Here is a 46527-nt window from a genome sequence, read left to right on the forward strand (position 1 = left end):
ACTAGGCGCGCGATAGCAGTTTGCGCATAATCAACGATGCATGGCCTTCTGCACCGTGCGACGCGGCCCTGCGATCGACCACTTCGAACCATGTTTGCGGTAAAAGGCCATTGCCCCGTCGTTTCCCTCGACCACTTCGAGTGCGATGCTCGGGATGCCGGAATGGGCGGCAAAGACAGCGTGCAATATATTAGCGGCTAGCCCCGGTGCCGTACTCGCCAGCAGCTCCGGCCGGTCGGCGCGAGCGCCGGATGCCTTCTCGCGATAGACGCCGGCGATGTAGTACCCGGCATCCCTCGCCCCAGCGATGATCGATTCCTGGCGATCAAGATCCTGCCCTTGCGTACTGACCCGCAGATAAACACGAGCAACGGGCATATCCCCCTCCCGCTCGGCTCATTTAGATATACTTCAATGCGCTCTGGCTCAGAATTCGGCAAGCGGATAGCCCCATAGGCTGGGTCAGAAATACGCCGCAGCAGCCGCCATGATTGCGGTGGTCGCGAAACTGCCCATTGTGGCCCCTGAACATTAAGCGGGCACCGATATACGATAGAAAAATCAAAGCATGAACACCGGCCCGCTTTCGGACTCGCGGGCTTGTCCCAAGCGAGTCGAAGGGCGCGGTAAGGTGGAGCCCCGCCATTTGGCCCGTATAAATGGATGACATGTTCTGCCACTCGCCTTCGACTTGGATTCGCTTAGGTAGCCCCTCTGTCCAATCTGTTCAGGCTTTCGCCCAGTACGACAAGCGCGATGCCGAGCAACGCGATATCCTTGATTAGGAACTGGCCGAGGGGACCGAGCGCTGGAAAGCCCAGCGCAGGCTCCCAGATCGGCAGGACAATCATGATCGAACAGGTGACCAGGAAAATTAGCGCGGCCAAGGCCCCGCCGGTCACACCGGCGCGCGCCGACCAGGGGTAGGCAATCAGCAGAAGCGCGGTCGCGATCTCGATGACGCCAAGCACATAACAGGCACCGGCCTCACCAAAGACTGGATACATCCAGGCGAGCCAAGGCGTGCCGCCGATCAGCGGTCTCAACGCCTCGATCTCGACCGTCGTGAACTTCATCCCGCCGATCATGAGAAGCGGCAGTATGACCCCGGTCAGGGCGACGATCCGTCCGGCTTTCCTGATCGCGGCGATCTTTCGCGCCCACGGCCGGGGAGTTGTCTCGTCTTGACCTTCAGGCTCTGATGTTTTGAGAACCGCCATGAGTATCCTCCTCCTGTTCGATGACACTGGGGCTCAAGGTTCAATCGGTGTCGTAGATTTCGCTGGCTACTGTCCAGCCTCAGACTGTGCTCGCACGTTTTGCAGCAAGACCACCGCAAGGATGGCTGCAGCCAGCGCCACCAACGCGCAGATGCCGGCAGTCATCTGGAACGCCTGAGTGAACACCTCCCGCGCTTTGCCGAGCAAATCGGAACCGAGCGCCTCCGGCAAGGCGAGCCCAACTGCCACGGCGCCTCCCAGCGTGTCCTTGGCAACACTGATTTCTTGCTCGGATACCCCGTCCGCAACCATCCCGGTCATGCCGCTGCGATAGATTGCGGTGACGATGCTGCCAAGGATCGCGATGCCGAGCGCGCCACCCAATTCGCTGCTGGTTTCCGCGATGCCGGAGGCCGCACCGGCTTGCTCGGGTTCAACGGTCCCCACGATGAGGTCGGTGGCCAACGTGAACACCGGCGCAAGACCTAGGGAGAAGACGCTATAGCCTATGACGACGATCGCGAGATCGGCCTGACCACCACTGCGGGTGAGAATGAGAAATCCGGCTGCCGCAAGCGCAAGGCCGGCCGCCATCACATAGCCCGGGCGAGCCCTGCCAACCGCGATTGGGGTCAGCATCGAACCGGCGATGAAAGCAACGGCGGAAGGCACGGTCCACAGGCCCGCTACAAACGGTCCCATCCCCAGCACCAGTTGCAGGTATTGCGCGATGAAGAGAAACGAGCCAAACGCGACGAAGAAGCCGAGAACGTTGACCGCCAATGAAGCGCTGAAGGCGCGCGAGCGAAAGAGCCGCAGATCGATCAGGGGGTTTGTCAGCCGCGGTTGGCGCACGGCGAAAACCGCGCCGACAGTCACACCGAAGAGAATGGCGGAGGCCGCCTCCGGGCGGAGGCCGTGTTCGGCGATATCCTTGATGCCGTATATCACCGAAAGCACGGCGACAAGCGACAGCCCAGCGCTCAAGATGTCGAGCCGACCCGCTTCAGGATCGCGATACTCGGGCAGGACCATCGGACCAAGCACCAGCAGCGCAACCATGACCGGTACCGCCACGAGGAACACGGAGCCCCACCAAAAATAGCTCAGCAGGATGCCCCCGACCAACGGACCGATGGCAGAGCCCGCAGAGAAGCTGGCGATCCAGACGCCGATCGCAACCGTACGCTCCCTCGGGTCGAGAAACATGTTGCGGATCAACGAAAGGGTCGACGGTGCAAGCGTCGCCGCGGCAATCCCGAGCAGCGCACGCGAAACGATCAACATTCCGGCACTTGTGGAGAACCCTGCGAAGACCGAAGCTATTGCAAATGCCACCGCGCCGATCAAAAGCAGTCTCGGCGGCCGATGCGGTCGCCCAACGTGCCCATCGTGATCAGGCATCCGGCAAGCAGAAAGCCGTAAATGTCTACGATCCAGAGAAGTTGGGAACTCGACGGCTTCAAGTCGGCGCTCAAACGCGGCACAGCCAAGTTCAAAACCGTCAGGTCCATGGAATAGAGCAGGCACGGCAGCGCGATAACTGCGAGCCCGAACCATTCGAGGCGGGTCGCTCTGGGCGCGGTTATGTCGCTCGTGACGGCCTCACTGAGCTCCAGAGCACACGCTACGGCACCGCCAGTCGCACCACCTGGGTCGGAAATTGTACCGATCTTGTTCTCTGACGCCATGCCTTGATCTCCTTGTCCGCCAAGCGGCTGGTCAATTGCCACCGCTGTTTCGATCGCTGGATTACTCCGATGCGCTGCTCAGTCCGGCTTGTATGGGTACGAGTGGTGTTCGTGAGCGATGATCCAGCGGTCACCCTCTTTCCGCAATCCGACGGTAAGGCGAAGGCGGGTTGTCGGATCCTTTTCAAGCTCGTCCTTCGTACCGCACCGCAGCAATGCGGTTGCAAAAGCAACCCGGTCGCCCGCCGTGACATCCAGCCGCTCGATCGCGAAAACGCCGCCGTATTTGAAGTGGTCGAAGAACGGACCCCAGCTATCCCGGTAAGCCTCCATTCCACGAAGTTCGTTCGGGGGTGGGACATCGAACATCACGAGGTCCGTCGCGTGATCCGCCATGATCGTCTCCAGGTCTTGCTGCTGCACGGCGTTCGCCCAGCGCTCGATAAGCGCCTGGATGTGTGCCTCAGCGTCACGCTCCTTGTTCACCATTAGAACTCTCCTCCTCCTCGATATTCTTCCGTCAAGCTGGTTCTGTATCGAGGACGATCGGGAGGCGTTCAATCCGACATTGGGTGATCATACTTGGCTCCGTCCAGCCAATCCGGCTGCTGCGACGCGTGTTCTTGAGTGTCAGCTTAGGGAGAGACGTTCAACTTTCCGTGGGTCGCGAGAGGGTCAAAGTCACTGGTTTCGGTCAACGTCCGCTTACGAGCCGCCAAATCGGCCCAGCAAGGTCCGGTTTGGTCAACTTGAGCCGGTAGCGGTCACTCGAAGGTTCGCTTCACTGAGAGCCGACACCAGGCGAAACAGCTTTTGATGTTCGGCGCGCCGCTCGGGGATGTCCATCTCCGGATGTGACTGGAATTCGGCTCCTGTCGTCCGCGCGCATGACAGGTCAAAGCCGCTGCTCGTGTCAGGATGTCTGTGATGAACCTAGGACCGGAGGACGTCATGGATATTTACAGTCTCGTTGCCGCGAACCTTCAAACTTCGGCTCGTCGGTCGCCGATGAACGCCGAAGCCGAAAACCGCTACTATTCGAAGCAGCTCGCCGTGCCCCGCTTTGGCCCGGGGCTGCTTCGGTCGATCGCCATGACGGCCAGCGTAGTCCTGGTGATCGGCATCGTCCTGATTTGGCCATGCATGCAGCGCATCGTGGGGTCGTTCGTCGGCTCCGCCTACGGCGCCGGGCAATTCTACAGCCGCGCGGTCAGCGAGGCCCGTGATCTGACCACGAAACTCTCGATACCAGAGACGAGGACCTGGACGGCCCGGTAGGCTTCGATAATCGCGCCCAACGCAAGCGCGAGTTCGCAGCCGACATGGGCCTGCAGGCTCACGTGCTTCGCATGGCAGCCGAAGGTGCCGTCTCGGCTTACGAGGACATCACAGGCGAAACCTGGAAGCCCTACGCTCGCCCGGTCGAGCAGCCTGCAAACTCGGTCGACCAAAGGCCGCAACGGTCCAAATGGCAGCCTTCGAATAGGACGATCGCGGGGCTTTGCCCCGCCTTCCTTCAGCGTCCGCAACGCCATTGCGACCTGGGTCTGAAAAAGAAAAAAGGGCCGACGGCAAACCGCGGCCCATAACGTGTGAAGGTCATGGACCTCCAGAGGGGAACAGCTACTGCGGCGGAACTGGGAGGAAGCCGCCATGTGCATCAACTGAAGTCTGTATGCACGAATCACACTGCACTTAATTTTTGTGCAGTGCAGCTATGCGTTCGCGGCTCGTTTGACCGCAATCGTCGCGCTGGCGGTTTCCGCTTTGATAGGCCGTTCAAGCCAACCCTACCCGGTGATCAACGGCAACTTATGTAGCCAGCGATCCGTGGTGACTTGATCCAGCACGAAGGCCGCAACGTTTTCGCGCGAAATGGAGCCTCCGCGGAACTGGTTCAAGTTCGTGAGCGTCTGGATCGTGGTGCGTGCAGGCTTGTTGTTGAGAACTGAAGGACGGACAATAGTCCAATCCAGATCGCTGCCCTTGAGGATTGCCTCCTGACGATTCTTGTCGGCGTAAACCTTGCGCAGGAGCAGAGGGAAGATCAGCTTGTCGAAGAGGAAACCGCCGTGCCCTGCGCTGTCGCCAGCGCCCATACCGGTGATGGCGACGAGACGCGAGACGTGTTCCGCTTTCATGGCGCTGACAAGCGCTCGGGTCGCGGTCGAAAGAAGGGTGACTTCGCGAAATGGGCTTGCGGGTGTGCCGAGCGCGCTAATCACGGCATCGCGACCCTTGACGGCCTGGCGCAACACCTTCTCGTCACGGGCGTCTCCAACGACGATCTTCACTCCCTTCATGTTTGCGGCCTTTTCCGGCGAGCGCACCAGGAGGGTGACATCGTAGCCACGGCTTACGGCCTGGCTGACGATATGGCGGCCGGTCGGCCCGGTGGCACCGAGCACCAGGATATTCGGTACGGCGGCGAAACGTGTTTCAGGGACGGGTGTGGTCATGATTTTGGTCCTCTTGAAAGCCTGGCGCGCCCTCAGGAGGCCGCCCTGTTGGTTTGGATGCTGGTGATAATCAGAGGCGGCCCTCTGCGAGCAGTTCGCGGGTCCGCTTCAGCGTCGACAGCAGGGCCGACTTGTAGCCCTTGTCGCTGTCGAACTGCGTCTGCTCGGCCTGTTCCTCTGGGCCATCAGCCTCCTTGCCGCGCAGGCCGAGGTAGCAGTAGAACTTCAGCTGCAGTGCGCCGGCTTCGTCCTCGAAAAGCTCATTGATAATGGCGCCTTCGCGTGGGCCGGTCGCCTGGAAGAAGGTGACCTTGCTCTGCGGCTCGAGGGTGATGATCTCCCTGATGTCAGAGCCGGCGATGGTGGCTTCGCGCACGAAGTGGGTATCACTTTCCTCCACGACATCGCAGCGGGTGCAGAGACCCGGCGGGAGGAACAGACGCGCGTCGCGCGCCTTCAGTTCCAAACCCTTCCATACTTGCTCCCGGGTGAGCTTTGTTTCGCCTTCCGGATTCACCGGGACGGTTGCGGTCGAATAGATCATGTTGATGGTCCTTTGTTTGAAATTGTGGCTGATTGCCTCAGGCAGAGGCAGCGGTTTCCGAGGCAAAGTCGCGGTAGGAGTGGAGCGGACGTCCAAGAAGCGTCGTCAGGCGCTCGACATCACTGCCCTCGGGCAGCATGCCATCGGTCAAAAATCGCTCGCCCATCATGCGCATGTCGTAGGCCATCCATGGCGGCATGAACTGCTTGAGGTTCTGCTCGAAGGCAGCCGTATCGCCGCCGCCATAGTTGATCTGGCGAGCGAGCACGTCCGACCAGATCGCGGCGATATCCGCTCCGGTAAGGGTATCGGGACCGACCAGGTTGATGCGAGTGATCGGGAGCGGCTGTGCGGCCTGTTCGCGCCGCAGCAGCTCAAGGGCAGCAACCTCCGCGATATCGCGAACGTCGATCATGGCAAGCCCCTTGTCGCCGACGGGCATCGGGTAAACGCCGTAGCCAGCGATGACGTCCTTGATCGTCAGATCGTTCTGGATGAAGTAGGCCGGACGCAGGATGGTAGCGTGAAAGCCCATCTGCTCGATCATCCGCTCGACGCCGAACTTGCCGGCGAAGTGCGGCACGTTCACGTAGACGTCCGGGTGAATGACTGACAGGTAGACGATCCGTTCGACGCCAGCCGAGCGGGCGACGTTGAGGGCGATCAAAGCCTGGGTGAACTCGTCTGGTGCGACAGCGTTCAGCAGGAAGAGCGTCGAGACACCGTCGAAGGCGGTACGTAGGGAGTCGACGTCCAGGAAGTCACCTTTGACGACGGCAACACCTGCCGGGAAATTGGCCTTGGAGGGGTCGCGGACGAGAGCGCGGACATCAGCGCCGCGGTCGACGAGGTGATGGATGACTTGGCCGCCGATATTGCCGGTGGCGCCGGTAACGAGAATGGTCATGGGATTTTCTCCGGGTTGGTATTGCTTGACACCCGGAATATGGCTGGTTCATTCTTAAACCAATAGGCTGTTAATTTAGACACTTCGTCTCACAGGTGGAACGATTATGGATCTCGTCGCCCTTGCGGATTTCAACCTTGTCGCGCGTCACGGTGGCTTCGGCAAAGCGTCGCGGGCGTCCGGCCGTCCCAAAGCGACCTTGTCCCGACGGGTTACGGAACTGGAGGCTGCCCTTCAACTTCGGCTCTTTGAACGTGGCGCGCGCAACCTCAAACTCACTGAGGAAGGACGCGCCCTTCATGAGCGGACAGCCTCTCTGCTGACGGAGCTCGACGAAACGGCGGCCACGATCGCGGCGGGCGGGGACAAGCCGCGCGGCAGGTTACGGATCAGCGCGCCGCTGCTGTTTTCGCAGACAGCCATGGGCAGGATCGCGGCGGGCTTTGCACTGAAATATCCCGACGTGCGGTTGGAAGTCACGACAGAGGACCGAGCCGTGGACATGATCGAGGAAGGTTATGATCTGGTCATCCGGGTCAATCCGGACCCAGATGAAAGTCTTGTCGGCCGAGCCTTTCTGCATGATCGCCTGGTCGTCGTGGCAAGCCCCGGTCTGCCCCGGCCGGCCGCAGATCTCTCGGTGCCAGGTGTCGTGCGTGGGGCCAGCGATCGGCAGACCTGGAACGTCGTGACTTCAGAAGGATCCGCGACGATCGGGATCGAGCCCATTCTCGCACTGTCGTCCCTCATCATGGTTCGGGATGCCGTGCGAACCGGCGTAGGCGCTGCTCGTGTGCCGATTTCGCTGGTGAGTCACGACCTGGCCGACGGCACTTTGCTGCACTGGGGTGATGTCGAGGGTTCCGAGATCGCGCTGTGGGCGCTTTACCCGTCGCGGCGTCTGTTGAGCGCGCGTGTATCTGCCTTCCTGGATTTTCTGAAGCAGGCTTTTCCCAACGGAACGCCCGATGAACTGGCGGCCTACATCGGCAAGTGAGGGGCCAAAGCAGCCTGCTCCACATTTTGCAATCGGGCCGGCGTTACCCAGCGGTGTTTACCCGCGAATAGGCGCCGGGCGGCATTCCCACATGCCGACTGAACGCGACGCTGAAGGCGCTTGCCGAGCCATAGCCGACGCGTTGCGCGATCTCCGCCGTGACAACATCCTTGCGAAGGAATTCCTTCGCCAGCGCCATGCGCCAGCCGGTCGCGTATTCCATCGGGGCCACGCCAACCTCCCTCCGGAAACGATCGAAGAAGGTCGAACGGGACATGGCAGCATCCCCGCGAGTGTTTCCACCGTCATGCTGCGACCTGGATCCGCGTGAATCCGGCGCAAGGTCGGTGCCAGCAGCGGATCGGCCATACCGCGCAGGAGACCGGGCGGGGCCGCGGCGCTTGCCGTTGAACGCAAAGCTTCGATCAACAGCACCTCCAACAACCGGTGAAGCACCATCTCACGGGCGGGCCGGTCGGCTCTCGTTTCGTCGTTTATCATCCCGACCAGCATCATCAGCCGCTCTTCGCCCTGGACATGGATAACCTCTGGTAGCAACGAGACGAGAAGAGCCTTGTCATCCGAGCCAAAGGCACAATGGCCAACCATCGCCTTGATTTCGGCGGTCGCTTCTGGGTCACCGAGCCGGAGGACACCCGGGCTGGTCTCAAGACGTTGGGCAAGGGCTCCGCGAGGAGGTGGTTCCAGGCTGCTCATCGTGAACGAGAAGATTTCCGGAACCAGCACGAAGTCGCCGGCCATCAGCAACATCGGAGCAGCTGCCCCATGTCGAACTCGTCGCGGACGATTCCGGACATCTCCTCCCGGCGGAACGCGAAGCCGTAGTCGAACAGGAAGTCGTCGCCGTAGCCCGACACGTAGGGCATTGTCCACCCGCGCTGTGCCTTAGTTGCCATCAGCTTCTCCAGCGGCGCCCGCGACATCGCGATGAGCGTCACGTCGCGGTCGTTCACGTGCGTGACCATGCCGCCCAGCCCATCGCCCACCGAGGTGCAGCCCGGGCACGCCATCTTCCAGTCCTCCCCGAACATCAGGTGATAGATGAGGAGCTGCGAGCGGCCATCGAACAGCTCCGGCAAGGACTTCGGCCCGTCGTCGGTGGCGAAAGCGTAGTGCTTCTCGACCGGAACCCAGGGCAACTCCCGCCGTTGCTTGGTGACGCGCCGTTCGTGCGCCGCCAGCTCCCGCTAGGCCGCCAGCAGCTCCTTGCGGGCGGCCTGCCACTCCTGCTCAGTCGCGACCTCCATCCGACCTCCCCATGTTCGACCTCGTCCTTGTTGAAACCGCGCGGCAGCGGAAAACTCATCGGCACCTCGAAGTCGACGACCTCCGCGACCCGTCCGTCCTCGAGGGCCTCGAGGCGCAGGACGGACAGGGCGAGCGGACGGTAGCCCGGCTCACCCGACGAGCACAAGAGCAGCATCGTCTGGTTGGTCCCGAAGCGGTCGTTCCATCGAGCCGATTGCTACCCGCGGGACGCGCCATTTCCTGACTTTGCCGTTTACGCCGCGAAGGTCGCGGCTCGAAACCAAACCGGACGGTCATCCGATCCTGTCCTGGGCTCCAGCGGCAGGTTTTGGCATCGGGACCGTCATGCAGGCGTAGTGGCCACGATCATTGCGCTCGTGAACCCGCCCCGCCTCTTCCGGCGATCTGATTGCCTGTCGCGAGCGGCTCAGGTGCTTTTGAGCGTGCCGTTCATCCCTTCCGGATAGAAGCCGCCCTTGCTCACTCCATCCTTGTCGGTGAGATAGACGATCCGGAGCACCTGTTGCGGTGTTCTGGTGAAGGCGATCGCGTCGGGCGTTGAAGGAACGATGTTGGCTTTGCGGTCCACCTGGATCCCCTGGTCCTTATCGTCCGATCCGTCGATTTTGTCCCGGGCATCGGAGACAACGTTGGCGGCCTTCCAGGCTTCCTCTCCCTTCCGGTATAGCGTAGATCGCGCCATTCCCATGTGGTAGGCCTCGACCGCCAGGATGCCTGCGGCGGCGGCGAGGAAGTCCTTGTTCTTCAGAACCGTCGCGGCACCGGCATAGGCGGTGACGCCGACATCCTCGAACAGCAAGCCGCCGAGAACGAAGTTCGTTTCGTTACCGAAGGGATCGAAGTCCCGCCCGAGGCCCGCTGCCTCCGCAACCGCCTTGAAGCCCGCATCGAAATCGATGGCCGGCCTGTCGACGGCGTTCTTTCCAAGCGTCTTGCGGTAAAATCGGACGTGCGCGAGTTCGTTTTCCGCAACTTCCTGCATGAATTCGCCGATGGCCGGCGTCTCGAACGAGACTTGCTTTCCGCCAACGACGTCGCCGGATTTCGAGCCGGCATCGGCTGCGTCGATGCCTTTTCCGGTGGTGCCGCGGAGGTAGTATTCAGCCTCCATATATTCGAGGTTGAGCGCAAAGCGGAAAATGTCTTCGTCCTGCACGTCCTCCTGGGCATAGGCGCGAGAAACCGGCGTCAGGCCCGTGGTGGTGGCGAGGGTTGCTCCCAAGCCGAACTGCAACGCGCGACGGCGCGAAATATGAATTGAAGGCGTGACACGGATCCTGACTTCCTCCCAAAAGTCCGCCGGTATCACCTGTTGGCACCTGATCGCGGGCCAGCCTTTCTAACCCCGTCAAACTCGATAAATGTTCCTTCGGTTGTCGCGCATTTTCGCCAAATGTTGTGCTTCGAATCCGAGCCATGACCTTGAGCTGATTATGGGCGACTGATGTCTCTCGTCTTGTCGAGAAGCTAGAGATCACAACTGCATCGATGTAGCCTTTTATGACCAGTGATATCTACGTCATAGGCGTCATTTGCGCTGGCCGGTGCTTCGGCGCCAATACACAAGCGAACGCCGATTGGCTTATTCGATCGAAGCCAAGGGCGACACGGCCGGTCCGTTCAAGGCGGTGCCATCAATGGCAAAGTGCGAGCCGTGGCAGGGGCAATCCCAGCAGCGTTCCAGCGAGTTCCAATGAACATGGCAACCGACATGAGTACATGCGGCCGAGCGCTTGTGGAGCGTGCCGTCCTCATCGCGAAAAGCCGCGACTTTGGTAAGCCCTTCGCGCACGATAGCGCCCTCTCCCGGCCGCAGCTTGTCGGCGGAATCGATTTCGCCAGGCGCGATATACTCGGCAAAACTCTTGATCGCTGTCGCATTCTGCGCCAAATAATCGCCGATCGCGCGTGCCGTCTTGCGAGAGGGTTCGTAAAGTTCCCGCCAGGGGCTTTCCCCCTTGAGAATCAGGTCGGAAATCAACAGGCCTGCCACGACCCCATGGGTGATGCCCTGGCCGGAATCGCCGGTTGCAACGAAGACACGCCGGTCACCGGGATTGCGACCGATGAACCCGGCATAGTCGACGGTCTCCATCACCTGCCCGGACCAACGGTTGGTTTCCATCCCGACATCGGGCACCAGCCTTTTGGTCCAGGCCGCCAGGGCCGCGAAGCGTTTGCCGGCATCATCGGCCCGTCCTGTTTTGTGGTCTTCACCTCCGACGATCAGGAAGTCGGTCCGACCTTTGCCAGGCTGAAGCCGAACGTAGTGATAAGGGTCTTCAGTATCCCAATACAGCGCATCCGGTAGGATATCGCGCGCGATCTCGAATGACATCGCGTAGGTCCGATAGGGCGCTTGTTTGGTATGAAGGGCGACCCGATCGTTGATCGGCGAGTTGGTGGCGACAACGGCCGATTTGGCAGACACGGCAAAGCCTGAGACCGTGGTTACGCGCACGCCGCCGTCGGTCTCCTCGACCTTGTCGACGATAGTCTCCGCATAAAGCATGCCGCCGCGCGCGCGAATGCCCGCAGCCAGCCCGCGGAGATATTTGAGCGGGTGAAATGTCGCCTGATTGGCGTAGCGAAGGACGGGCGTATCCGAAAAGCCTGCAAACGGCACGCCTGCGGTTTTCTCGACGTCGACACCAATCTTCAGAGCGGCGTCCAGTTCGCGCTCGATGACGGATTCCTTTCTGCCTGACGCCGGAAACAGAAAGCCGTCGAGGCGGCGGAAATCACACGCAATACCCTCCGCCTCTTGGATTGCTTGGATACGGTCGATAACGGCCGACTGGCTTTGGTAGTAAATCCGCGCCAGTTCCTCGCCGCGCAATTTGATCAGTTCCGAAAAATAGTCGTCGCAGATCGATGACAGATGCGCGGTGGTGCGTGCCGTCATGCCGCTTCCGATCCGGCCGCGATCAAGCACTGCCACCTTTTGCCCGGCGACAGCCAGTTCGTAGGCGACCGACAGTCCGGCAATGCCAGATCCGACGACCACGACATCGACCTGTTCACTCCGCTCGAGCGGAACCGCCTCAGGCGCGACTTCGGTTGCCGCCCAAAGCGATACAGTCCTTTCATCGCTGACATTCATGGCGGAACTCTCCAGGGCATCGATCAGGAAATGGACGCGAGGGGCTAAAAGTTCCCGCTGCGTTTGTACGCCGATCTAATGCGCTAAGCTCCACGGACTGCGCAGGTGGGAAGCACCCCCTTCGCGCGGGTTTCCAGGCCAGCTGTTTCAATCGCCAGTTCGAAGCGTTAGCCGCATTCGCGGACAATTGCCGTGGTCCGCCAACAGCGAGAACGCTGGCCACATCTGACAAGGCGCAACCAGTACGTGACCGTGTAGTGTCTGGACGATCTTGAAGGCATCCCCATGCAGTGTTCTATGAGTAGACACCTCGAAGTTCCAGGATACGATGCTGTGCGACTTAAATGGCCGCGCCCGATTGTCGCCGTTTGGGGCGCGCCTGACCGCCCGGCCTTCAGGACCACGTTGCCTCGGCCGATACCCACTGATGGAATGCGGCGATACGAGGGTCGGTCCAGCAATCTCTTCTGCAACACAAGTAATAGGCCTCCGTGTCGTCAGAGATCTGCATATCCTTGAACGGCAGGACCAGTTCTCCCTTGGTGATCTCTTCGTGGAGCACAGAGAGGTCTCCGATCGCGCCGCCCTGGCCCATGGCCGCGGCACGATAGGCCATATCGGCACTGGGAAAGACCTCACCCGAGTTCACGTCAAGAAGGTTCGGCACAAATCGCCCAGCCCAAACTTTCCAATCGTGCCGATCAGACGTTTCATGCAGCAGGTTATGGTGAACCAGGTCGGCAGGAGAGGTTAGTGGCACCCCTCTCTCCAGCAGCTTTGGAGAGCAAACTGGGGTGCCGAACGATTGCAACACTAGCACCGCGTCGATATCTTTCGGCCCATTTGGATTACCGCAGTCAAAGGCGAGATCGAACTCACCTCCGAAGAAAATTTCCCAATCATAAGGAGCGGTCGTTAGCAATGGCGTGCAATCGGTGTCCGGGTAACATCACGTCGAACTCGACATCAAAGACCAGTTGGAGGTCGCATATCAGCCGATCGAGCGTGTGTATTTTCCAGAGATGGGCATTGCATCGGTGGTCGCCACCATGACCGGTGGGCGGCAAAGCGAAGTCGGCATCGTCGGCCACGATGGCGTGACAGGGGTTGGCGTTATCCTCGGCCAAGACAGGTCTCCCAATGAAACCTATATCCAGGTCGCCGGCAATGGCTGGATTCTGCCCGTTGAAGACCTTCGCGCTGCGATTGCAGCAAGCCAGTCCCTTCGCGAGTCGCTGCTTCGCTATGCCCACGCGTTCCTCGTGCAGTCGTCCCGGACCGCGCTGGTCAACGGCCATTCCAAAATCGAAGAGCGGTTGGCCCGCTGGCTGCTGATGGTCCAAGACCGCGCCGAAGGAAACAAGATCTACCTGACGCATAAATTTCTGCCGACCATGCTTGGTGCCCGGCGCCCCGGCGTTACCACCGCCCTCCAAATGCTTGAATATCGGGGGCTGGTTCACGCCAAACGCGGCGAGATCGCAATCGTCGATCGCGTTGGAATGATAAAACTCACACACGGTGCTTACGGCGAGGAGGAGCAAAGTCACTTCGGCCTAGCCTCCGCCTAACTGTTCGGAATCGGACAAACCCTTGCAGGCTGCCGAATTGGTGCCATAAATCGTGTTGGTTTGGGTTTCAGGGAGGAACTCACATGACCAATACTTTTCACACCGTCACGGTTGAAAGAGCCGCCGAAACCTATGTGCTCTCTAGGGGCAAGGCCCACTTCCTCTCCATCGCACAGGCAATCCGTGCCATCCGAACGCTCATGCCGGCATGCAAGGCTACCGACCGCGAACTGGAGGAGTTAGTGGCGGCAGCATGCATCATTCACGGTGTGCCCGTCGCATTCGACTTCAAAACAGCCGTGGCCGCAGAACCACAGCTCCATTCATAGGGCCGGTGATGCCTGCGCTCGCGCAGACGCCTACCTTGTTGGACGTTCGCCAAGCGATTGTCCGCTACCTGATCGACAACATCGGCAGCCCGAGGATTTCGATATCCGAGGTTAGCCACACTATCAGGAGAATGCTTCCCTTTGCGAACTGACGGACTGGGAACTTGGCGATCTCATTGCGCGAAGCGCGATCGATGCGGGATTCGCGATTGAACTCGACGCCGCGGATCCCTAGGACGCCTGTCGAGGCTCAATAGCGGAACAGCCGCTTTAGCCATGTGGCTCCCAATCACGGACGGTCAGGTTCCGGCCCCACACCGGTCGTTCCGTTGGTCCGGCTTAGTGGACGCGTCTGTCGATCCGGCTCGGCCGAACCAAGACGACACAGGCCGACAGCGACGCCTCTGTACTGCTCGTCGGCCGCCCGGTGACGGTGCTGCAATCGTGGCTCGAGCGCGCCGAAATATCTGAAGCCGCCGTGTTTCGCGGCATCGACCGGTGGGCAATCTCGAAAAACGAGCGCTCACGTCGCAGGCCGTCAATCTGATCCTGAAGCGCCGCGTCGCCGAGGCCGGGCTCGACCCGCAAGCCTTCTCCGCCCACGGCCTGCGCTCCGGCTATCTTACCGAAACCGCCCTTCGCCAAAAAGACGTACAACCGCTCTGGAGCCCGGTCGGGTGGGGCTCGGTTGCCTGATGCACGACCATTTTTTTGCAGCCGCCCACAGTTAAGAGCGCACAACCAGCGGCACGAGGCCCTCGTGTCGCTCGTCGAGATAGCAGACGATGCGGTCGCCGACGCGCTGAAAAGTGAGGTCGACCTTCACGTCACCGACCGCTAAGTGCCGGAGGACGATGTTGTCGATGCCTATCGGCAGCCGAGGGCGTTCGACATTGATCTCGCCCTTCCAACCATCGATCCGAATCCCGAGACAGGCTTGCAGCATCATGAAGGCGGATCCGGCGGACCATGCCTGTGGCAGACAAGCCACGGGATAGGCCACTGGCGCATCACCGATCGCACGCGTAAACCCGCAGAATAGCTCCGGGAGCCGCATGTTGAAACGGACCGCCGCCTCGAACATGCTGCTCATAAGCTTCACGACACTGGTGCGCTCCTGGTAGCGGGCGAGCCCAGCGGCACAGATTGCCGTATCGTGCGGCCAGATCGAGCCGTTGTGATAGGACATCGGATTGAATGGAAGCTCGTCGTCGGCCAAAGTCCGAACGCCCCAACCGCTGTGGAGATGGGCTGATAACAGCTGCTCGGCAACTGATTGCGCCCGTTCAGCTGACGGTAGCCCGACATAAAGCAGGTGACCGGGGTTGGAGGCGCGCACCGCGCATTGCTTGCCTTCGCCGTCGATTGCCAAGGCATAGAAATTGCGGTCTGGCATCCAAAACTGCGTCTCCACTGCGTTGCGGATCCTTTCTGCCATGCCGCTCCAGTGCGCTGCCTTGGCGACATCGCCGCGCTTGGCGGCCAGCGCAGCCATGCCTTGATAGGCTGCGAAGACGTAACCTTGCACCTCGACCAGTGCGATTGGTCCCCTGGGTATCGTCCCATCGCTATGGAAGATAGCGTCTGCGCTGTCCTTCCAGCCCTGGTTGAAAAGCCCCGTATCTGCCGCCCTGCTGTAGGTCACGAAACCCTCTCCGTTGCGGGCTCCAACCTCCTCCATCCACGCGATGGCCGCACACAGCGAGTCCCACATGCGATCGACCAACTCGTCATCGCCCGTGCGATCGGCATAGGACCAGGCCAGGTAAACATAAAGCGGAGTGGTGTCGACGCCGCCGTAGTAGCGGCCGAACGGTAGCTCTCGCAGCACAGCCATTTCCCCCTTGCGCGTTTCATGCATGATCTTGCCGGGCTCGGCATCGTCAAATATCGAAGTCTCTGTCGACTGATAGCGGGCAAGGAACGCCAGGACCCCGCGGGCAAGGTCGGGGTTGAGCCACAGCATTTGCAAGGCGGAAATGACGCCGTCGCGGCCGAAGGCTGTCGAGAACCAGGGAATACCGGCGTACGGATAAGGCCCGGTCTCCAGAGCAGTGGTCAGCAACGCTATGTCGGCGCGCGTGCGCGTGAGCCAGTCATTGAACACGCGGCCGGAGCTGAAGACGGTGGCGCCCTGTCGACGCTTTGAGCGCATGGCAAACCGCGCTCGCGCCGCGGCCGCGCGGAAGCGATCACTGGACGGGATTTCCTCGCTGTGACCGACCTCCAGATGGAGCGCTCTGCTGTCGCGCATCCCCACCAGAATGAGGAACTCGGCGTGATTGGGGTGCATCTCATGGGGCGTCATCGAAAACGCGATGACGGATTGGCGCTCCACATTGTCGAGACCCTCGTAGCGAAACGTCACTCTTGACTCGCCCACTAGCGCGTCATGCGCGCGACCGCGCCGGCTGCGCGTACTGCCGCGCACCTCAAACATGTCACGGAAATCGGCGTCGAAGTCGAACCGGACCGGCAGCAGCACCTCGCGCGCGGAGTAGTTCGTGAAGATGACGCGCTCGAACATGCGGTCTTGCCAGATGAACCGGGTCCGATCGATGTGCACGACGCCCGGCAGCGTTTCACTACCGTTCGGCCCGATGGTGGCCAGATTTGTAAGATTGGCGGTGAATAGGATGTTATCTTGCGATAGCGAGGCGCCAAGTAGTGAGGGCATGCGGCCGCCGATGAACAGACGGAAGCGCGACAGCACACGCGTATCGTCGCGGAAAAGCCCGTCGCCGGTGCCTCGTATGTCGCCGTAGCTGTCCGCGACGATGAAGCAGTCCTCGTGCTTGAGAGCAAATTGCCTATGCGGCTCGCGCGGCGCCGATTCGTCGAGCGCCGGGAGAGCCACAGCTGGATCAAGCTTGCGTTCTTCGACTTCAGTGGTCATGTCAGCCCTCCTGTTCGAAAGAGACTTGGGCGGTGGAGACTTGGGCGGCGCAGGCACACATGCTTCCCCATCAAGGCCGGCGCCGAACCATCCTCATCGACAGCGTCTCGCATCAATCCCGCACTCGGCGCGCGATCGCGGAGAGCCTCGTTCGAATTCTTGGCGAATGATTGGCGAATTCTCCTGTAAAGCGCGATCAAAAGCGGCTCGAAGCCGATCGGTTCTAGGCCGGTTCGATCAAACAGGCCTGACCAGCTGCATTTCAGCGCGGCCATTTCGAGAGCCAAATGCAAATCGCTTGTTGCCGGCGAGCGAGCGGTAGACCGCCATATAGTCGCTGCACATGCGCCCGACCATGAACCGCCTTTCAAAAGTTTCCCGTACCCGTGCGCGATCGAGACCGCCTATCCGCCGTACAGCCTCCACAGCTTCGTCGACGCTGTCCACTATCAATCCGGACACGCCATCATCGATGACCTCTGGAACGGCGCCGCGGTTGAAGGCTATCACCGGGGTGCCGCAGGCCATTGCCTCGATGGTTACAAGGCCGAACGGTTCGGGCCAGTCGATCGGAAACAGCAGCGCTGTCGCATTGCCCAAAAACTCCGCCTTCTGCTGCTCATCGATCTCGCCAATGAACTCGACATTCGAATATCGAAGCACCAGGGGCTCAACTCGCTCCGCCCAAAATGATTGGTCAACCGCGTCGATTTTGGCCGCGATCTTCAGCGGCATTCCAGCGCGGGCGGCGATTTCTATCGCCACTTCCGGGCCCTTTTCCGGTGAGATGCGGCCAAGAAATGCCAGATATCCCGAGGCTTTCCGCCGGAATGGAAGAATATCACGCGGCAGGCCATGGTAGACCGTTCCGAGCCAATTGACCGGCGGCATGGGCCGGCGCTGGTCATCGGAAATCGAGACCAGCGGAATGTCGTCGAACATCGCGTAAAGCCGCGCCAGGAACGGAAGGTCGAGCCTGCCATGAAGCGTGGTAACGGTTCGCTGCGCGAACTCTCGAATTATCGGAAAGTGGAGAACATCGACATGAAAATGCAGTGCATCGAATTCATCCGCCCGTTTACGGACCTGTTCAAGCATCATGATGTGGTAGGGAATATGGTTTTGGGACTTGGGATTCAGGCGCAGTGCAACATCGCAACACGCCACCAGTTCGGCCGAAGTGCGTGAATCACCGCTGGCGAACAAGGTCACCTCGTGGCCCTGTCGAACCAGCTCTTCCGTCAGATATGAAACGATGCGCTCGGTCCCGCCATAGAGCCTGGGGGGTACAGATTCGATAAGAGGTGCAATCTGGGCGATCTTCATTTTTGCAGGACATCGTGAAAGTGAAAAGTCGGCCTTCAACGAAAGCGGGCGACGCGCACACCTCTCCTTGTATTGCACCGACGCCAACTCTCGAATTGCTAATATGTTCCCGGGAAGATCACCCATCGTGACGTTCGGGCTAGGCAAGGCTTGAGGGCCTAGGTCCTGATCTTTGCGGAATGTTCGCGGGGTGCGGGCATTCCGGCATGGCATCGACCGCGAGCGCCGGCATCAAGGTGATCATATTCTGGGTCAACGTGGCGTGTCGAAGCCGCTTCAGCGGGGCCGAGTTTATTCGCAGAAGAAGCATCATTCTCCAGATCCCCCCTGTAGCGCGAGGCGCGTCCGTGGCAGAACTTTGGCATGGCACGCCTTGGCCCGCTGCTGGCATTTTTAGCGCTCTATGCCGCAATGTATGCTGCATTCGGGACAGCGTCCCCGTTCTGGCCACGGTATTTTGAGGCGCGCGGCCTGACACCTGAAGAGCTGGGCGTTCTGTTCGGGCTAGGCAACGCAGCCCGGCTGATTGCCGGACCGCTCGCCAATCGAATTGCAGATCTTCTCGGTGCCCTCCGCATCACCCTGGCGGTCTGCATCGGGATCGCGGCAGCGGCGACGCTTGGGCTGGCTGCCGTGCAAGGCGTCTTTCTTCTGTTGGTCGTCTATCTGGCCCAGTCAGCCGGGCTGGCACCGATCACAACCCTCGCCGACGCCCTTGCGGCGCGCGCATCGGTGCGCGAGCCGGGTTTTGAGTATGGTTGGGTGCGGGGTGCGGCATCAGCGGCCTTCGTTGCTGGCACCCTCGCGGCTGGCCAGGTGCTCGGAGTTTTCGAGCTGGATGCGATTATATGGATGTACGCCGCGCTGCTCGCCGGAGCGTTGGCTGCCGCCGCGCTGGTGCCGGAATCAGACACCGGCGCCGAGCGGGCTGCGGACCCGGTCGGGCAAAGCGTAATCGGCGGGCTGCGCGAGCTGCTCGGTCTCCCGACTTTCCGGCGCATCGTCATGATTGCGGCGCTGATCTATGGCAGCCATGCAATGCATGACACCTTCTCGGTCATCCGCTGGACGGCGGCCGGGGTCGGCACGGCGGCGAGCAGCATACTTTGGTCGGAAGCCGTCGGAGCGGAGGTGGTGGTGTTCGTTGTGGTCGGGCCGATCCTGCTGCGCCGGCTTGGCGTGGCCGGGGCCGCTGCTCTGGCCGCGGTGGCCGGAATCCTGCGCTGGGTCGTGGAAGCGGAAACGGCGGCGATCTGGATGCTTGCGTTCGTGCAACCGCTTCACGGCATTACCTTCGCACTGCTGCATCTTGCCTGTATGCGTGTTATCGCCAGCAGCGTGCCGGCACATCTTGCCGCCACGGCGCAGGCCCTTTACGCGATCGGCCCGGGGCTGGCCACCGCGGGCCTTGTCTGGGTATCAGGTCAGCTTTATGGAGCCTATGGCCCGCCCGGGTTCCTCATGATGGCGGGACTCTGTGTGCTGTCCCTTCCGCTAGTAATTGGACTTCGTGAAAGGCCCCCACCATCGGATTGATGCGTATGAGGGCGATGGTCGCCGATTGTGCGAGCTTCTCAGCCAAGGGGTGGTAGCGGCGGAATGGGGAAGATGCCAGAGGGGCTCGTCAGCGCCCTCGAGCTTCGGCTTGAGTATTTGCACAAACGAGTCCAGCGGGGGGTTATACCGAAGGCGGATGGGAAACAGCGACTGGAAGACAAGATCGTTCAGGATGCAACAGTCACGGTGCTCAATGCATCTATGAAGGCGACTTCTGCGGTTTCTCCTACGGGTTCCGGCCCGGAAGAGGACCACACGGCGCATTGGATGCCCTGTACATCGCGATTGACCAACGGGAGGTGAACTGGATCGTAGACGCCGACACCCAGAACTTCTTCGGGACGGTCAGTCAGGAAAGGCTGGTTCGCTTCATCGAACACAGGATCGGCAACAAGCGCATCATCCGCTTGATCCGCAAATGGCATAGACATGCTCGGACATGACCTCGCGAACGGTCGTGTTGCCGGCTGAGCGCTCCTCGGCGACACCGCGCATCACGATATCGCGGTCGGTCACCATGCCGACCAGCATGTCATTCTCCCGACCGGAAGGGCGCCGAGATAGTCGGCCCGCATTTTCCGGGCGGCAACCGCTATGAGGAAAGGCCTCTGTTCACTTGCTATGCGCTTTAATGTGCATATATTGTGCGTATGAGAGGTCGGAGATTTGCCATGACCCACGCACAGCTCGCACATTCCGCGGTGGTCTCAGGCTTTGTCGATAGCTTGCAGGAACCACGCACGCCCTATATCTCGCCGAAACGCCTGTCGCAGGCCCTCGGCGTGAAGGTGGCCAACCTGGCGCAGTTAACCGGTGTTCATCGCAACACGCTGCGCAATCCCGCATCGGAACGCCTGCAGGGCCGGATGCGCGAAATGGTGAAGGTGATTTCGGCCGCGACGGAACTCACCGGTAACGTCGACAAGGCGATCTACTGGTATCGCAACGAGCCCATCGCCGACTATGGCCATCGCACGGCGGCCGAGCTCGTTGCGGACGGCCAGGTCGAGGCGGTTCTGGCCTTCATCAGGGATCTCGAGAACGGGGCGCGCGGGTGAGAATCACCCACGTCGGCCCGGACGAGATCTTTCACCGCTATCTGACACCCAAATGGGCATTCCTGCCCATCAGCGGTGCGGGCGCGGCGATCGACGGCGGCCGCTTCAATCGACCGGGCGTCGAGGCGCTTTACCTGTCACGCGCGCCGCAAACGGCCCTCGATGAATACAAGCAGGGCGCCAGCATCATCCCGCCGGCCACCCTTGCAGCCTACAAGATCACGCTCGCCGAGGTCGCCGACCTTTCGCAGGGGTTCGACCCAAACGTCTGGGACGACATCTGGCAAGGATGGGATTGTGCGTGGCGCCAGATCGCCCGCATCGACAGGAAGGTCCCGCCATCGTGGAAGCTCGCGGACCTGGTCATCACGGCTGGGCTTCGCGGTATCCTGTTTCCGTCGCTGCGCCATGCCGGCGGCACCAATCTGGCGATCTTCTCGGCCAATCTTGTCGAAGAGGATCGCGTCGCGGTCCATGATCCCGATCATCGGCTGCCGCACGATCAGTCGTCCTGGTCCTGAATTGCCGCCTCTCGCCAAGGGCGCAACGACCTCTAGGGCACTTGGTCCTCAACGCGGTCAGCCTCTAATTCTTCCTCTTCGCCTTCCTCCTCCTCGCTCGCCAGCCCGGCCGGAATTTCTCCCGCCAGCAGCTTCTCCTTGCTGAGCAGTCCGGCGTCCTCGAGCGCCTCGAAATCGGGCAAGTCGCGCAGCGTGTCGAAACCGAAGTGCGACATGAAGGCTTTGGTCGTCACGTAGGTGTAGGGGGCGCCGGGCTGTGGGCTGCGCGGTCCCGAGGTGATGAATTCCTGCTCGCGCAGTACGCCAATCAGATCGCGTGAAACCTCCTTGCCGAAGAAGGATGACAGCTCGCCACGGGTGATCGGCTGGAAGTATGCAATGCACATCAGCACCAGCGCCTCGAACTGCGACAGGGGTTTTGACCGCGTTCTATCCGCGCCCTGGCCCGTTGCTGTGCCAAATGCACCGCGAATGACGTCGGCAAACGCTTTCCTGGTTCGGTGCTGCCATCCTCCGGCGACCGACACGAGCTCATAGGGCCGGTTGCGCAGTTCCTCGCGAATGTCGTCGATGATCAGATCGACGTTGCAGCTCTTTCCGACGACCCGCGCCAGCGTCTCACGCATGACGGGCTCGCTGGCGGCGAAGATGACCGCCTCAATCCGGCCCATCCATTCACGCCAGCGCAGCTCCGGCGGCAGGTGCTCGAGTTCGGTATCGACCAGCAAGCGCTGGTTATCCTTTCGCTGAGTTCCCGTCCGGTCCGCCATCGCTACAGCCCATAGAGCCGGAAGGTCGGCCGACCCGACAATTCTCGCACGGCGCCAAAGTCGACCAGCCTGTCAAACAGGCGCCGCAGACCTCGCTCGCTCATGCCAGGAATGGGCTGGGACGCGACAATCGCATCGTCGGAGAGCAGTTTTTCGACTACAGCATCCGATCCCTTTGCCCGCAGCTTCGGTGCAACGGCGATGAGCCGCTGGGCACGACGATCGAGCTCGGCCGAAAGCTCGACGGCCCGCAGCGCGGCGCGCGCCTGAGCCACAAGGAGGCTCTGCACGCTCTCCCGGCCTGGCCCCTGGTCCCTCTCCGCCAGGCTGGTTATTTTCGGTCGCACGCCACGCGTGTACCCGCCCGATCCTGACTGCGCTCCCAGCAGCGGCACCGCATATTGCCAGCCCAGCCGTTGCGCGAGCAGGACGTCGGCGAGCCAGGACCCGAAACTGCGTCCGAAGCCATGGCGCTCAGCAGCCGCGAAGGCGCCGGTCAGCACCGCGACAACGCCCTCCGCCCCGGAAAGCTGGCGGAGATCCTCGATCAGATCGCTCACCGCCTCGTCGTCGCCTCCGTGACCGAGTTCGTCCAGCGCGGCGGCGAGCACAGCTTCCGTCAGCAGATCCTCTGCCGGCAGCAAAGTCAGCCGGCGCCAGGCGAGCAGGATGCGGCCGGCCGGCCCGACGTCATCGCCGGGACGGGTCAGACACACCGCGTCACGCAGGGCGCCGTCATCCTCGACGCGGCCCGCCTTTCGCGACGTCGAAGCTGCCGCCGCGAGCGCCAAGCGCTGCCGCCAGGCCCCGGCCCACCGCTCCTGCCGGCGCACGACAGCGTCGAGCGCGCCGATCGTTGCGCCTGCCACAACCGCAGCCTCGTCAAGGCTTTGCGGGCCGTCGACCGCCCGTCGCAACCAGGACGGCACCGGCGCCACGGTGGTGACCAGTTCGATCCCGGCAGGGTGAGCATTGTGGCGGAGCGACGGCTTGGGGCGAAGAATCATCGTCAATGAGGATGAACGAGCGCGGCGCTTCTGGCAACGATAATGCGAACAAACCGCCGCGCCCGTCGTAGCTCCACAACGAACGATAATGTTGCCTTATCATTCGTTGTTTACGAGGGCTAGGGGACCATGGTAGAATACGCCAGAAAGGTAGAATTTTGGAGTCTTTCGTGTCCCTGAACATCAAAAATCCGGCCACCGTTGCTCTCGCCGATGAACTCGCACGCCGCCAGGGTATCAGTAAGACAGCAGCCATTCATCAGGCCCTTAGCGAGCGCTTGCATCGCTTGGGCTTTGGAGAGACCGCTCAGGAGCGTCTGCTGGCAGAATTGCGCGCCATCCGAGAAAGAGTTGCACGATTGCCTGAACTGGATAGTCGCAGCGACGAGGAGATCATCGGGTATGACGAGCATGGAATCCCTAATTGATGGTGATCGATACCTCAGCCGTTGTAGCGATCCTTCGGAGCGAGCCTGAGGCAGCAAGGCTGGAACGAGCGCTGGTCTTGGACCCAATCCGTCTGGTCCCGGCAACCTGCGTGCTCGAGGCACGCATGGTGCTGGTCAGCAGGCGCGGCGAACACGTATTGGCCGAGATCGATCTTTGGCTGCGCAAAATCGAGGCCGACATCATTCCTGTCGACTCCGAATTGGTTGATCTGGCGACCCAAGGTTGGCTGACCTACGGCAAAGGCCACCACCCGGCGGCGCTGAATTTTGCCGATTGCCTCTCCTATGCTTTGGCAAAGCGTGCAGATGAACCGCTGCTTTTCATCGGCAAAGACTTCTCCCAAACGGATATCGAAGCGGCATGAGCATGGCTGGCGACGCGCAACGATCATCCGCTGCTTCCGGCGATGACGACATGCCCGACATCGTCGATATCGTCATGCAGATGGGCGATGCCGACCTAGCCTCGTCCCCTCCCCTTCCAGCCATTGCCAATCCCAGCCTGCCTGCGCATCTTGAGGCGCTCGCCGGCCGCGCGCGCGATTATATCGAGGCGGCGAGTTCGGCCAACACGCGCCGCGCCTACGCAGCCGACTGGAAGCACTTTTCGAGCTGGTGCCGGCGCCAAGGCATCGAGATGTTCCCGCCCGATCCTCAGGTCGTCGGGCTCTACATCGCCGCCTGCGCGTCAGGCACGGCCACTGGCCACAAAAGGCCCAACACCGTTTCAACCATTGAGCGCCGGCTTTCGTCGCTCTCCTGGAATTTTGCCCAGCGCGGTCAGCCGCTCGACCGCAAGGACCGGCATATCGCCGCGGTCATGGCTGGCATTCGCAACACCCACGCCTCCCCTCCCCGGCAGAAGGAAGCGATCCTACCAGAGGATCTGATCGCCATGCTCGAGACCCTCGACCGCGGCACGCTGCGTGGTCTGCGCGACCGCGCCATGCTGCTTTTGGGCTTCGCCGGCGGCCTTCGCCGATCCGAAATAGTCGGCCTCGACGCCGGCAGGGATCAGACCGACGACGGACGCGGCTGGGCCGAGATTTTTCCCGAGAAGGGTCTGCTTGTCACATTGCGCGGCAAAACCGGCTGGCGCGAGGTCGAAATCGGCCGCGGCTCCTCCGACGCCACCTGCCCTGTGGTCGCTCTGCAGACCTGGCTAAGACTGGCGCGCATTGCGCACGGACCGCTGTTCCGGCGCGTTGCTGGTCAAGGCAGAGCCGTCGGTGCCGATCGCTTGAACGACCAGGAGGTCGCACGCCTGGTCAAGCGCGCGGCCCTGGCCGCCGGCGTGCGCGGCGATCTGTCGGAGGGCGAACGGGCCAAGAAATTCGCCGGCCACTCACTGCGCGCCGGCCTCGCCTCGTCGGCCGAGGTCGACGAACGCTATGTGCAGAAACAGCTCGGCCATGCCTCCGCGGAGATGACCCGCCGCTATCAGCGCCGCAGAGATCGCTTCCGCATCAACCTGACCAAGGCGTCCGGTCTCTAAGGTGGCAAAAGCCCCCTCCCCTGCCGTCTTACGTCTCGCGATCCGCGCACGCCCTCCAGCCTGACCAGGCGTTCTCGCCAAATGAATTGGGTCACTTCTGTCGGGACCGCCCCGGGGGCCGTCTTCATCGCCAGGACAGCTGGTCTTTCGGCAGCCGACCGCTCGGATCGAACACGTTCACTTTGTGCGGAAGATCGGGGCCCAGTCCCATAGCACCAGATTGCGGTCCTCCGTCTCCGCGCCCGGAGCAAAACTCGGCACCAGAATTCCAGCGATGCCTTGAGGCCGCAGCCGGTCATAGATAGACCAGGATGCAGGTCGCTCGCCGTTGCTGAGAGCCGTGGCCCAGGCGCTGCCCATGTCCGCAAGCGTGACAGAAGATCCTCCCCTCCCCTGCTCAGTTGCCAGATCAGTGATGTCTTCGCAGTCCACCTCATAAGAGCACAGCACGCAGGGATCGATGCGATGCGCGAAGCCCTGGTTGGCTTCCTTGACAGCCGTCATGACGGTCAGCGCCAGATACAGCGCGGGCATACCTTTGGGATTGAATCGAGCGCCCCTGATCGCCGCTCCATCACCGGAACTCGGCTTGAATGCCCAACGTGGATCATGCGCCCTGTAGCAGGTTCCGACAAACCTCAAGCAAAGCCACCCAGGGCCATGTGATCGAGGTAGTCGCGAATAGCAGCGGCCTTGCCGTCCTTCACGAGGGCTTCGGCGGTGCGTCCACCGAATGCCGGCAGCGGCTGGGCTCGGTACCAGGCCATGGCCTGTTCCTTGCCTCCGGCCCATTCCGTCACGCGGCTGATGATCTCGAGCATCTCGCGCAGACGGCTCTGGGTCTTGGCCGTGCGGCTGCGCTCCAGCCGATAGAGGGTTTCACGGGCAAGCCCGGCCGTCTGAGCCAACTGACCCTTGGACATTCCAAAGCTGTCAGCCACCTGGTCAACGGCAATTTTCCCGGCCCGGTCCATATAGGACAAAACCAGAGGCTCATTCTGCACGGATATCTTGAGGGCCTGCCCCATGGAGTTCTTTGCCATATTAGTCGCCGCGTTTACTGTGCAAAACATATGGCGCTTGTCGACTGGTTTCAAGCCCGCGGGCGCATGACGTTGCTTGGTGGCTTCTGATTGCGTAGACCAGCTTGCGAGCTGCTGGGCACGTCGATCTCATAACACCACTTTGCCATTCGCCTCCTCGACCGCGCGCGGACTACCAGCAGCGGCAGCCTTACGTACAAGAATTTCCAGCCCCTAGCCGGTCATTCTTGCCGTCGTGCCATTGGCCTTAAGCGCTGCCATCAGCATGGGTCCGACCGAGAACTGTCCTGCCCTCGCCTTTTCGGTCAGCACGCGCAGATAGCCCCCGGCCGAGTTGATATGCTGCGCCCTTTGCAGGATACAGGCAATCACGATCGCGGCGACCTCCTGGCCCATCACATGGCAAGCCTCCTCATACGCCGAGGGCGACACGCCAAGGTAGCCGCGCACCTGGGCGGCGGTAATCATCAAATCGCGCCAGCTTGCGATTCCGTGGGCGGCATAGTCGGCAAGTTCGGGGCAGGCCTTCAGCACAAGTCCTATCGGGAAGCCTTTCGGCTTCTCGGCGTAGGCCGTTCTTGGTTCGACCGTCGCCCTGCTTTGTTCTAAAGCTGGTTCAAATACAAAAGTGGAGTCTGTGTTTGAATCGGATTGCTGCCGCTCGTTTTGGGACTCATTGCCGCTAGGATTCGTGGAATTCATGAAGCTTTCCAGCATCATATCCACTTCGTCGTGCAGCAAGGAGAGCTCCGCAACAATCGCTTCCAGCTCCGACAGCCCTGCCCGCCGAGGAATAGCCTCCACGATTGCTCTGAACCGCCTCCAAATGGTTCCCCAGTCGCCAGGCGCGCCCTCGCCGATCGCCACTTCGACCAGCTTGTGAATGTCGCGCCGATGGAGAGTGATCCGCTCCCGCGTTAATTTGAGCGCCCGGCTGTCGGCGCGGACCTGCTCGGCAGCCTGCTGAAACTCCGCGGCCCGTGCAAGCAGTGGCGCCAGCGAGAACCCGAACGCCTCCTCGACTGCGCCGCCCTTTGCCTTGCGAGCGAACCGTTTGCCGTTTGGACTGTCTCGGCGGATGATCAGTCCGCTATTCACCAGTTCGGCCAGGTTCCTGCGCAGCGTGGAATCGGCCATGCCGTGCGCCCGCAGTGACAGCTGCGCGTTCGAAGGATAGACCATCAGCCCGTTCTCTTCGCTGATCTGATCGTCCGGATAGAACGACAGCAGTCCGCTGAGGACGGCCAGGGCGCGATCTCCCACGCCTATGATCGTCTTGCCCTCGCACAGCCAGCGATACACCTGCCATTTCTCGACGGCGGCCCCTTCAGGAATCTTTCGTGATGCCGTGTTCGCTTGCACCAAGGCAAGCGTCATCGGCCGCCGCCCAAAGGGCGTCGTCGCATAACCACTTTCCATTTCCCTCGCCTTTCAATCAGGCAAAAGAAAACTGCTCGTCGAAACGACGCCAACGACTCTTGACAGTGATTCGGGGAAATGCGATTCTCAGCTTGCTACAGACGTGAGAAGGGCTTCCGCGACGGTGACGTTCGGGGGCCTTTTTCTTTTGCGGTTTCAGTCTCCTGTTTTCTTTGCCGTTTCCGATGCCCTGAAAGCCTCGAAAAGCTCGTCCAGCTTGTCGGCGATGAATGCGCCGAAAGGCGATGCGTCCTTTGACTTCAAGGCAAGCGTAAACACCTTTCCCGTGTCGGTGATCTTGGCCCGGACCGACTTGTCCTGGGGTACCCAGGCCTTTTCCTGAGGCTTCGATGCGGCTCGCGGCTGCTTCACCGGGGCACTCAAAAAGTCGAACAGACGAGCAAAACGAGCGTCACTGCCCGATTCGGCGAAATCGGCACTTGTCACGTACTCTGCCGCCCGTGCTGCGGTCCCGGGATGCTCCATGAGCTTGGCAAGCTGCCACCAGCGGTCCCGGCCTATGCTCTTGGCTGCGCCGACGGCCACACTGACCTGCTCGGGAATGTTGTTGGTCACGGAGCGCATTTTCGAGAAGGTCGTATCGTCGAGCGCAAGGGCCGACTTCACCGTGTCCGGCGAATGGCCCCGCTTGAGAATGCGATCGGCAAAAAGCGTCCTTTCGATGAAGGACAGGTTGGCCCTGGCAGCATTCTCCTGGCCCTGCGCGATGACATGGTCCTCATCGCCGATCTTCTTGACGACTGCACGAACGGGCCTGCCCAGCTGGCGTGCGACCTTGACGCGCCTGTGGCCGAAGACGGTCTGAAACCGGCCGGAACTATCCGGGTGGGGCCTGACCAGAATCGGAGAATCCTGCCCTCGCTCGCGAATCGCCGCCAGCAGCTCATGAAATGCCTCATCGTCATCGTCCATGCGGTCCGAGACGAATGAGGTGTCGACCAACGCCGGATCGAGATCGACGACCGAACTCTTAGAGAGCTCCTCGAATGACTGCATGATCGACCGGGATGCCCCGCGAACCGCATAGCCCGAGACATCCCCGCTGTCGGCGACTGACGTCGCGGGGCCCATCACGCTGCCGAATACATCCTTGCGCGCCATTCAATCACTCCGATTCCCAGCTAGTCGGCTGATTTCACGAGCAAAATCCCCACTTTTTACTGCCGTAAAATGCGTCATGACCGTCCCCATGCGCGATGGATGAGCGCGACAATCTCGGAATTCACCGCGTCCAGCGATTCGAGTGCCCGTTCGTAGGTCGAACGCGTAAAAGACGACTTTTCCACCTCGTAGAGCGTCTGTTTCGTCAGTCCTGCATCCGAGATTGCCGTCGACTTGAGCATGGGATTCTCAAGGATCTGGCCGGCAAGCATCGATTGCATGAAGCCGACCATCTGTGCCTGGGGAATGTCGGTGGGTTCGTAGCGCGTGATCAGATAGCGGAACCAATCCAGCTCGATCGCAGCGCCGGCGGCCTTGATGGTCTTCAATATGCCGCCGAGCATCAGCAGGAACTGGCTCATCGACATCAGGTCGAGCATCTGGGGGTGGACGGTAATGAGAACCGACGTCGCCGCCGACATGGCGGTCAAGGTGAGATAGCCAAGTTGCGGCGGGCAATCGACCACGACGACATCATAGCGCTCGTCGACCTCGGACAAGGCCTTTGCAATCCTGGTGAAGAACTGGCGGCCAACGCTGGACGATTTGTCCTGCATGGCAAGCGGCGTGTCGTACTCATACTCCTGCAGCTCGAGGTTGGCCGGGATGATATCCAGGCCCGGAAAATTGGTAGGCACGATCACGTCGGATATCGGCTTGCGCTCGTCGTCGTACCGGATCGCCTCATACAAAGAGAGATTGCGATCGAGTTCCGGCTGGAAGCCATGCAGGGCCGAAAGTGACGCCTGCGGGTCGAGATCGATGGCAAGCACGCGGTGCCCGGTCAGCGCAAGGTGCTGGGCGAGGTGGGCAGCCGTTGTTGTCTTGCCGCTGCCGCCCTTGAAATTGACGACAGCAACCACCTGGAGCTTGTCTCCAGGCTTGCGGTGCGGGACGTATTTTTTTACCTCGGTCCTGCCATGCCGGTCCAGAAAATGGCGCAGTTCAAGCATCTGTTCGGCGGTATAGGAACGGCGTCCGGAGGGTATCTGCTCGGGCAGGGGGCCCTTGCCCTCCAGATGGAGGCGCTTGAGATTGTTCTGCGAGACCCCGAGGTAGTGGGCCACTTCCGCCAGCGAAAAAGGGCGAAGTGTCTTTGTTGCATTTGGCGGAAACTTCTCCATGCGGAGCTGGTTAAGCCGCCGCGATATCTCTGCGCCTTGCTCGAGGATCTTGTCATCGAACTCGAAGCGTGGCAGCCGCATGGAGATGTTCATTTCTGTCGAAACCTGAATTGGCGCTTTTTGTGAGCAATTCACTCAACAAGCGCCATTAAGCTCCGATTCGGCCGGCTCCGGCAAGAAGTTTTGGGTTAACAAAAGGTTAACGTCACTGACCGGCTTTTCTTGCTGCCAGCTGCTCTTGCCATCACGAAGGCAGCTGCTCAGTTTTTTGAGCGCGGTACTGTCTTGCTATCCAAGCTAACGGCATGTTTTCTCTGTCATAAGGATCATATTTTACGGCAGTAAATCGGGCACACCCAGAGGCGCGATGCAAGTGCCGGCGGGCAGGGCAGGGCAGGGCACCGGATCCGATGGCACGTGGCCGGTTGGGTTCGTTGTCGGTTAGGGTAAGCTGCTCAACGCCAGACTGACTCTTTCAGCTCGAGGAGCGAACCGGCTGGGGGCGAGGCCGAAATCGGAATAGCCGACTACAATGAAGACCGTGAGGGGAGACCGTTGACGGAGTGGGTGAAGCCCTCCTCAAGGCCGAGGTTAAGCCCGATCAACATCTGGAAGCATACTTTCCGGAACGAGACAGCCTCGAGTTCATGCGGAGAACGCTCCCCGGCCCATAGCGGCAAAGCTCGCTCTCAACACCGTGGCGCACGGACTTCGAGCACCTGTGTCAGCATGACAGCAGCGGCGTCGTCGAGTTCGCCATGCCTTCCGGCGAAAGCACCGACACGCCGGTGCCACGGCAGTTCGGTGTCGTCCTCCTCATCGCTCAACATACCACGCCACCGGTCCTGCTCCCCGGCAGAAGTGCGGGAGAAGCCCAGTTGCAAACTGAGTGAATGTAAACGCTGGGCCGTCAGAAGGACACCGCGACCGGATCGGCGAGGGCCGCCACGGCGTCGGGCAACGCGTTCACATCCACAGCCCACAGGCCGGAAACCTCAAGCTGCGCATCAGGACCGTTTTCATCCTCAGTCAACGGCCCCGAAGCAGCGCATCAGCCGGCGCTTTAGGGCCGCTACGAGCAGCTGGCTCGAGGCGCCAGAATCGCTGCCAGTACGAATCGTAGGCGGAGCCAGCGCATGTACCGACACGACCATGGTCGCGGTTGTCCGGAGTTCTTGTGTCCTGCTTGGTGTCCAGTCGACTTCGAAGACCAAGTCAGCCACCGCTGGCATATTGGGTTATCGCGATGAATCGCTGGCGCACAATCTCGACCCGGCCTTGGGGCCCTCTGATATTGCCTTCCAGAAAGTCGTCGAAATCTGGGGCTGCAAGCATGTCTTTGAACTGGTCGCCGATATAGGTACGGACCTCGTCTTCCGCGCCTCCCAGCTCAGCAACCAACTCTTCTCGACCGTCGACGATCAAGAGTATGTCCTCGGCATCCCGGCTAGAAAGCAGATCCTTTCCACCTCTGCCAAGGTATGCCTCCAGCTTCGTCGCGACGAAGAGTGCCGGTGTCAGGCGACGGATGATGAGCTTATCGTCCAACGGACAATCGACCGCCGTCTCAATACCCGCTTCATACCAACGATTGCTGAATCCGAGGATTTTGGGATCGTCCGGCATGAAGTCGACTTTCATCCGGCCAAGATGCATTCGGCAAATGACACTGTCGTTGGGTGACTCCGAGAAACCCCGCTCTCGAAGCCGTTCCAGGAGCTGCGCCCATTCCGAAAAGCCGGCCAGATCGACAATTAGGTCGACGTCGTCAGTCGCCCTGACATCCTCGAGCGTGATGGCATCGGTGATGAAAAGAGCGGTCGTACATCCGCCGACGAATACAAGACGCTTGCGCAGGTCATCGCCTAGAGCTTCCGCGACAGCCCTTAGCATTGCTAGTAGCTGGCCTTGGATGCTGGTCATTTCTGCGCGAGCCTTTCCGCAAGACGCTCCGCCGCGAGGCCAGCCTCGCGCTGGTTTCCGAGTCTTATTGCGTCCGCAAGGGCAAGATACTCGTACAGCCGATCATCCCTTTGAACGGCTTCAGGAACGCTTTTAAACATCGGCGTCACCGATTGTCCCATGTCGCGGCCGCTGGCATAGGGCCACACATAGATGTAGCTGCCAGCGCTTATTAGCACGTTCTTTAGGATGGGCGCCGCAAAAGCGGTCGGGATTCCGCGCTGCATTGCTCCAGGCTTCGCTGGAAAAACGAACTTCAACCCGTGCAAGATGAAATTCTGCAGGTTCCTGCGGCTCGGCTTGGCTCTGCCCGTATCTCTATCCCTGGCCGCGATACCGGAGGCAAGACTTCGATTTATGGATGCATTGACCTCAGTCTTGCTTATGCCAAGAGAAGACGCCAGATTGCGGACCGAGTATGGATCCTGGCCCTGCGCTTCTGAGCGCAGAGTTTCGACACCTTTTTCTTTCTCCTGCTCCTGAAGGCTGATGAGCTTGAGCAGGACGACGATGTCCTGGCTTTTCATTTGATTCCGATCCGCTATCCGCTGTCCGTTGTCCGAGGACCACGGACACCTACACGGGGAGTGCGGTTCTGTCAAAGAATAATCAGGAATCCCTGCAGCTTACGTGGCCCAATAAGAATTCGACCGCATTCAGAATAGAGCAGTGCGCGTTTCAATTTAAGACGATCCCGCTGCGCTGATCCGTCTTGAATTTCGGCGCCTTCATCGAAAAACATTGCAGTTCCGCCTACTGTTTTTTCCCGAAAAAAATATCGAGTTCTGGCCACGTTGCGGAATGCATCATTGCGAGGTGAGGCTAATCCCCGTCGAGCGCGCGGCGCAGCAATTCGACCAGGCGTTCGATCGCTTGGCTGTGAGCAGAGCCGGTCGGCCGCCGTGCGAAAAAATCATCAACGCTGATCCAGTTGGTCGCGTCGGTGCTCGTCCCCGGTGCCACACATTCAATATAAAGATGCAATTCGTCTGGTTCAAAGACAACCATCCAGTTTCCGCTGTGGTCCCCCGCAAGTCGGTAGGTCAGTGTGCTCATGGCAGGCAACTCCTCACCGCCAGCTTGCCTATCCGCCCTGAGATTTCTATCCCCAGAAATCGGTATTGACGCCTCAGGCGAAGTCTGCCGCCACGCTCCGCAAGAAGGCGAGCGTCAACGCGGTCGCCATGTTGTCTCGCGGCCGCGCCTGGCTCTCGCAGACATATCGCAATGCGCCATCAGGTGTGCGGCGCACCTTGCATTGATTCTCGGGTTCTCCCATGCAAGGCCTCTCCACAGGGCAGACGACCGCGCGGGAACGCTTCAGCATCTTCCTGGCATTTGGTGAACCGGACGGCTCTTCGATGCTAGGAGCAGGCAAATATCGCAATCCAGGTAAGGTTCCCAGCTATGGCCCGCTCGACCCCGCCACGATCTCAGCATACCGCACCCTGGGATCTCCCCAATCGGTCTATGTTCAGATGTTATGGCGCTTCGGTTTGATCCGTTCAGAGCGCATGGGAGAGGTGCGGGCCTGTAGGGCAGGAGCTGGCAGCGTCCGTTCCGCCGCCCTAGTCGAGATCAGGTGGGAGCGGCGGGACGGCTGCGTGACGAACAGAGTCGGGGCTCCTCATTCAAGAGCCGCAGCTTCGGTCTGTTCGTATCATGCGCCTTTTTCGCCCTGGAGCATTTGAGACGTCGCGTCGCAGCCTTTCCGGGCCACTGGGCCGTATACGCGCTACCGCGCTCAGCTTTAGCTCCGACTCCAGTCCTGGAAAGCCAGCCAGCGTATAGGCCGCGGCCATCGAGCCAAACCGCTTTTTGAACACACGGTATATGGGCAAATCGGAGTCCGCATTAATCAGCGACAAGGTGAGGTGCCCGTGAGCGGCGCGCAGCCGCCGAAATCCGTCTAGAAGCTCTTCGTCCGAGTACTTTCGCAGAGCTCCCCGCCGATCCGGTACGTAGCCGACCGCCGCATAGACCGCCTTCAAGCTGCCGAAAAGCCGGACATAGCACTGTCCTGACGCAGTATACGGACAAGCATTGATCACGGTGAGGCTGAGTCGTTTCTTCTCTTTCAATAGCCGCTTCAGGTTTTTGAGCATTTCGGGCTTTGTATAGGTGTACCCGCGTTTTCCCCTTGCGAGTTGCGCCCTCTCGAATATTTGAACCGTTACAATCGGCTCCATGACCCGGATTCGGACCCATTTATCGGGAGTGTTTGGCTTGGATTGGCAACTCATACTGTGCGACGTTCGGTTGTAGACATAGTAGCCTATCATCAACTCGCTTTTGAGGAGGGATGCGACGCGCCCGGTCGTCCACACATCGCCGTATGTGGAGGGCACTCCTTCCTTGTTCAGACGAACCGATATGCCGGCCATGCTCTGCCCTTCAGCAACAAACATGTTGAAGATGCGCCTAACAAGCTCGATTTCGTTTGGCGGGCCGGGCACAAGGAGAACGCGGTCGCCAGCGAGCCCTTTCTGTTCTCCAGAGCCGAGAAGGTAACGGGGCTCCCCATCTTTATCCAGCAACAGTCGCCTGACGCCGTAGGGCACAGGTCCGCCCTGGCTGAATCCGAGACGAGCCTGCTGCAGGTGCGCTCTGGAGACCTTTGCGGATAGCTCGCGGCTGTACTCGCTTGCCATCACCCGTTTCATATTCTTGAGGATTGCAGAGACCATGCTGCCGTCGTTCTCGAATTGTTCGCCGCAATATTCCACCGCGACGCCTGCGTCACGACAGAGAAACTCGTAATGAGCGGACTGGTCCGTATCCGGAAAGCGGCCCCAGCGGCTGACGTCAAGAACGAGGATTGCCGAGAAAGTCTTTTGGCCAGTCATGACATCGGCCAGTAACTGCTTCAGTCCGTCGCGACCTCTTATGCTCAGGCCGCTTTTCCCAGCGTCTTCGTAGGTTTGGACGATAGTGTATCCGCGCCGCTCCGCGTACTCTGTAATGGCCATCGCCTGGTTCTCCAGCGAATAGCGTTGATGTTCAGTGGACATGCGAATGTACTGCGCCGCACGGATAGGGGGCGCTGTCTGCAACTCGAAAGCCATGGGGTCTCCTTGGGCTTGAACAACCCCAGAGACACGAAATGTCTTTCAGAACTCTGTCGCATTCTGTGAATTCCCATTCGGCGGCCACGAAATTGGGAGCGCAGATCTCCTAGCAAACGGATGATTGGACAGCGCAACGACCGGAAAAGGGATGCGGTGAGGTGCGGGCGCCCAAGGGGTTTTGGCAGCAGAATCAAGGGGCAGCTTTTCCCCGCACTCGCGCAAGTCCTTGCCCTCCTGGCAATGCACGAGTTTGTTGCCTGCTCGCACAAAGGGCTCGAAACCGGTAAGGTCCTGGGTTAGAAGAGCTGGCAGGATGCCCCTTATGAAAAACCCGACGATGGACGATACCGACGATGGGCGCCCGAATGGCGGACGCAGCGCTCTGTTCACGCCGCCCGGCGATGCGTCCGGCGCGGAGCGGGTTTCGCGCCGGCGCAAGGCGCTGCTGTCGTCCTCGATGGTCGGCTCGACCAATCGCGGCCGTGTGCTGCAGGCCCTGTTCGATCTTGGGCCGACGAGCAGGGCTGAACTGGCCCGCCTGGCCGGGGTCAACCGCACCACCATTTCCGGAATAGTGCAGCCGCTGATCGACGATCAGGTGCTGGTCGAGAGCGACCCGGTTCCTCCCAGTCCGGGCGGCGGCAAGCCGGCCCGACCGCTGTGGTTCTCGCCCAATGCCCGTCCGATCTGCGGTGTGCTGCTGATGCCGGATGCCGTGCATGCCTGTGTGGCGACGCTCGACGGCAAGATCGAATCGGAACGCAAGATGGCCCTGCCGGACGGCAGGGGGCCGGTCCGGCCAATCATCGAGTCGATCGCTGAATGCGTCGGCGACACTCTCTCCAGGGCGCGGCGCATGCCTCTCGGGATCGGTGTTGGCGTCGGCGGCATGGTTGACACCGATCGCGGGTCGATCGTCGCTGTCAATCTCGCGCCGGCGCTCGACCGCTACCCGCTCGCCGACGATCTCGGGCGACGCTTCGGCCTGCCGGTCAAGCTCGACCATCATCCGCGCGCCTTGCTGGTCGGCGACCGCTGGTTCGGCGCCGGGCGCGGCGTTAGGCAATTCGCGGTCGTCTACACGGGCGAGGTGCTGGGCGGCGCACTCTATTTCGACGGGCACCTCTATCGTGGCACGGCAGGCGCAGGCGGCGAACTCGGACACACTTTCGTGCAGCTCGACGGCGAGCCCTGCCGCTGTGGCAGGCGCGGCTGCTGGGACACCATTGCCACCTTGAGCTGGCTCCGGCGGGAGGCCGCCCGCACGGCTCTGCCAGAGCCAGACCTGATCGACTCGGCCCGCCTCGTCGACATGGCGGCGCGGCGGCTGCCGGGAGCGGCTGAGTTGCTCGACCGCTATGCCCGCAACGTCGCCGTCGGCATCGCCAATCTGCAGCAGACGGTGGCGCCCAACATTTTCATCATGCATGGCGATGTCGTGCTCGGCGGCGATTGCCTGCTCGGCGCAATCGCGGAGCATGTCCGCGCCATGGTTCCGTCACGACCCGGCGGCGCGATCGAATTCATTGCCGGCGATGCAGGTGACCGGGCCGCCCTCCTAGGCGCAGCCGGTCTGGTGATTTCCGAGCTGCTGCAGCTTCCGATCTAGGTATTCCGACACCCAACTATCCAGCGAGCCCCGGATAGCTTTGGAACCAGGGCTGCATACGTTCGAACTGAGCCGCCATCGCCAGAACGGTTTCGTCGGCGTGCCGCCGCCCGATGATCTGCAGGCCGACCGGCAGGCCCTGCGCCGTCAGGCCGGCCGGAACCGAAATCGCCGGATGGCCGGTATAGTTGATCGGATAGGTCATGCACCAGCCGATCAGCGGATCGACCGCCTCGCCATTGATCGATGTCGGCCCGATCGTGTTGCCGTCGGGGGCATTCTTGACGGGCGGAACGGCCAGCGTCGGCGAGACGATCAGGTCATGGGTTTCGAATACATCCTCGAGGCCGTCAAGGACGCCGGTGCGCAAAAGATCGTCGAGCGCATGGTCGACGGCGGACACCTTGTAGGCGCCCTCCAGCATGGCGAGGAACTGCGGGGTGAGCACCTTGGCGTGCTTGCCCATTAGGTCGATGCCCTCCTGTTTCCAGTACACGGCGATGGCAGCATAGTGGATCGAGATCGTGCGCACCCAAAGCGCCGCCAGTTCCTTGTGATCGGCCCTGAAATCGAGCTCGACCTCATCAACCTCAATGCCATGTGCTCGCATGACATCGACGGCCCGGGCAACGACGGTGGCGACCCCGGCTTCGACCGGAAAATTGCCCAGTCGCGGGCTGTAGGCCACGCGCAGTTTCGGCGTCCGCCCGGCAACGGCGCCGACATAGTCAACGCCGTGATCCGGCAGGCAGAACGGGTCGCGGTTGTGAGGCCCGGCCATGATCTTGGTCATCAGCGCGGCGTCCGCAACGGTGCGGGTCAGCGGTCCGATATGGACCAGAGGATGTCCCCACAAGAAGGCGTCGGGGCGAGTCACCGAAGGAATGCGGCCGAAAGAGGGCTTGAAGCCGACGGTGCCGCTGAACGAGGCGGGGATGCGGACCGAACCGCCGCCGTCCGTGCCTTGCGCCAGGGCCGCCATGCCGTCGGCGACCGCTGCCGCACTGCCGCCGGACGAGCCGCCGGAATTGTAGCCGATCGCGAAGGGCGTGCTGGTCGGCCCGAAGCGCAGATTGTCGGTGATACCTTTATGGCCGAACTCCGGCGTGTTGGTCTTGCCGAGCACGATGGCGCCTGCGTCGAGCAGGCGCTCGACCGCCACAGCACTTGTTTTGGGCACCCGGTCGTGCACCGCCCACGACCCCATCGAGGTCGGCACGCCGGCCATATCGTCGAGGTCCTTGATGCCGACGGGGACGCCATGCAGCGGTCCAAGCGGACCGCCTGCCATCACGGCCTTTTCGGCGGCCCGCGCAGCTTCCATCGCCTGGTCGCCGAGAACCAGCGTATAGGCGTTGACCACCGGGTTGCGCGCCTCGATGCGGCGCAGATAAGCCTCGGTTACTTCAACCGGCGACAGGTCGCGGTGCCGGATGCGCTGGGCCAGTTCCGTGGCCGGCAGGAAACAGATCTGGTCGTCTGCAGAAGTCATAAGCCGTTCCACCTTGTTGGGTGCTATTTGATGAACACTGGATTTGCCGCGCCGCCGGTGCCCTTGCTCACTTTGACCGGACTGGCGCAGTAGAAGCCTTCGTAGCGGCGGTCCGAGGCACAGTCGGCGGCCAGCAGGTCGAGCGATGCCATTTCGGTGAACGCCACGCCCAGATTGCGCATCAGCGCGGCGTGCAGCACCAGCATCAACCCGGTCTCGGGCTCGTAGGTTGTCTCGTTGGCCAGTGTGTCGGTAACCAGACAGGGGATCTGCATCTCGTCGAACCAGCGCACGAGGTCGAGGCTGAAGGTCAGTCCGGGTTCCCAATATCCATCGCCGACGCGCTGGCTTCCCGCCGCCAGTGCGCCGACCCAGCCGGTGCGAACGAGAAGGATGCTGCGCGGCAGTATATCGACCGCTTGGGCCCGGGCGCATTCCATGAGGTCGCGATGCGTGAATGTTTCAGCGCGCTCAAGGGCCGGTTTGCCGCGGAACCGGGCGATGTCGAGCAGCACGCCGCGTCCGACGATCCCGCGCTCCGCGATCGGCATGATGCTGGCCTTGGTCATGCCGCCATTGGTACTGCTTGCCGCGAAGCCGTTCCAAAGCGTGTCGTCGAACCACATGTGGCCGAGCGCGTCGCAATGCGTGCCGGCCTGTGCGAAGCTGGTGATATAGTCGTCTGCGAATTCGAGGCCGCCGGCAAGCGGTTGCCAGTGACCGTTCTCGAAGCCGGCCTTGTCGGCGACCATGAAATGCTTCGCCGGCCAGCGGCCGGGAAAGACGGCATCGCCCTCAGAAGTCCCGACCGGCACGCCGAGGGTGAAGGTGCGGCCGTCCCGCACCGACGCCAGGCCGCGCTTGACCTCGTCGGCGGTCAGATAGTTGAGCGCTCCGATCTCGTCGTCGGCACCCCAATGCCCCCAGCGGCTCGGCGCATTGCCCAGCAGCCGGCGCAGCGTCATCGTTTCAGCCGCGCTCATGCTTCCGCCTGCGCGGTCGCCGGCTGCCTGGCGCCGGTGATATAAGCGACGACGTCCTCCATGTTGGTGCCGGAACTTGCGAGATCGGCGACCTTGCGGCCCCTGCGCATCACCACCACGCGGTTGCACACCTGCCAGAGATGATCGAGATTGTGGGTGACCATGACGATCGTCAGCCCCTGGGCGCCGAGTCGTTTGATGAGGTCGAGCACCTCACGGGATTCGCGTACGCCGAGCGCCGCGGTGGGCTCGTCGAGCAGCAGCAGCTTGTGGCCCCAAAAGGCACCGCGCGCGATCGCCACCAATTGGCGCTGGCCGCCGGACATGCGATCCACCGGTTTGCTGCGCACCCCGGGGATCTCGATGTGCAGTTCCTCGAGGCCGCGCATCGCGATGTCGCCCATCGATTTGCGGCGGATCCAGCGCAGCAGCGCCGGGCCGCGGCCAAGCGCAATCTCGCGGCCGAGAAAGAAGTTTTCGGCGGCAGTGAACGTGCCGATCAGCGACAGGTCCTGATAGACCGTCTCGATGCCGAGGCGTTGCGCTTCGGACGGCGGCGACAACTTTTGCGGCCGCCCTTCGAGGATCACGTCGCCGGAAGTTGGGTCATGCGCGCCGGCCAGGATTTTGATCAGCGTCGACTTGCCGGCACCATTGTCGCCAACGAGGCCGAGTATGTCGCCCCTGGCGATGTCCAGCGAAACGTCATCGAGTGCCTGGATGCCGCCGAAGCTGCGGCAGATCCGGCGCAGGCTGAGCAGCATCTTCTGCGCCATGGCCTATCCCCTCGCATAGCGGCGGCCAATACCGCCGAGCGCTACGGCGACGACGAGAAGGCAGCCGGTGAACAGGAACTGCGTGAAGATCGGCGCGCCTATCATGGCCAGCCCATTGTTGCCGACGGCGACCGTCAGCACGCCGATCAAGGTGCCGAGGATATGGAACTGACCCTCTCGCAGCGCCGCCGAACCGAGGAAGGCGGCCGAAAACGACGTCAGCATGAAGCTGTCACCCGCCGTCACCTGGCCGGAGCCGAGATTGGAGGCCATCAGCACGCCACCGATAGCAGCACAGGTGCTGGCGATGGCGAAGGCAACGATGCGGCTGCGATCGACGGCGACGCCGGCGCGGCGCGCTGATTCCGGGCTGACCCCGATGGCCTTGATGTGTTGGCCCTGCACTGTTCGGTTGAGGATCACCCACAGCAGCGCAAGCACGACGGCCATGATGATGACGAGGTGCGGCACTCCGGCAATCCGGCCGATCGCGATATTGGTGAATTCGCGCGACTGGGTGAGCTGCAGCGGAATTCCGCCCGAATAGGCGTAGTTCAGCCCGACGACGATGGTGCCCGTGCCAAGCGTGGCAATGAAGGCGTTCACCCCGATCTTCGAAACGACAATGCCGTTGACAATGCCGATGACCGTTCCGAGGCCGACGACAAGGAAGATGGCGGGTAGGATCGGCAAGCCACTGCTGCTCAACAGCCCGACCACGAGAAGCCCGCAGAAACTCGCGACATAGCCGATACTGAGGTCGAAATCACCGGCGACGAGGGGCACGGTGAGGCCGGCCGCGACAATGGTGCCGATCGCCATGTCGTTTACGATGTTGCGAAAATTGCCGATGGTTGCGAAGGTCCCCGGCTCCAGCACCGAGAAGATCCCCAGCATCGACGCCAGCACGATGATGGTGCCGTAGGTTCCAAGCAGGCGCATGAGCAACGCGCGCCGCTGTCGGGCATTGGGCGAGGCATAGCCGGTCTGCGTTGACGGCAGGAAGCGGGGCGCCTCTGCCGGAGCGTGGGTTTCGGGCAGGGAATGATCAGCGGACATGGCGGCTCTCATGACAGCACTCCGGCCCGGCCAGGCAAGTCCGGCCCAGACCCACAATCAGGAGAGCTTACTGCGGATTGTCCTTGATGAACTTGTCGACGTTCTCTTTGGTGACGAGCGTATAGCCTGGCACGAAGGATTTGGGCTTCCACTGGTCGCCGGCTGCCAGGATGTCGGGAATCTGATCGACTAGCATTTTGCCTGCCGAAGTCAGATCGACACCGAGCGTGGCGGTCATCGTCCCGTCCTTGACAGCCTGGACAGCGGGCGCCGTGGCGTTGAACGAATAGACCTTCACGTCGCTGCGGCCGTTCTGCTTCAGCGCCGCGATCGCGCCCATAGCGTTGTCGTCATAGCAGTTGAAGATGGCGAACGGCCCCTTGGCGTTGGCATTGGCTGCAAGCCAGGCGCTGGTCGCGGCCTGCGACGATTCGGCAGCACCTGGGATGCTGATCTCGTGCGAGGTCGCCTTGAGCCCCGGATTTGCCTTGACCGCCGTATCGAAGGCGTCGGCTCGTTCGCGGCACGGAATGCCGGGATGGTAGGTGAGGTCGAGTACAGTTCCGGACTTGCCGATGTCCTTCAGCATCAAGTCGATCAGCGGTTGCGCAGCACCGGTACTTGCAGATAGCGCGATCCCGTCTGCCATGCCGCCGCCGGCCGAAAGCACGGGGATCTTTGCGTCCGCCGCCGCCTGGAGCCCGGCCGCCAGGCCCGTCGAATCGAAGACCGTGACGATGATGGCGTCCACCTTCTTGGTTGCCAGCTGCTTGATGCTGGTGATCGCTTGCGAAGGATCGCCGTTGGCATTGAGCGTTTCCACCGACCAGCCCTTAGACTTGGCTTCCTGGCTCATCGTGTCGACCATCTGGTTTGTGTCGACGTCGGATGTCGAGAAGGTGACGATGCCGATCGTGAGCTTGTCATTCGTGGCGAGGGCGGTCGACGTGAAGGATGCTGCGACGAGCGCTGCGGTCGAGAGTTTCTGAAAGCGGTTCACTGTTGCGTATCCCCTGTTGACCGAGTGTTCCGGCTCACCTCCAGACCGCGCAGCAGCCCAGCTTGGGCGCCATCTACAGGTCGTCACAGTCAGTCTGTTTGTTCGTGCGAGCCACGTACTAACTATAGGCACAAGCTCTTATGCCGCGCAACGGCTAATTTCAACCGGCTTTGGTCACTCGAGGTTCAATCGCTGTGGGGCTCTTGGGGCAAGCGCGCAGCTAGGCCGCCTTCTTGATCTCCGCGACCTGAACGCCCAGTCGGAACGCCTGACCGTCTGCGAACGAACGCGCGTAGCTCTCAGATGTAAAAGGGACCGTGGTGGTCGTGCCGTTGACCGTCACGCGAACCGACCACTCTTTGTCCCTAATGATTTCAACGGCATGTTGCTCATGCGCAGCCATGCATTCCTCCCAGAATCTTCCGTTGAGGATGGGAGGATAGCGTCGTAAAACTGGTTTGCATGCAAATAATCCGACACCGCGACGTCGAAATGTCGAAACACGCACAGCTAGGCTTAAGTCGATGACCTCGCCTTGAGCTGTTCGAGGTGTTCCTTGGCGAGGTTGAAAAGTGCGGTGGCAGTCTCTTCAGCCTCCGCCCGGAAGCGGACATCGCGGGTGACAATGCTGGAGGTCATGTTCGCGCCAACTGCGGATGCTTGAAGCGACCGCTCCGTCGGCTCAAAGAACGTTCCGCTCCGCCGGGTTTCGCTCTATCAACTCCGCCACAAGGCGTTGAAGCCGCCAGAGGCTGCTGTCATGTATGCCTTTGGCTTCGAGGTGAGAAACCGTGTTGAACAGGTATTCGGCCCCGCTTCCCCAATGACCGCAGGCCAGGGCCAGGACATCGGCAACGGCTTCAAGCGACTGACGACCGGCATAGAGAGGTGACGCGCGGTTCATCACAAAGGCCAAGGCCGAGATAGGCCCGGAAGCGGTCGCCACCGTGATCCACCGGGGCATGCTGTTGGCCGGCTTATAGGTGAATTCGCGTCGAAAGAGTTTGCCGAATTGGCGTTCGAGGTTGTCCTTTGGCAGGTCGTACAGGACGCCGCTGCATTGCCCCCCACGATCGAGGGCCATCATAAGGCCTGGCTGCTCCGGCGTGCCCCGAAAACGAGTCATGCGAAAGCAGAAAGCGCGATGCCACCCACGAGCGAGGCCTACCTGCTCACCGATATGCTCGATCTCCGGCTTCCAGATCAAGGAGCCGTAGGCGAACAGGCGGGTCGGTGCTTTCGGGGCCGGATGAGTTCGGATCATTTGCTCGACCCAGCTGTCGTAGTCGGCATCGGTGTGTAGCTCGGCACCTGGCGTCAAACCCTGGTCCTGAACGACCTTGTAGACCCGCGCGACGTGGTCCGCGGTCAAGGTCAGCTTTCTCATTTGGCTCGGCATCCCGTGCTCCATCGGATCAGGATCGCGTATCCTTGGCAGATACTACGGGCGTTGCAAGATACGAACCGATGCACGGCGTGAATGAGTCTTTGCACCTTCACCGATGACAGCAAAGCGCCCCGCATATTCGCCCTCGAACGATTCCATGTGGTTTCGGCAATCTAGGTTTGGGAGACGCTTTTCTACTCACTGTGAAACCCTGACCAACAGCTTGCCGAAATTGCGGCCCTTGAGAAGACCGACGAAGGCCATCGGCGCGTTCGCGAGTCCCTCGACAATGTCCTCACGATATTTGACCTTCCCCGCTTGGAGCCAGGCCGAAACGTCCCTGCCGGGGCGGTTCGACGTGTGCTGTTTGGGACATGCAGAATAATTGGCGGAGTGCCAGAAAGTTCCTCCGCACTCGCGCTTCGCACCGCGGTGCCACCCACAGCGTCTTGCCTAAGGGACTTTGCGGCGTAATTCGCTCGCGTTCGAATTGAGAGCGACCTCGGATTGAACTCGCGGATTACCAGGCGGACAAAAAAACCCCGGCGCTGGGTCGTTGCGCCGGGGCTTTGGGCACGTACAAGCTACACCAACATGTCCGTTTATGAACGTGCGCTAATAAAGTGAAAAAACGGTGAACCACGCATGGGCTGAAGGGCGCACGCTCAAAGCTGGGGTGAAGCGGCAATATCAGTGATGACAAGTTGCGCACCTGATTGTTCCACCCAGCTTTCGACCGAACGAGGGGGCGAGTATGCCGGCTGCGTTGATTTGCCAAGATGATGTACTCCGTCACCCCTCATGCCGATGAAGGGAGCCCGCTCGAACCGCAAATCTCGAAATGTCTAGTGATGGCCCCTGGACCCCGCACATTCGGGGATTCGAAACTGATTTCCAGGTGGTGCTAAGCAAGGCCGGCAAGGTGGAGACGATCACCGTAATGCTAGTATGCTCATACATCGCGCTTTGCTCTGAGGGCGGCCCAGCAGCTTGGGTTAGGGGGGCCGCTGGGCCTGACCAGCGAGCGTTCGGGAATGCTCGACTGGCTGGTTAGTATTTTAGATAAATCTAATATAATCGAACCATGCGAACGAAGTACGCGGCGGTAAGAAAGTGGCTGGCGTCCGATTCACTTACCGCGCGCTTTTGCCTTGGGTTCTGGCGCGCTTTCGGACGGGTTTGCAGCCAATTTTGCAGATCGCCGATCTGTTACCCACAGGGACTTTTTCCTCGCCACCAAATCGTCACGATCGCCCTCAGCGGTCGCTCGGCTATGCATGGCAGCTATGGCGTAGTCGGCTCTGTTGGTTCGATAGTCTTCTTTTTGGACAGTCATCGTTTGCTCCCAGTTTCATAGCCCCTCTTTTGCCCTGGCGGGGAGATTAACTGCCGGTGCATTACGCGAGTCAATCGATGAAACGACCACTCCGCAATCGCCAGGGCGGGAAGCAAGCCGACAATTTTAACGTTGGAACGGCTTACAGAGTGCCGGCAACACAGCCGCCCTTTCGTCGGGCTGCATTGATCGCGTCCATGTTGCCCTTCAGCTCGGCTCTTGGCTTCACGTGCCTTGATGTCTGTGTTGTCCATCATGCTGCCAACCTGCAAGCCAAGCCAAAACACGCCGTCCACGTCATGGCGGGCGGTTCTGTCTTGTATGGCCATTATCGGCGCCAGGTCGGAACTCGTTCGGTACAGTTCGGCTTCCAACTGGCTGCAGGACTTGCCCGCGTATACGCTGGACGAAACCAGCGTGGGCTTGATGTCGGCTGGGCGAGTAGCGCAGCCCGACAAAACGCTGATGGCTACAAACGCACATAACTTGATTCATGCTTCCCCCCAAAATGCCCGCGGCGAGCAGGCGCTGAGGGCAGGACGAAGTAGTCTATGTGCCTTGACGGCATGCGGAATATATTCCTATTTTGCGGGATGCCGCACCCTCGCCGACACGAAGCCGTTTCCGAATATCACCTCGCCAAAATTGAACGACAGGCGTGGCTTCTGACGGTAGAACTCCGCGACGCGCAGTTGTCGCTCAAGCCATTTGGCGAGCATTGGGAAGCGATCGAGCATCTGCATCGGGACATAAAGCGGGCGCTCAATCTGCTTAACAATAGGCCAGCGGACTACGAGGAGCCGCATTTCGCGCCCATGTCGCGAGGGTGAAGAACTAGCCTGTCAGTTTAGTGAAGTCGTGGCGCCGCGCGCGAACATGTGCCAGCAAATTCGTTTCGTTTACGACCCCTGATTGAAAGAGATTCAGCGTGGTCGAGGCCAGAATCTGACCGTCTATCGGGGTGCTGTACCATTTGGCGTCGGCGGTTACCTGGTCGACAACCCGCTGGCAGATCGCCCGATCTTTAGGTCTAAGGAACTGACTATTCAGTGCTCGTAGCATCTCGACGCCTTGAAACGGGGAGTCACCTGTCTCCCGCGCGATACCCATGCGTGGTCTCCGAGCATCGACCCTAAACGCATTCAGACAGAAAATTGCCATTCGTTTGAGTGGTACCGATGTCGCGTGGATAAGCGGCGGTCCGCGAGCTAATCCACCATGTCGCGCAGCGGCTTGTTGCGCTTTGGCGTCCTGTACTTCTCGACCAGCCTGACCTTGTCGACGTCGATCGTCACCAGCGGTCCCAGATCGACGGTCACCCTGCCGCCTTCCTCGTATGCGCGTGATCTCTCCGGTAAGCTCGATCTGCTGCCGCTTCTTCACCTTGGTATGTGGCTGTGATCGCCACCACGTCACCAATACCTATGCCCGCCGCCATTCCATGAGTCTGGTGCGCTCGGCGCCTTACTCAAGATATTGCTAATTATGGATGAGCCCGCTTCCTCCAATCGATGGATGAAGCCGATCGTGGGCCGGTGCTACTTTGATGCATCGCGCGACTTACGCGACAAGTGCTGGCTCCAGGGGCAAAATATGAGCAAGACGACTCTCATTGCTATCGCAATCCTCGCGATCAGTCTCGGCTGTGCCGAAGCCAAGGACCGTAAGGTCGAAACCGCGACCCTCGGCACGTACGCCAATTCGAAGGACCTGCCGGTTTGTACCGCGTCAAGCTCACTCTTCGAAGTCCTCGGTGATAAATGTTTTCTCGTCACAGGTTCGATGATCTATGGCGACATCGCCGAACTCTCCTGACGTGCTCCCCTGAAATGTCCTCGGTTTGAGGTTAGCCTGTTCCTCGGATGAGGAGACAGGCAATGAAGCGATCGAGATTTTC

General features: G+C 60.9%; 49 protein-coding genes and 6 pseudogenes. 14 read left to right on the forward strand and 41 right to left on the reverse strand.

Going from position 1 to position 46527, the window contains the following annotated elements; translation table 11 throughout:
* Window positions 1-30 precede the first annotated feature (30 nt).
* The 4 genes and pseudogenes from NKI70_RS34100 to NKI70_RS30545 form a co-directional block, all read right to left on the reverse strand.
* The gene (locus tag NKI70_RS34100; RefSeq protein ID WP_502896729.1) at window positions 31-378 is read right to left on the reverse strand and encodes a recombinase family protein; all 348 of its coding nucleotides are present in this window, start codon (window positions 376-378) and stop codon (window positions 31-33) included.
* A 323-nt stretch (window positions 379-701) separates the two neighbouring features.
* Entirely contained in the window at window positions 702-1220 is a 519-nt protein-coding gene (locus tag NKI70_RS30535) for a YkgB family protein (protein WP_352693232.1), read from the reverse strand.
* Window positions 1221-1286: 66 nt separating this feature from the next.
* A pseudogene (locus tag NKI70_RS30540) lies at window positions 1287-2809 on the reverse strand (MFS transporter).
* Window positions 2810-2989: 180 nt separating this feature from the next.
* Window positions 2990-3400: a YybH family protein gene (locus tag NKI70_RS30545; protein ID WP_352693228.1), complete on the reverse strand. Its 411-nt coding sequence runs from the start codon at window positions 3398-3400 to the stop codon at window positions 2990-2992.
* Window positions 3401-4054: 654 nt separating this feature from the next.
* Here NKI70_RS30545 and NKI70_RS30550 point away from each other — a divergent pair.
* Window positions 4055-4397: pseudogene (locus tag NKI70_RS30550) on the forward strand (hypothetical protein); the annotation flags it as partial.
* A gap of 304 nt (window positions 4398-4701) precedes the next feature.
* Here the strand turns inward: NKI70_RS30550 and NKI70_RS30555 are convergent.
* From NKI70_RS30555 to NKI70_RS30565, 3 genes are all read right to left on the reverse strand, one after another.
* On the reverse strand, window positions 4702-5370 hold the full coding sequence (locus NKI70_RS30555; RefSeq protein WP_352725946.1) for an NAD(P)-dependent oxidoreductase: 669 nt from the start codon (window positions 5368-5370) through the stop codon (window positions 4702-4704).
* A gap of 70 nt (window positions 5371-5440) precedes the next feature.
* A complete protein-coding gene (locus NKI70_RS30560) occupies window positions 5441-5914 on the reverse strand; it encodes an SRPBCC family protein (protein ID WP_352647973.1) in 474 nt (157 codons plus the stop codon).
* Window positions 5915-5951: 37 nt separating this feature from the next.
* Entirely contained in the window at window positions 5952-6821 is an 870-nt protein-coding gene (locus NKI70_RS30565; protein ID WP_352693245.1) for an SDR family oxidoreductase, read from the reverse strand.
* Window positions 6822-6927: 106 nt separating this feature from the next.
* Between NKI70_RS30565 and NKI70_RS30570 the strand changes: the two genes are divergently transcribed.
* Window positions 6928-7818, forward strand: coding sequence for a LysR family transcriptional regulator (locus NKI70_RS30570; RefSeq protein ID WP_352725948.1), 891 nt, complete (start codon window positions 6928-6930; stop codon window positions 7816-7818).
* A 43-nt stretch (window positions 7819-7861) separates the two neighbouring features.
* On the opposite strand, the pseudogene NKI70_RS30575 reads toward NKI70_RS30570, so the two are convergent.
* Both NKI70_RS30575 and NKI70_RS30580 read right to left on the reverse strand, forming a co-directional pair.
* Window positions 7862-8592, reverse strand: a pseudogene (locus NKI70_RS30575) (helix-turn-helix transcriptional regulator); the annotation flags it as partial.
* Entirely contained in the window at window positions 8580-9020 is a 441-nt protein-coding gene (locus NKI70_RS30580) for a DUF899 family protein (protein ID WP_352693243.1), read from the reverse strand. The gene NKI70_RS30580 and the pseudogene NKI70_RS30575, both read right to left, overlap by 13 nt.
* Window positions 9021-9097: 77 nt before the next feature.
* Between NKI70_RS30580 and NKI70_RS30585 the strand changes: the two genes are divergently transcribed.
* A complete protein-coding gene (locus tag NKI70_RS30585) occupies window positions 9098-9331 on the forward strand; it encodes a hypothetical protein (protein ID WP_352450333.1) in 234 nt (77 codons plus the stop codon).
* 183 nt (window positions 9332-9514) lie between these two features.
* Here NKI70_RS30585 and NKI70_RS30590 read toward each other — a convergent pair whose 3' ends face one another.
* From NKI70_RS30590 to NKI70_RS30600, 3 genes are all read right to left on the reverse strand, one after another.
* Window positions 9515-10330, reverse strand: a complete 816-nt coding sequence (locus NKI70_RS30590; protein WP_352693222.1) for a ferritin-like domain-containing protein — start codon at window positions 10328-10330, stop codon at window positions 9515-9517.
* A 360-nt stretch (window positions 10331-10690) separates the two neighbouring features.
* Window positions 10691-12211, reverse strand: coding sequence for an FAD-dependent oxidoreductase (locus NKI70_RS30595; protein ID WP_352725950.1), 1521 nt, complete (start codon window positions 12209-12211; stop codon window positions 10691-10693).
* Between the two features lie 394 nt (window positions 12212-12605).
* Window positions 12606-13133, reverse strand: coding sequence for a LysR substrate-binding domain-containing protein (locus NKI70_RS30600; RefSeq protein ID WP_352693218.1), 528 nt, complete (start codon window positions 13131-13133; stop codon window positions 12606-12608).
* A gap of 55 nt (window positions 13134-13188) precedes the next feature.
* Between NKI70_RS30600 and NKI70_RS30605 the strand changes: the two genes are divergently transcribed.
* The 3 genes and pseudogenes from NKI70_RS30605 to NKI70_RS30615 form a co-directional block, all read left to right on the forward strand.
* Entirely contained in the window at window positions 13189-13782 is a 594-nt protein-coding gene (locus tag NKI70_RS30605) for a Crp/Fnr family transcriptional regulator (protein WP_352693216.1), read from the forward strand.
* An 83-nt stretch (window positions 13783-13865) separates the two neighbouring features.
* The gene (locus NKI70_RS30610; RefSeq protein ID WP_352693214.1) at window positions 13866-14111 is read left to right on the forward strand and encodes a hypothetical protein; all 246 of its coding nucleotides are present in this window, start codon (window positions 13866-13868) and stop codon (window positions 14109-14111) included.
* Window positions 14112-14463: 352 nt separating this feature from the next.
* Window positions 14464-14753: pseudogene (locus NKI70_RS30615) on the forward strand (site-specific integrase); the annotation flags it as partial.
* Window positions 14754-14838: 85 nt separating this feature from the next.
* On the opposite strand, the gene NKI70_RS30620 reads toward NKI70_RS30615, so the two are convergent.
* On the reverse strand, window positions 14839-17007 hold the full coding sequence (locus tag NKI70_RS30620; protein ID WP_352725990.1) for an amylo-alpha-1,6-glucosidase: 2169 nt from the start codon (window positions 17005-17007) through the stop codon (window positions 14839-14841).
* 237 nt (window positions 17008-17244) lie between these two features.
* Window positions 17245-18333 carry a glycosyltransferase family 4 protein gene (locus NKI70_RS30625; RefSeq protein WP_352725952.1) on the reverse strand — a complete coding sequence of 363 codons (1089 nt, stop codon included), beginning with the start codon at window positions 18331-18333 and terminating at the stop codon, window positions 17245-17247.
* A 363-nt stretch (window positions 18334-18696) separates the two neighbouring features.
* Between NKI70_RS30625 and NKI70_RS30630 the strand changes: the two genes are divergently transcribed.
* Window positions 18697-19869 (forward strand): MFS transporter, encoded by a 1173-nt coding sequence (locus NKI70_RS30630; RefSeq protein WP_352725954.1) that lies wholly within the window; start codon window positions 18697-18699, stop codon window positions 19867-19869.
* Window positions 19870-20057: 188 nt separating this feature from the next.
* On the opposite strand, the gene NKI70_RS34105 is transcribed toward NKI70_RS30630, so the two are convergent.
* Both NKI70_RS34105 and NKI70_RS30640 read right to left on the reverse strand, forming a co-directional pair.
* The gene (locus tag NKI70_RS34105) at window positions 20058-20315 is read right to left on the reverse strand and encodes a hypothetical protein (RefSeq protein WP_502894554.1); all 258 of its coding nucleotides are present in this window, start codon (window positions 20313-20315) and stop codon (window positions 20058-20060) included.
* A complete protein-coding gene (locus NKI70_RS30640; RefSeq protein WP_352450421.1) occupies window positions 20290-20421 on the reverse strand; it encodes a CBS domain-containing protein in 132 nt (43 codons plus the stop codon). Before NKI70_RS30640 ends, NKI70_RS34105 begins: the two co-directional genes overlap by 26 nt.
* 140 nt (window positions 20422-20561) lie before the next feature.
* On the opposite strand from NKI70_RS30640, the gene NKI70_RS30645 reads away from it, so the two are divergent.
* Both NKI70_RS30645 and NKI70_RS30650 read left to right on the forward strand, forming a co-directional pair.
* Complete coding sequence (locus tag NKI70_RS30645) at window positions 20562-20948, forward strand: hypothetical protein (protein ID WP_352450324.1); 387 nt, start codon at window positions 20562-20564, stop codon at window positions 20946-20948.
* Window positions 20945-21469 (forward strand): RES family NAD+ phosphorylase, encoded by a 525-nt coding sequence (locus tag NKI70_RS30650; protein WP_352725956.1) that lies wholly within the window; start codon window positions 20945-20947, stop codon window positions 21467-21469. Before NKI70_RS30645 ends, NKI70_RS30650 begins: the two co-directional genes overlap by 4 nt.
* A gap of 32 nt (window positions 21470-21501) precedes the next feature.
* On the opposite strand, the gene scpB is transcribed toward NKI70_RS30650, so the two are convergent.
* Window positions 21502-22239 (reverse strand): SMC-Scp complex subunit ScpB, encoded by a 738-nt coding sequence (scpB, locus tag NKI70_RS30655; RefSeq protein WP_352725958.1) that lies wholly within the window; start codon window positions 22237-22239, stop codon window positions 21502-21504.
* A gap of 2 nt (window positions 22240-22241) precedes the next feature.
* Window positions 22242-23246 carry a DUF1403 family protein gene (locus NKI70_RS30660; RefSeq protein WP_352725960.1) on the reverse strand — a complete coding sequence of 335 codons (1005 nt, stop codon included), beginning with the start codon at window positions 23244-23246 and terminating at the stop codon, window positions 22242-22244.
* A 170-nt stretch (window positions 23247-23416) separates the two neighbouring features.
* Here NKI70_RS30660 and NKI70_RS30665 point away from each other — a divergent pair, with 170 nt between their 5' ends.
* The 3 genes from NKI70_RS30665 to NKI70_RS30675 are packed head-to-tail and all read left to right on the forward strand — an operon-like array spanning window position 23417 to window position 25190.
* Window positions 23417-23674, forward strand: coding sequence for a type II toxin-antitoxin system VapB family antitoxin (locus NKI70_RS30665; RefSeq protein ID WP_031195575.1), 258 nt, complete (start codon window positions 23417-23419; stop codon window positions 23672-23674).
* Window positions 23674-24060 (forward strand): type II toxin-antitoxin system VapC family toxin, encoded by a 387-nt coding sequence (locus tag NKI70_RS30670; protein WP_352725962.1) that lies wholly within the window; start codon window positions 23674-23676, stop codon window positions 24058-24060. Before NKI70_RS30665 ends, NKI70_RS30670 begins: the two co-directional genes overlap by 1 nt.
* Window positions 24057-25190 carry a site-specific integrase gene (locus tag NKI70_RS30675; protein WP_352725964.1) on the forward strand — a complete coding sequence of 378 codons (1134 nt, stop codon included), beginning with the start codon at window positions 24057-24059 and terminating at the stop codon, window positions 25188-25190. Before NKI70_RS30670 ends, NKI70_RS30675 begins: the two co-directional genes overlap by 4 nt.
* A 124-nt stretch (window positions 25191-25314) precedes the next feature.
* Here the strand turns inward: NKI70_RS30675 and NKI70_RS30680 are convergent.
* The 12 genes and pseudogenes from NKI70_RS30680 to NKI70_RS30735 all read right to left on the reverse strand — a co-directional run bounded on the left by NKI70_RS30680 (window position 25315) and on the right by NKI70_RS30735 (window position 34985).
* Window positions 25315-25832: pseudogene (locus tag NKI70_RS30680) on the reverse strand (RES family NAD+ phosphorylase).
* Entirely contained in the window at window positions 25829-26218 is a 390-nt protein-coding gene (locus NKI70_RS30685) for an antitoxin Xre/MbcA/ParS toxin-binding domain-containing protein (protein ID WP_352693196.1), read from the reverse strand. Before NKI70_RS30685 ends, NKI70_RS30680 begins: the two are co-directional and overlap by 4 nt.
* Window positions 26219-26446: 228 nt before the next feature.
* Window positions 26447-27652 (reverse strand): plasmid replication protein RepC, encoded by a 1206-nt coding sequence (gene repC / locus NKI70_RS30690; RefSeq protein WP_352725966.1) that lies wholly within the window; start codon window positions 27650-27652, stop codon window positions 26447-26449.
* A 156-nt stretch (window positions 27653-27808) separates the two neighbouring features.
* Window positions 27809-28774, reverse strand: coding sequence for a plasmid partitioning protein RepB (gene repB / locus NKI70_RS30695; protein ID WP_352725968.1), 966 nt, complete (start codon window positions 28772-28774; stop codon window positions 27809-27811).
* 74 nt (window positions 28775-28848) lie between these two features.
* Entirely contained in the window at window positions 28849-30051 is a 1203-nt protein-coding gene (gene repA, locus NKI70_RS30700; RefSeq protein ID WP_352450316.1) for a plasmid partitioning protein RepA, read from the reverse strand.
* A 596-nt stretch (window positions 30052-30647) separates the two neighbouring features.
* Window positions 30648-30788: a hypothetical protein gene (locus NKI70_RS30705; protein WP_352725970.1), complete on the reverse strand. Its 141-nt coding sequence runs from the start codon at window positions 30786-30788 to the stop codon at window positions 30648-30650.
* 80 nt (window positions 30789-30868) lie between these two features.
* A complete protein-coding gene (locus tag NKI70_RS30710; protein ID WP_352725972.1) occupies window positions 30869-30991 on the reverse strand; it encodes a hypothetical protein in 123 nt (40 codons plus the stop codon).
* Window positions 30992-31173: 182 nt separating this feature from the next.
* On the reverse strand, window positions 31174-31881 hold the full coding sequence (locus NKI70_RS30715) for a hypothetical protein (protein ID WP_352725974.1): 708 nt from the start codon (window positions 31879-31881) through the stop codon (window positions 31174-31176).
* Window positions 31878-32447 (reverse strand): hypothetical protein, encoded by a 570-nt coding sequence (locus NKI70_RS30720; RefSeq protein WP_352725976.1) that lies wholly within the window; start codon window positions 32445-32447, stop codon window positions 31878-31880. The genes NKI70_RS30715 and NKI70_RS30720 overlap by 4 nt, the downstream gene beginning before the upstream one ends.
* A 71-nt stretch (window positions 32448-32518) precedes the next feature.
* Complete coding sequence (locus tag NKI70_RS30725; protein WP_352725978.1) at window positions 32519-32662, reverse strand: hypothetical protein; 144 nt, start codon at window positions 32660-32662, stop codon at window positions 32519-32521.
* Between the two features lie 80 nt (window positions 32663-32742).
* Complete coding sequence (locus tag NKI70_RS30730) at window positions 32743-32976, reverse strand: hypothetical protein (RefSeq protein WP_352450312.1); 234 nt, start codon at window positions 32974-32976, stop codon at window positions 32743-32745.
* Window positions 32977-33551: 575 nt separating this feature from the next.
* A complete protein-coding gene (locus tag NKI70_RS30735) occupies window positions 33552-34985 on the reverse strand; it encodes a recombinase family protein (RefSeq protein ID WP_352725980.1) in 1434 nt (477 codons plus the stop codon).
* 325 nt (window positions 34986-35310) lie between these two features.
* Here NKI70_RS30735 and NKI70_RS30740 point away from each other — a divergent pair, with 325 nt between their 5' ends.
* The gene (locus NKI70_RS30740) at window positions 35311-36597 is read left to right on the forward strand and encodes an ROK family protein (RefSeq protein ID WP_352595144.1); all 1287 of its coding nucleotides are present in this window, start codon (window positions 35311-35313) and stop codon (window positions 36595-36597) included.
* A gap of 16 nt (window positions 36598-36613) precedes the next feature.
* Here NKI70_RS30740 and NKI70_RS30745 read toward each other — a convergent pair whose 3' ends face one another.
* The 11 genes and pseudogenes from NKI70_RS30745 to NKI70_RS30795 all read right to left on the reverse strand — a co-directional run bounded on the left by NKI70_RS30745 (window position 36614) and on the right by NKI70_RS30795 (window position 45740).
* The gene (locus NKI70_RS30745; protein WP_352725982.1) at window positions 36614-38089 is read right to left on the reverse strand and encodes an amidase; all 1476 of its coding nucleotides are present in this window, start codon (window positions 38087-38089) and stop codon (window positions 36614-36616) included.
* Window positions 38090-38112: 23 nt separating this feature from the next.
* Window positions 38113-39072, reverse strand: a complete 960-nt coding sequence (locus tag NKI70_RS30750; protein ID WP_352457239.1) for a cyclase family protein — start codon at window positions 39070-39072, stop codon at window positions 38113-38115.
* Window positions 39069-39848: an ATP-binding cassette domain-containing protein gene (locus tag NKI70_RS30755; RefSeq protein ID WP_352457238.1), complete on the reverse strand. Its 780-nt coding sequence runs from the start codon at window positions 39846-39848 to the stop codon at window positions 39069-39071. Before NKI70_RS30755 ends, NKI70_RS30750 begins: the two co-directional genes overlap by 4 nt.
* Before the next feature lie 3 nt (window positions 39849-39851).
* Window positions 39852-40907: an ABC transporter permease gene (locus tag NKI70_RS30760; protein ID WP_352725984.1), complete on the reverse strand. Its 1056-nt coding sequence runs from the start codon at window positions 40905-40907 to the stop codon at window positions 39852-39854.
* Between the two features lie 67 nt (window positions 40908-40974).
* The gene (locus NKI70_RS30765; protein ID WP_352457237.1) at window positions 40975-41907 is read right to left on the reverse strand and encodes a sugar ABC transporter substrate-binding protein; all 933 of its coding nucleotides are present in this window, start codon (window positions 41905-41907) and stop codon (window positions 40975-40977) included.
* Window positions 41908-42127: 220 nt separating this feature from the next.
* Window positions 42128-42310, reverse strand: coding sequence for a hypothetical protein (locus tag NKI70_RS30770; protein ID WP_023679139.1), 183 nt, complete (start codon window positions 42308-42310; stop codon window positions 42128-42130).
* 113 nt (window positions 42311-42423) lie between these two features.
* Entirely contained in the window at window positions 42424-42546 is a 123-nt protein-coding gene (locus NKI70_RS30775) for a hypothetical protein (RefSeq protein ID WP_352725986.1), read from the reverse strand.
* Window positions 42547-42589: 43 nt separating this feature from the next.
* Window positions 42590-43294 (reverse strand): gamma-glutamylcyclotransferase, encoded by a 705-nt coding sequence (locus NKI70_RS30780; protein WP_352693169.1) that lies wholly within the window; start codon window positions 43292-43294, stop codon window positions 42590-42592.
* A 198-nt stretch (window positions 43295-43492) separates the two neighbouring features.
* Window positions 43493-43633, reverse strand: a pseudogene (locus NKI70_RS30785) (NADP-dependent oxidoreductase); the annotation flags it as partial.
* Window positions 43634-45211: 1578 nt separating this feature from the next.
* Window positions 45212-45436 carry a hypothetical protein gene (locus NKI70_RS30790; protein WP_352648041.1) on the reverse strand — a complete coding sequence of 75 codons (225 nt, stop codon included), beginning with the start codon at window positions 45434-45436 and terminating at the stop codon, window positions 45212-45214.
* A 28-nt stretch (window positions 45437-45464) separates the two neighbouring features.
* Window positions 45465-45740, reverse strand: coding sequence for a hypothetical protein (locus NKI70_RS30795; protein ID WP_352648043.1), 276 nt, complete (start codon window positions 45738-45740; stop codon window positions 45465-45467).
* 375 nt (window positions 45741-46115) lie between these two features.
* On the opposite strand from NKI70_RS30795, the gene NKI70_RS30800 reads away from it, so the two are divergent.
* A complete protein-coding gene (locus tag NKI70_RS30800) occupies window positions 46116-46445 on the forward strand; it encodes a hypothetical protein (RefSeq protein WP_352725988.1) in 330 nt (109 codons plus the stop codon).
* Window positions 46446-46527: the final 82 nt, after the last annotated feature.

This window comes from Mesorhizobium sp. M0500, assembly GCF_040321165.1.
Classification (GTDB): Bacteria; Pseudomonadota; Alphaproteobacteria; order Rhizobiales; family Rhizobiaceae; genus Mesorhizobium.

Coding starts and splice junctions, on each gene's coding strand:
- NKI70_RS34100 (WP_502896729.1), bottom strand. CDS start 378: ATGCCCGTTGCTCGTGTTTATCTGCGGGTCAGTACGCAAGGGCAGGAT.
- NKI70_RS30535 (WP_352693232.1), bottom strand. CDS start 1,220: ATGGCGGTTCTCAAAACATCAGAGCCTGAAGGTCAAGACGAGACAACT.
- NKI70_RS30545 (WP_352693228.1), bottom strand. CDS start 3,400: ATGGTGAACAAGGAGCGTGACGCTGAGGCACACATCCAGGCGCTTATC.
- NKI70_RS30555 (WP_352725946.1), bottom strand. CDS start 5,370: ATGACCACACCCGTCCCTGAAACACGTTTCGCCGCCGTACCGAATATC.
- NKI70_RS30560 (WP_352647973.1), bottom strand. CDS start 5,914: ATGATCTATTCGACCGCAACCGTCCCGGTGAATCCGGAAGGCGAAACA.
- NKI70_RS30565 (WP_352693245.1), bottom strand. CDS start 6,821: ATGACCATTCTCGTTACCGGCGCCACCGGCAATATCGGCGGCCAAGTC.
- NKI70_RS30570 (WP_352725948.1), top strand. CDS start 6,928: ATGGATCTCGTCGCCCTTGCGGATTTCAACCTTGTCGCGCGTCACGGT.
- NKI70_RS30585 (WP_352450333.1), top strand. CDS start 9,098: ATGTTCGACCTCGTCCTTGTTGAAACCGCGCGGCAGCGGAAAACTCAT.
- NKI70_RS30595 (WP_352725950.1), bottom strand. CDS start 12,211: ATGAATGTCAGCGATGAAAGGACTGTATCGCTTTGGGCGGCAACCGAA.
- NKI70_RS30610 (WP_352693214.1), top strand. CDS start 13,866: ATGACCAATACTTTTCACACCGTCACGGTTGAAAGAGCCGCCGAAACC.
- NKI70_RS30620 (WP_352725990.1), bottom strand. CDS start 17,007: ATGACCACTGAAGTCGAAGAACGCAAGCTTGATCCAGCTGTGGCTCTC.
- NKI70_RS30625 (WP_352725952.1), bottom strand. CDS start 18,333: ATGAAGATCGCCCAGATTGCACCTCTTATCGAATCTGTACCCCCCAGG.
- NKI70_RS30630 (WP_352725954.1), top strand. CDS start 18,697: ATGGCACGCCTTGGCCCGCTGCTGGCATTTTTAGCGCTCTATGCCGCA.
- NKI70_RS34105 (WP_502894554.1), bottom strand. CDS start 20,315: ATGCCATTTGCGGATCAAGCGGATGATGCGCTTGTTGCCGATCCTGTG.
- NKI70_RS30640 (WP_352450421.1), bottom strand. CDS start 20,421: ATGCTGGTCGGCATGGTGACCGACCGCGATATCGTGATGCGCGGTGTC.
- NKI70_RS30645 (WP_352450324.1), top strand. CDS start 20,562: ATGACCCACGCACAGCTCGCACATTCCGCGGTGGTCTCAGGCTTTGTC.
- scpB (WP_352725958.1), bottom strand. CDS start 22,239: ATGGCGGACCGGACGGGAACTCAGCGAAAGGATAACCAGCGCTTGCTG.
- NKI70_RS30660 (WP_352725960.1), bottom strand. CDS start 23,246: ATGATTCTTCGCCCCAAGCCGTCGCTCCGCCACAATGCTCACCCTGCC.
- NKI70_RS30670 (WP_352725962.1), top strand. CDS start 23,674: ATGGTGATCGATACCTCAGCCGTTGTAGCGATCCTTCGGAGCGAGCCT.
- NKI70_RS30675 (WP_352725964.1), top strand. CDS start 24,057: ATGAGCATGGCTGGCGACGCGCAACGATCATCCGCTGCTTCCGGCGAT.
- NKI70_RS30685 (WP_352693196.1), bottom strand. CDS start 26,218: ATGGGGCAGGCCCTCAAGATATCCGTGCAGAATGAGCCTCTGGTTTTG.
- repC (WP_352725966.1), bottom strand. CDS start 27,652: ATGGAAAGTGGTTATGCGACGACGCCCTTTGGGCGGCGGCCGATGACG.
- repB (WP_352725968.1), bottom strand. CDS start 28,774: ATGGCGCGCAAGGATGTATTCGGCAGCGTGATGGGCCCCGCGACGTCA.
- repA (WP_352450316.1), bottom strand. CDS start 30,051: ATGAACATCTCCATGCGGCTGCCACGCTTCGAGTTCGATGACAAGATC.
- NKI70_RS30705 (WP_352725970.1), bottom strand. CDS start 30,788: ATGTTGAGCGATGAGGAGGACGACACCGAACTGCCGTGGCACCGGCGT.
- NKI70_RS30715 (WP_352725974.1), bottom strand. CDS start 31,881: ATGACCAGCATCCAAGGCCAGCTACTAGCAATGCTAAGGGCTGTCGCG.
- NKI70_RS30720 (WP_352725976.1), bottom strand. CDS start 32,447: ATGAAAAGCCAGGACATCGTCGTCCTGCTCAAGCTCATCAGCCTTCAG.
- NKI70_RS30725 (WP_352725978.1), bottom strand. CDS start 32,662: ATGTTTTTCGATGAAGGCGCCGAAATTCAAGACGGATCAGCGCAGCGG.
- NKI70_RS30730 (WP_352450312.1), bottom strand. CDS start 32,976: ATGAGCACACTGACCTACCGACTTGCGGGGGACCACAGCGGAAACTGG.
- NKI70_RS30735 (WP_352725980.1), bottom strand. CDS start 34,985: ATGGCTTTCGAGTTGCAGACAGCGCCCCCTATCCGTGCGGCGCAGTAC.
- NKI70_RS30740 (WP_352595144.1), top strand. CDS start 35,311: ATGAAAAACCCGACGATGGACGATACCGACGATGGGCGCCCGAATGGC.
- NKI70_RS30745 (WP_352725982.1), bottom strand. CDS start 38,089: ATGACTTCTGCAGACGACCAGATCTGTTTCCTGCCGGCCACGGAACTG.
- NKI70_RS30750 (WP_352457239.1), bottom strand. CDS start 39,072: ATGAGCGCGGCTGAAACGATGACGCTGCGCCGGCTGCTGGGCAATGCG.
- NKI70_RS30755 (WP_352457238.1), bottom strand. CDS start 39,848: ATGGCGCAGAAGATGCTGCTCAGCCTGCGCCGGATCTGCCGCAGCTTC.
- NKI70_RS30760 (WP_352725984.1), bottom strand. CDS start 40,907: ATGTCCGCTGATCATTCCCTGCCCGAAACCCACGCTCCGGCAGAGGCG.
- NKI70_RS30770 (WP_023679139.1), bottom strand. CDS start 42,310: ATGGCTGCGCATGAGCAACATGCCGTTGAAATCATTAGGGACAAAGAG.
- NKI70_RS30775 (WP_352725986.1), bottom strand. CDS start 42,546: ATGACCTCCAGCATTGTCACCCGCGATGTCCGCTTCCGGGCGGAGGCT.
- NKI70_RS30780 (WP_352693169.1), bottom strand. CDS start 43,294: ATGAGAAAGCTGACCTTGACCGCGGACCACGTCGCGCGGGTCTACAAG.
- NKI70_RS30790 (WP_352648041.1), bottom strand. CDS start 45,436: ATGCGGCTCCTCGTAGTCCGCTGGCCTATTGTTAAGCAGATTGAGCGC.
- NKI70_RS30795 (WP_352648043.1), bottom strand. CDS start 45,740: ATGGGTATCGCGCGGGAGACAGGTGACTCCCCGTTTCAAGGCGTCGAG.
- NKI70_RS30800 (WP_352725988.1), top strand. CDS start 46,116: ATGGATGAGCCCGCTTCCTCCAATCGATGGATGAAGCCGATCGTGGGC.